At 33.8% G+C, this 57,671-nt stretch carries 60 protein-coding genes and 2 pseudogenes (2 of these 62 only partly in view); 43 read left to right on the forward strand and 19 right to left on the reverse strand.

Translation table 11 applies throughout. The features are described 5' to 3' along the window. The 10 genes from glmU to MN187_RS01470 form a co-directional block, all read right to left on the reverse strand. Nucleotides 1–892, reverse strand: the 5' portion of a protein-coding gene (gene glmU / locus MN187_RS01425; RefSeq protein WP_117972416.1) for a bifunctional UDP-N-acetylglucosamine diphosphorylase/glucosamine-1-phosphate N-acetyltransferase GlmU. 482 nt of this gene lie to the left of the window's left edge; only the first 892 of its 1,374 coding nucleotides appear in the window; it begins with the start codon at nt 890–892; the stop codon falls past the left edge of the window. Nucleotides 893–973: 81 nt separating this feature from the next. Next, on the reverse strand, nt 974–1,807 hold the full coding sequence (purR, locus tag MN187_RS01430; protein ID WP_241699253.1) for a pur operon repressor: 834 nt from the start codon (nt 1,805–1,807) through the stop codon (nt 974–976). 113 nt (nt 1,808–1,920) lie between these two features. Next, nucleotides 1,921–2,745, reverse strand: coding sequence for a metal ABC transporter permease (locus tag MN187_RS01435; RefSeq protein ID WP_242094075.1), 825 nt, complete (start codon nt 2,743–2,745; stop codon nt 1,921–1,923). Next, entirely contained in the window at nt 2,718–3,398 is a 681-nt protein-coding gene (locus tag MN187_RS01440; RefSeq protein WP_241699255.1) for a metal ABC transporter ATP-binding protein, read from the reverse strand. Before MN187_RS01440 ends, MN187_RS01435 begins: the two co-directional genes overlap by 28 nt. Before the next feature lie 132 nt (nt 3,399–3,530). Continuing rightward, nucleotides 3,531–4,388: a 4-(cytidine 5'-diphospho)-2-C-methyl-D-erythritol kinase gene (gene ispE / locus MN187_RS01445; protein WP_241699256.1), complete on the reverse strand. Its 858-nt coding sequence runs from the start codon at nt 4,386–4,388 to the stop codon at nt 3,531–3,533. 132 nt (nt 4,389–4,520) lie between these two features. Beyond that, nucleotides 4,521–5,591: an ABC transporter substrate-binding protein gene (locus tag MN187_RS01450; RefSeq protein WP_117972421.1), complete on the reverse strand. Its 1,071-nt coding sequence runs from the start codon at nt 5,589–5,591 to the stop codon at nt 4,521–4,523. Nucleotide 5,592: 1 nt separating this feature from the next. Next, nucleotides 5,593–6,426 carry an ABC transporter permease gene (locus MN187_RS01455; protein WP_117972422.1) on the reverse strand — a complete coding sequence of 278 codons (834 nt, stop codon included), beginning with the start codon at nt 6,424–6,426 and terminating at the stop codon, nt 5,593–5,595. Next, entirely contained in the window at nt 6,423–7,235 is an 813-nt protein-coding gene (locus tag MN187_RS01460; RefSeq protein ID WP_117972423.1) for an ABC transporter permease, read from the reverse strand. Before MN187_RS01460 ends, MN187_RS01455 begins: the two co-directional genes overlap by 4 nt. A 13-nt stretch (nt 7,236–7,248) precedes the next feature. Beyond that, the gene (locus tag MN187_RS01465; RefSeq protein ID WP_117972424.1) at nt 7,249–8,334 is read right to left on the reverse strand and encodes an ABC transporter ATP-binding protein; all 1,086 of its coding nucleotides are present in this window, start codon (nt 8,332–8,334) and stop codon (nt 7,249–7,251) included. Nucleotides 8,335–8,349: 15 nt separating this feature from the next. Beyond that, a complete protein-coding gene (locus tag MN187_RS01470) occupies nt 8,350–8,892 on the reverse strand; it encodes a helix-turn-helix domain-containing protein (protein ID WP_071457808.1) in 543 nt (180 codons plus the stop codon). A 198-nt stretch (nt 8,893–9,090) separates the two neighbouring features. Between MN187_RS01470 and MN187_RS01475 the strand changes: the two genes are divergently transcribed. Next, complete coding sequence (locus MN187_RS01475; protein WP_242094077.1) at nt 9,091–10,089, forward strand: YhdH/YhfP family quinone oxidoreductase; 999 nt, start codon at nt 9,091–9,093, stop codon at nt 10,087–10,089. Between the two features lie 42 nt (nt 10,090–10,131). On the opposite strand, the gene MN187_RS01480 is transcribed toward MN187_RS01475, so the two are convergent. Both MN187_RS01480 and MN187_RS01485 read right to left on the reverse strand, forming a co-directional pair. After that, nucleotides 10,132–11,574, reverse strand: coding sequence for a M20 family metallopeptidase (locus MN187_RS01480; protein WP_242094079.1), 1,443 nt, complete (start codon nt 11,572–11,574; stop codon nt 10,132–10,134). A 27-nt stretch (nt 11,575–11,601) separates the two neighbouring features. Continuing rightward, complete coding sequence (locus MN187_RS01485; RefSeq protein ID WP_242094081.1) at nt 11,602–12,888, reverse strand: anaerobic C4-dicarboxylate transporter family protein; 1,287 nt, start codon at nt 12,886–12,888, stop codon at nt 11,602–11,604. 361 nt (nt 12,889–13,249) lie between these two features. Here MN187_RS01485 and MN187_RS01490 point away from each other — a divergent pair, with 361 nt between their 5' ends. Then, a complete protein-coding gene (locus tag MN187_RS01490; protein ID WP_241699258.1) occupies nt 13,250–14,452 on the forward strand; it encodes a chloride channel protein in 1,203 nt (400 codons plus the stop codon). An 18-nt stretch (nt 14,453–14,470) separates the two neighbouring features. Here the strand turns inward: MN187_RS01490 and murB are convergent, their stop codons facing one another. Further along, nucleotides 14,471–15,379: a UDP-N-acetylmuramate dehydrogenase gene (gene murB / locus MN187_RS01495; RefSeq protein WP_242094083.1), complete on the reverse strand. Its 909-nt coding sequence runs from the start codon at nt 15,377–15,379 to the stop codon at nt 14,471–14,473. A gap of 171 nt (nt 15,380–15,550) precedes the next feature. On the opposite strand from murB, the gene MN187_RS01500 reads away from it, so the two are divergent. Beyond that, nucleotides 15,551–16,309: an exodeoxyribonuclease III gene (locus tag MN187_RS01500; protein WP_242094085.1), complete on the forward strand. Its 759-nt coding sequence runs from the start codon at nt 15,551–15,553 to the stop codon at nt 16,307–16,309. A gap of 12 nt (nt 16,310–16,321) precedes the next feature. Next, nucleotides 16,322–17,194, forward strand: a complete 873-nt coding sequence (locus MN187_RS01505) for a hypothetical protein (RefSeq protein ID WP_242094087.1) — start codon at nt 16,322–16,324, stop codon at nt 17,192–17,194. 55 nt (nt 17,195–17,249) lie between these two features. Here the strand turns inward: MN187_RS01505 and MN187_RS01510 are convergent, their stop codons facing one another. Together MN187_RS01510 and tsaE are read right to left on the reverse strand one after the other, a co-directional pair. After that, the gene (locus MN187_RS01510) at nt 17,250–17,771 is read right to left on the reverse strand and encodes a GNAT family N-acetyltransferase (RefSeq protein ID WP_117972431.1); all 522 of its coding nucleotides are present in this window, start codon (nt 17,769–17,771) and stop codon (nt 17,250–17,252) included. Continuing rightward, nucleotides 17,764–18,243, reverse strand: a complete 480-nt coding sequence (tsaE, locus tag MN187_RS01515; protein WP_117972432.1) for a tRNA (adenosine(37)-N6)-threonylcarbamoyltransferase complex ATPase subunit type 1 TsaE — start codon at nt 18,241–18,243, stop codon at nt 17,764–17,766. The genes MN187_RS01510 and tsaE overlap by 8 nt, the downstream gene beginning before the upstream one ends. 198 nt (nt 18,244–18,441) lie before the next feature. On the opposite strand from tsaE, the gene MN187_RS01520 reads away from it, so the two are divergent. The 22 genes from MN187_RS01520 (at nt 18,442) to nox (ending at nt 36,158) form a co-directional block, all read left to right on the forward strand. Then, nucleotides 18,442–19,290, forward strand: coding sequence for a MerR family transcriptional regulator (locus MN187_RS01520; protein WP_117972433.1), 849 nt, complete (start codon nt 18,442–18,444; stop codon nt 19,288–19,290). A 587-nt stretch (nt 19,291–19,877) separates the two neighbouring features. Further along, nucleotides 19,878–20,162 (forward strand): ethanolamine utilization microcompartment protein EutM, encoded by a 285-nt coding sequence (gene eutM, locus MN187_RS01525; protein ID WP_117972434.1) that lies wholly within the window; start codon nt 19,878–19,880, stop codon nt 20,160–20,162. Nucleotides 20,163–20,179: 17 nt separating this feature from the next. After that, the gene (locus MN187_RS01530) at nt 20,180–21,184 is read left to right on the forward strand and encodes a DMT family transporter (protein WP_117972435.1); all 1,005 of its coding nucleotides are present in this window, start codon (nt 20,180–20,182) and stop codon (nt 21,182–21,184) included. Nucleotide 21,185: 1 nt separating this feature from the next. Next, a complete protein-coding gene (locus tag MN187_RS01535; RefSeq protein WP_117972436.1) occupies nt 21,186–21,464 on the forward strand; it encodes a hypothetical protein in 279 nt (92 codons plus the stop codon). Between the two features lie 44 nt (nt 21,465–21,508). Beyond that, on the forward strand, nt 21,509–21,805 hold the full coding sequence (locus MN187_RS01540; RefSeq protein ID WP_117972437.1) for a BMC domain-containing protein: 297 nt from the start codon (nt 21,509–21,511) through the stop codon (nt 21,803–21,805). Nucleotides 21,806–21,821: 16 nt separating this feature from the next. Continuing rightward, on the forward strand, nt 21,822–22,145 hold the full coding sequence (locus tag MN187_RS01545; protein ID WP_117972438.1) for a BMC domain-containing protein: 324 nt from the start codon (nt 21,822–21,824) through the stop codon (nt 22,143–22,145). Then, a complete protein-coding gene (locus MN187_RS01550) occupies nt 22,146–23,567 on the forward strand; it encodes an aldehyde dehydrogenase family protein (RefSeq protein WP_117972439.1) in 1,422 nt (473 codons plus the stop codon). Between the two features lie 26 nt (nt 23,568–23,593). Then, nucleotides 23,594–26,134, forward strand: coding sequence for a choline trimethylamine-lyase (cutC, locus tag MN187_RS01555; protein ID WP_117972440.1), 2,541 nt, complete (start codon nt 23,594–23,596; stop codon nt 26,132–26,134). Between the two features lie 27 nt (nt 26,135–26,161). After that, nucleotides 26,162–27,100 carry a choline TMA-lyase-activating enzyme gene (gene cutD, locus MN187_RS01560; RefSeq protein ID WP_277756535.1) on the forward strand — a complete coding sequence of 313 codons (939 nt, stop codon included), beginning with the start codon at nt 26,162–26,164 and terminating at the stop codon, nt 27,098–27,100. A gap of 33 nt (nt 27,101–27,133) precedes the next feature. Beyond that, a complete protein-coding gene (locus MN187_RS01565; RefSeq protein ID WP_117972441.1) occupies nt 27,134–27,478 on the forward strand; it encodes a BMC domain-containing protein in 345 nt (114 codons plus the stop codon). Continuing rightward, on the forward strand, nt 27,475–27,915 hold the full coding sequence (locus MN187_RS01570; RefSeq protein WP_241699262.1) for a EutP/PduV family microcompartment system protein: 441 nt from the start codon (nt 27,475–27,477) through the stop codon (nt 27,913–27,915). The genes MN187_RS01565 and MN187_RS01570 overlap by 4 nt, the downstream gene beginning before the upstream one ends. Nucleotides 27,916–27,938: 23 nt before the next feature. Next, a complete protein-coding gene (locus MN187_RS01575; protein ID WP_241699263.1) occupies nt 27,939–29,081 on the forward strand; it encodes a 1-propanol dehydrogenase PduQ in 1,143 nt (380 codons plus the stop codon). Further along, the gene (locus MN187_RS01580; RefSeq protein WP_241699264.1) at nt 29,082–29,657 is read left to right on the forward strand and encodes a hypothetical protein; all 576 of its coding nucleotides are present in this window, start codon (nt 29,082–29,084) and stop codon (nt 29,655–29,657) included. It abuts the gene before it with no gap. Next, the gene (eutJ, locus tag MN187_RS01585) at nt 29,629–30,465 is read left to right on the forward strand and encodes an ethanolamine utilization protein EutJ (RefSeq protein ID WP_117972445.1); all 837 of its coding nucleotides are present in this window, start codon (nt 29,629–29,631) and stop codon (nt 30,463–30,465) included. Before MN187_RS01580 ends, eutJ begins: the two co-directional genes overlap by 29 nt. Nucleotides 30,466–30,477: 12 nt before the next feature. After that, nucleotides 30,478–30,771 carry a BMC domain protein gene (locus tag MN187_RS01590; RefSeq protein WP_117972446.1) on the forward strand — a complete coding sequence of 98 codons (294 nt, stop codon included), beginning with the start codon at nt 30,478–30,480 and terminating at the stop codon, nt 30,769–30,771. Continuing rightward, nucleotides 30,765–31,028: a EutN/CcmL family microcompartment protein gene (locus tag MN187_RS01595; RefSeq protein ID WP_117972447.1), complete on the forward strand. Its 264-nt coding sequence runs from the start codon at nt 30,765–30,767 to the stop codon at nt 31,026–31,028. The genes MN187_RS01590 and MN187_RS01595 overlap by 7 nt, the downstream gene beginning before the upstream one ends. A 15-nt stretch (nt 31,029–31,043) precedes the next feature. Continuing rightward, the gene (locus MN187_RS01600) at nt 31,044–31,640 is read left to right on the forward strand and encodes a cupin domain-containing protein (RefSeq protein WP_242094088.1); all 597 of its coding nucleotides are present in this window, start codon (nt 31,044–31,046) and stop codon (nt 31,638–31,640) included. Further along, entirely contained in the window at nt 31,640–32,236 is a 597-nt protein-coding gene (locus MN187_RS01605; protein ID WP_117972449.1) for a BMC domain-containing protein, read from the forward strand. Before MN187_RS01600 ends, MN187_RS01605 begins: the two co-directional genes overlap by 1 nt. Before the next feature lie 10 nt (nt 32,237–32,246). Further along, nucleotides 32,247–33,767 (forward strand): acetaldehyde dehydrogenase (acetylating), encoded by a 1,521-nt coding sequence (locus MN187_RS01610; RefSeq protein ID WP_242094089.1) that lies wholly within the window; start codon nt 32,247–32,249, stop codon nt 33,765–33,767. Nucleotides 33,768–33,787: 20 nt separating this feature from the next. After that, nucleotides 33,788–34,426 carry a phosphate propanoyltransferase gene (locus tag MN187_RS01615; RefSeq protein ID WP_242094090.1) on the forward strand — a complete coding sequence of 213 codons (639 nt, stop codon included), beginning with the start codon at nt 33,788–33,790 and terminating at the stop codon, nt 34,424–34,426. 29 nt (nt 34,427–34,455) lie between these two features. After that, entirely contained in the window at nt 34,456–34,734 is a 279-nt protein-coding gene (gene eutM, locus MN187_RS01620) for an ethanolamine utilization microcompartment protein EutM (protein ID WP_117972452.1), read from the forward strand. A gap of 92 nt (nt 34,735–34,826) precedes the next feature. Beyond that, nucleotides 34,827–36,158, forward strand: a complete 1,332-nt coding sequence (nox, locus tag MN187_RS01625) for a H2O-forming NADH oxidase (protein WP_117972453.1) — start codon at nt 34,827–34,829, stop codon at nt 36,156–36,158. Nucleotides 36,159–36,211: 53 nt separating this feature from the next. Here nox and pta read toward each other — a convergent pair whose 3' ends face one another. Beyond that, on the reverse strand, nt 36,212–37,195 hold the full coding sequence (pta, locus tag MN187_RS01630) for a phosphate acetyltransferase (RefSeq protein WP_117972454.1): 984 nt from the start codon (nt 37,193–37,195) through the stop codon (nt 36,212–36,214). A 172-nt stretch (nt 37,196–37,367) separates the two neighbouring features. Next, the gene (locus MN187_RS01635; RefSeq protein ID WP_117972455.1) at nt 37,368–38,042 is read right to left on the reverse strand and encodes a uracil-DNA glycosylase; all 675 of its coding nucleotides are present in this window, start codon (nt 38,040–38,042) and stop codon (nt 37,368–37,370) included. 104 nt (nt 38,043–38,146) lie between these two features. Here MN187_RS01635 and MN187_RS01640 point away from each other — a divergent pair, with 104 nt between their 5' ends. Together MN187_RS01640 and MN187_RS01645 are read left to right on the forward strand one after the other, a co-directional pair. Further along, nucleotides 38,147–39,016 (forward strand): Cof-type HAD-IIB family hydrolase, encoded by an 870-nt coding sequence (locus MN187_RS01640; RefSeq protein ID WP_117972456.1) that lies wholly within the window; start codon nt 38,147–38,149, stop codon nt 39,014–39,016. A gap of 33 nt (nt 39,017–39,049) precedes the next feature. Then, a complete protein-coding gene (locus tag MN187_RS01645) occupies nt 39,050–39,598 on the forward strand; it encodes an LURP-one-related/scramblase family protein (protein WP_117972457.1) in 549 nt (182 codons plus the stop codon). Nucleotides 39,599–39,634: 36 nt separating this feature from the next. On the opposite strand, the gene asnA is transcribed toward MN187_RS01645, so the two are convergent. After that, nucleotides 39,635–40,642 (reverse strand): aspartate--ammonia ligase, encoded by a 1,008-nt coding sequence (gene asnA / locus MN187_RS01650; RefSeq protein WP_117972458.1) that lies wholly within the window; start codon nt 40,640–40,642, stop codon nt 39,635–39,637. Nucleotides 40,643–40,895: 253 nt separating this feature from the next. Between asnA and MN187_RS01655 the strand changes: the two genes are divergently transcribed. The 12 genes and pseudogenes from MN187_RS01655 (at nt 40,896) to truA (ending at nt 53,544) form a co-directional block, all read left to right on the forward strand. Continuing rightward, nucleotides 40,896–41,888, forward strand: a complete 993-nt coding sequence (locus tag MN187_RS01655; RefSeq protein ID WP_117972459.1) for a LacI family DNA-binding transcriptional regulator — start codon at nt 40,896–40,898, stop codon at nt 41,886–41,888. 80 nt (nt 41,889–41,968) lie between these two features. Continuing rightward, on the forward strand, nt 41,969–43,285 hold the full coding sequence (locus MN187_RS01660; RefSeq protein ID WP_117972460.1) for an ABC transporter substrate-binding protein: 1,317 nt from the start codon (nt 41,969–41,971) through the stop codon (nt 43,283–43,285). Between the two features lie 65 nt (nt 43,286–43,350). After that, nucleotides 43,351–44,229: a carbohydrate ABC transporter permease gene (locus tag MN187_RS01665; protein WP_117972461.1), complete on the forward strand. Its 879-nt coding sequence runs from the start codon at nt 43,351–43,353 to the stop codon at nt 44,227–44,229. 2 nt (nt 44,230–44,231) lie between these two features. Beyond that, on the forward strand, nt 44,232–45,080 hold the full coding sequence (locus MN187_RS01670; RefSeq protein ID WP_071456316.1) for a carbohydrate ABC transporter permease: 849 nt from the start codon (nt 44,232–44,234) through the stop codon (nt 45,078–45,080). 15 nt (nt 45,081–45,095) lie between these two features. Then, nucleotides 45,096–46,556 carry a glycoside hydrolase family 32 protein gene (locus tag MN187_RS01675; RefSeq protein ID WP_117972462.1) on the forward strand — a complete coding sequence of 487 codons (1,461 nt, stop codon included), beginning with the start codon at nt 45,096–45,098 and terminating at the stop codon, nt 46,554–46,556. A gap of 59 nt (nt 46,557–46,615) precedes the next feature. Further along, nucleotides 46,616–47,477 (forward strand): annotated as a pseudogene (locus MN187_RS01680) (ROK family protein). A 3-nt stretch (nt 47,478–47,480) separates the two neighbouring features. Next, nucleotides 47,481–47,691, forward strand: a pseudogene (locus tag MN187_RS01685) (IS30 family transposase); the annotation flags it as partial. A 157-nt stretch (nt 47,692–47,848) separates the two neighbouring features. Further along, nucleotides 47,849–49,126: an MFS transporter gene (locus MN187_RS01690; RefSeq protein ID WP_117972463.1), complete on the forward strand. Its 1,278-nt coding sequence runs from the start codon at nt 47,849–47,851 to the stop codon at nt 49,124–49,126. 46 nt (nt 49,127–49,172) lie between these two features. Next, complete coding sequence (locus tag MN187_RS01695) at nt 49,173–50,603, forward strand: glycoside hydrolase family 32 protein (RefSeq protein WP_117972464.1); 1,431 nt, start codon at nt 49,173–49,175, stop codon at nt 50,601–50,603. 12 nt (nt 50,604–50,615) lie between these two features. Further along, the gene (gene scrK / locus MN187_RS01700; RefSeq protein WP_117972465.1) at nt 50,616–51,488 is read left to right on the forward strand and encodes a fructokinase ScrK; all 873 of its coding nucleotides are present in this window, start codon (nt 50,616–50,618) and stop codon (nt 51,486–51,488) included. An 87-nt stretch (nt 51,489–51,575) separates the two neighbouring features. Then, on the forward strand, nt 51,576–52,586 hold the full coding sequence (locus tag MN187_RS01705; RefSeq protein ID WP_117972466.1) for a LacI family DNA-binding transcriptional regulator: 1,011 nt from the start codon (nt 51,576–51,578) through the stop codon (nt 52,584–52,586). A gap of 217 nt (nt 52,587–52,803) precedes the next feature. After that, entirely contained in the window at nt 52,804–53,544 is a 741-nt protein-coding gene (gene truA / locus MN187_RS01710) for a tRNA pseudouridine(38-40) synthase TruA (RefSeq protein ID WP_117972467.1), read from the forward strand. Nucleotides 53,545–53,584: 40 nt separating this feature from the next. Here the strand turns inward: truA and MN187_RS01715 are convergent, their stop codons facing one another. Beyond that, nucleotides 53,585–55,000, reverse strand: a complete 1,416-nt coding sequence (locus MN187_RS01715) for an MFS transporter (protein WP_117972468.1) — start codon at nt 54,998–55,000, stop codon at nt 53,585–53,587. 205 nt (nt 55,001–55,205) lie between these two features. Here MN187_RS01715 and MN187_RS01720 point away from each other — a divergent pair, with 205 nt between their 5' ends. The 3 genes from MN187_RS01720 to MN187_RS01730 form a co-directional block, all read left to right on the forward strand. After that, nucleotides 55,206–55,763 carry a helix-turn-helix domain-containing protein gene (locus MN187_RS01720; protein ID WP_117972469.1) on the forward strand — a complete coding sequence of 186 codons (558 nt, stop codon included), beginning with the start codon at nt 55,206–55,208 and terminating at the stop codon, nt 55,761–55,763. Nucleotides 55,764–55,825: 62 nt separating this feature from the next. After that, nucleotides 55,826–56,989: a CynX/NimT family MFS transporter gene (locus MN187_RS01725; protein ID WP_241699270.1), complete on the forward strand. Its 1,164-nt coding sequence runs from the start codon at nt 55,826–55,828 to the stop codon at nt 56,987–56,989. Nucleotides 56,990–57,128: 139 nt separating this feature from the next. Continuing rightward, on the forward strand, nt 57,129–57,671 hold the 5' portion of the coding sequence (locus MN187_RS01730; protein ID WP_117972471.1) for a branched-chain amino acid aminotransferase. 489 nt of this gene lie beyond the right edge of the window; the window shows 543 of its 1,032 coding nt (coding positions 1–543); the start codon lies at nt 57,129–57,131; its stop codon lies off the right edge, out of view.

The raw sequence follows: 57,671 nt of genomic DNA on the forward strand, positions 1-57,671 counted from the left end.
TTGAATGTGAACGAATGACACAATTGTTACCAATAATAGTGTTACCTTTGATCATGACACCAGGTTCAATAACAGTATCTGCACCAATAACCACATCTGATTCAATGTATGTATTGTCCGGATCAATAAATGACACGCCTTGTCTCATATGCTGTTCATTGATTCGCTTTTTCATTAATTGGTTTGCTTTAGCTAAGGCAACACGATCATTGACACCCATAGACTCTTCTTCAGATCCCATCGTGTAGGCAGTCACGACTTCACCTTGTTGTTTTAAAATACTAATGACATCAGGTAGATAATATTCTCCTTGAGCATTATCATTTCCAACTTTTGTTAAAGCATTAAATAAAAATTGGTTATCAAAACAGTAAGTACCCGTATTAAATTCTTTTATAGCGAGTTCTGATTCTGAAGCGTCTTTTTGTTCAACAATTTTCTCGACTAAATTTTCGTCATTTCGAATGATACGCCCATATCCAGTCGCGTCTTCTGCAACTGCAGAGAGGATTGTTGCTTTTGCGTTTAGTTGTTCATGATGATTGACTAATTTTGTTAATGTTTCCTTTGTTAGTAGAGGAGTATCACCACAAATTACCAAGGTAGTCCCTTCTTTATCTTTCAATAAATCAGCTGTTGCCAAAACAGCATGACCTGTTCCTAACTGTTCTGTTTGTAAGGCATATTTTGAGCGCTCACCTAATTGCTCTTGGACTTTTTCAGCACCATAGCCTACAACTGTTACAATATCTGTTGTATTTAATGGTTCAATTTGTTCGAATACGTGTTCAACCATGGGTTTTCCAGCAACAGGATGTAATACTTTATATAATGATGACTTCATACGAGAGCCTTTTCCTGCTGCTAAAATAATAGCATATCTATTTTTCACGTTATTGACACTCCTTAAGTGTAGTTTTAAACACTTTATTCTAACAAAAAAAGAGCTTGATATTCAAGCCCTTAATTTTATCTAGTCCTTTTTTTCCATAATTGAAAAGTAATTACCAGGTACAACTGTGATGTTTTTAGTTTTTGTGTCAACTTCTTTTACACAAATAAGTGAGGTATAATCTTCTACCATACGACGACCACTAAAAGTAGATTCTGCAAAAACAGTAATACCAACAAGTTCTGCTTCAAATTCTTCAATCAAAGACTTCATACCATTAACAGTCCCGCCACCTTTCATGAAATCATCCACGACTAATACTCGAGAGCCACGTTTCAAACTACGTTTAGATAACTCCATTTTTTCAATTCTCTCAGACGATCCAGATACATAATTGACACTAACTGTTGATCCTTCAGTAATTTTTGAATCACGTCGAACGATGACAAATGGTACGTTTAAGTAGTATGATACGGCTTGCGCAATAGGGACACCTTTTGTGGCTACCGTCATAACGGCATCAATATTTTTATTAGCATATTGTGTTGAAATAATTTGCCCAATTTGTTTTAGCAGTTGAGGTTCTCCTAATAAATCTGACAAGTAAACGTACCCACCAGGAAGTAAGCGATCTTGTTCAGATAATCGTTCACATAAAGAATCAATCATCGATTTTGACTCACTAAACGGGATAGACGGTGTAAAGATAACGCCACCAGCTGCTCCAGCAACGGTTTCAAGTATACCAAAACCACGCTCTTTAAACGTTTTTTTAATAATCGTTAAATCCTCACTAATTGAAGATTTCGCTGATTCGTATTTTTTAACAAAATAAGTCAGAGGAGTCAATGTATGGGGATGATTTAAGATATAAGCAGTCATATCAATCAATCGTTCACTTCGTTTTATTTTCATTAAGATACTCCTTTTCAAGTTAAATTAAGTAATATAAACTATTATAGTATGAAATTTCAAAAAAGCAAAGTATTTTTGAAAATAAATAAAAAATGTTCGTAAAAACGAACAGATTATTTGGAAATCTGTCTGTTTTTTTTACGAACATTAGTTAGTGAATTAATAAGAATGAACATCGCAATGAAGACTAACGTAATAGTTGCTCCTGGTGGGGTATCTAATTGATACGATGTAACAAGACCAGAAGTCATACCAATAAATCCAACCACAATGCTACTTAAAATAACAGTGGAAAAAGTTTTTCCAATCTTCATCGAGATGGTGGCTGGTAAAATCATAATCGCTGAAACAAGTAAGGCTCCAGCAATAGGAATCATCACAGTGATAGCGACACCAGTAATGACGTTAAATAGCATAGATAGTATATGAATTGGCAGTCCGTCAACATGTGCTGTGTCCTCGTCAAAAGTTAATACATACATTGGTTTTCTCAATACCAAAAATAAAATAATTATAATAACTAGTAAGACAGCCAGTATTTTAACTTGTTGCCAATTGATTGTTACGATAGAGCCAAATAAATACTGTTGAATATTCATGGAATTTTTACCCTTAGTTAAATTCATTAAAACTAAAGCAACAGCTAATCCGCCTGACATTAAAATTGCAGTAGATACCTCTGAGTAAGACTTGTAAAGATTTTTAATGTACTCTAAAACAAAGGCAGAAGTAATTACGACAATTAATGTGGTAACAGTTGGATTAACATTAATGAAAAAACCTAATGCAATCCCGGCAAGAGAGACGTGGGATAGTGTGTCTGCTAAGAGGGACTGTCTACGCAGTACCAAAAAGACTCCTAAAGAAGGAGCAATCACTGCCATCATGGAAGCAGCGATTAATGCGCGTCTCATGAACTCATATGAAAACATCTCCATTCCGTTTCCTCCTTTCTAACAAGGTGGATATGTCGATCCATATATTCTTTGATTTCTTCATGATCATGTGTCACCATTAAAATCGCTTTATTATGCTCTTTGACACTATGTTGAAGTAGTTTATAAAAATCATTACGAGATGACTCATCCATACCTGTTGTTGGTTCATCTAAGACAAACAAATCAGGATCAGTTGCAAATACGCGTGCTAAACAGACGCGTTGTTTTTGCCCACCAGATAAATCACCAATCCGTTTTTTTCTCATATCCCACATACCGACAGAGTTCAGTGCTTTTTCAACATGTTGATGGTCAATAGTATCTAATCGTTTAAACCACTTTCCACGTTGAAAACGGCCTGATTGAACAAATTCTAAAACAGTACTAGGAAATCCAGCATTGAAAGAAGCAATTTGTTGGGGAATATAACCAATTGTTAATTTATCGCCATTTATATTGGTAGGAGAGATGTAGACTTCTCCTTCATCAGGTTTTAATAACCCTAATGTATTTCTGATTAATGTTGATTTTGCCGCACCATTTTCACCAGTTAATATGACAAATTCTCCTGGACTGACTGTATAAGAAACGTCTTCTAGGACGGGTTCATCGTCATAATAAAATGTGAGGTGTTTGACATCAATATAGTTCATGGTAACCTCCTTTAATCGTAAGTATTACGTTTTAAAACCAAAAGAATCATAACACTTGTGTCAAAATAAAGCAAGAATAGTTAATCGGTTGTCCATAACAAAACAGATAAAAAGCAGGATAGTTTCTACTTCTTATCTGTTTAATGTCCTAACTAAATACACTTCATCACAAAATCCTTTTAAAGCATTTGCCACATGGACAGCTCGTGAACGTTTTTTACAAAGCGCAAGAACGGTAGGACCGCTGCCGCTCATGACGGCTGCATCTGCTCCGAATTCTAGCATTTTATTTTTAACATATTTAACAATAGGAAAAACTTCCATCGTGTAAGATTCTAGAGAATTCCCCAAATGTTGAATCATTTCTTGGTAATCTTGGTTTTCTATTGCATGATATATAGCTTTTATATTTGGATGCGAAAGTGAGTCAACTTGTATTTTTGAAAACACGCGAGGAGTGGATACACTGATTTTGGGTTTGACTAGAACAATCCAACACTGTGGCATTGGATGAGATAGTGGTTTCACACAATCACCAACGCCTGTCACAAGAGCTGTTTGCCCATAAAGACAATATGGAATATCTGTGCCAATGGGAACGGATAATTCTGCCATTTCTTCCAATGTCGCACCAAGATCAAACAAGCGATTGACCCCTCTAAACGCAGCAGCAGCATCACTGCTACCTCCACCTAAACCAGCTGCAACGGGTAGGTTTTTCTTTAAATTTACTTCAACACCTTGAGTGAACCCATATGTTTTTTTCATGATATCAATTGCTTGATAAATATTATTTTTACGGTCTACTGGTAGGAAGCCATTGTCTGTTTTGATAATGATATCATCTTTTGAAATAGGTTTTAAAATTAAGCGGTCAGATAAATCGACACTTGCCATAATCATTTCAAGTTCATGATACCCATCATCACGTTTAAATAGGACATCAAGTCCCAAATTTATTTTTGCCGGGGCTTTTTCGATGATTTCCATTGACTACCTCCAATTCTTCAAAATATTCTATTTGTTTGATTATACATGAAAAAAGAGCGAATATAAAACAATTTAAGCACCTACTTTAGAGATTTTATTGAATAAAGAAAAAGATAGGAAAAAATCCTATCTTTAACGATACATTTTAAATTTTAAGAATAGATCATTATAGCGTTCTAAATAGGTTTGTCCTAAATCCTCATACACTTCTAAGTGCTCGATAATTTTGTCACTTGGGTAAAACTGTGGGTCACTTGTAATTTCTTTAGGTAATATTTTTAACGCTTTTTTATTTGGCGTAGAGTAACCAATGTATTCGGCATTTTGAGCAGCGACATCTGGTTTTAACATAAAGTTAATAAAATCATACGCACCATCAATATTTTTTGCTGTTTTTGGGATCACAAAATTATCAAACCAAAGATTAGAGCCTTCTTCTGGAATCACATAATGCAAGTGCTCATTTTCTTCTAGCATACTAGCAGCTTCACCAGAAAATGTGACCGCAGCAGCACTTTCACCATTTATCATGTACATTTTGATTTCATCAGCTACAATCGCTTTGACGTTGGAACTTAGTCCATCTAATTTTTTTGAAGCATTATCTAGTTGTTTATCATTTTTACTATTTAATGAATGCCCGTCACTATTTAAAGCCAATCCCATGACTTCTCTAGCTCCGTCAATTAACATCACATTATTTTTTAGTGAGGGATTCCATAAATCATCCCAATGTTTAATCTGACCCTCTTTAACGAATTCATCATTGTATATAATTCCCAATGTTCCCCAAAAATAGGGGATAGAAAATTTGTTTTTAGGGTCAAATGGAATATTTAAAAAACGACTATCTATGTTTTCTAGTCCTTTGATTTTAGAATGATCAAGCGGAATGAGCATATCTTGTTTCACCATTTTTTGAATCATGTATTCACTGGGAATGGTTAAATCATAGGCTGTTCCACCTTGTTTGATTTTGGTCATCATGCTTTCGTTCGAATCAAAGGTTTCGTAAATGACTTTATAGTTATATTCTTTTTCAAATCGTTTGATTAGCGAAGGGTCAATGTAATCTCCCCAATTATAGATAGTTAATACACGACCACCAGAGGCACCATTGTTTTTTTCAAGATTAAAAGAAGTAACAGCTAGAAGGACAATGATAAGAAGAATACCTGAAAAAAGAGCATTGAGTTTCTTCATCTTATTTACCTCCTATTTTTTGTGTTTTTTTCTTTTTGTATTTTGGTTTATTGTCTTTACTGATAAAGTAATACCCAGTCACTAACAAAATAGAAAATAGGAAGAGTAGAGCACTAAGAGCGTTGATTTCTAAACTAATTCCTTGTCTAGCACGAGAATAGATTTCAACAGATAAAGTACTAAATCCATTCCCTGTTACAAAAAACGTCACAGCAAAATCATCTAATGAATAGGTAAATGCCATAAAATATCCGGCAATAATTCCTGGTGTTAAATAAGGTAAAATAATTTGTCTTAGTACCTGCCAGTTGTTTGCTCCTAAATCTCGTGCAGCATCAATAAGTGATGGATTCATCTCTTGCATTTTTGGCAAGACCATTAAAACGACAATCGGGATACTAAAAGCAATATGAGAGAGTAGTACAGACATAAAACCTAATTGAAACCCAAACCAAGTCCCTAGAAAAGTAAATAGGATTAAAAAACTTGCCCCAATAATAACATCAGGAGACACCATTAAAATATTGTTTAAACTTAGTAATGTATTTCGTACGCCACGTTGTTTGGTGTAGTGAATCCCCATTGCACCAAACGTTCCAATAATAGTAGCGATTAAAGCAGATAGAAAAGCTAGTAAGAACGTGTCTATCACAATGCCAATTAACCTGGTGTCTTCAAAGACAGCTCGGTAATGTTCTAACGTAAATCCGGTAAATGATGTCATCGTTCCACCGGCGTTGAATGAATAATAAATTAGATAAAAGATAGGTGCGTACAGAATAATGAAAACTAAAATCAAATAGAGATGGCTCCAATTAAATTTATGGTTGCTCATTTTTTCTTCGCTCCTTTCTTTTTCTTCTCGCCGGTTAGCATCATAATGATAAACATCGCGATAATCAGAACGACACCAATAGTTGAGCCCATCCCCCAGTTTTGTGTGACAAGGAAATGTTGTTCGATGGCCGTTCCAAGTGTTATCACACGATTTCCCCCAATTAAGCGAGTTAGCATAAATAGACTAAGTGATGGGATGAATACGGCTTGCACACCACTTTTTACGCCATTTAAAGATAGTGGGAAGATGACACGTCTAAATGTTTCAAAATTACTCGCGCCTAAATCACGACTGGCAAACACAAGAGAAGGGTTAATTTCTTCTAAGGCATTAAAAATAGGTAAAATCATAAATGGGATTTCAATATAGGTCGCAACGGTTAAAAAACTAAAATTTGTAAAAAGAAGTTGTTGCGTCCCAATACCAACAGTATCTAGAAAATTATTGATTCCACCATGGATACTAAAAATCCCAATAAACGCATAAGCTTTTAACAACAAGTTAATCCAAGTGGGCAAGATAATTAACATGAGCCACAGTTGTTTGTGTTTTAATTTTGTTAAAAAATAAGCTGTTGGATAGCTAATCACTAGTGTAAATAAGGTAATAAGTAGAGCGTAGAATAATGAGTTAAAGGTCATACTCAAGTAAGTTTTACTTGTTAAATATTGTTGGTAATTACTTAAAGTAAATTGCCCATTAATATCAAAAAATGATTGATAAATAATTAAAATTACTGGTGCAATAACAAATAGAGCTATCCATAAAAAATAGGGAATAGTATAGAATCGTTTTGATTGTGTCACTTATCAACCCTCCTTAGTCGTCATAACTTTCTAATCTGGCATCAAAATCTTCTTCTGATTCATTAAAACGCATGACATGAATGTCTTCTGGTTCAAAAAATAAACCAACTGCTTGTCCTTCAAGTGGCTTCTTAGTTGAATGCACCACCCATTCATTTCCTTCAGAATCAATACAGAAAATTTCATAATGAACCCCTCTGAATAATAAGGTATCAACTGTCGCTTTTAATTTTCCTTGTTCGACAGGTACTAGGGAAATATCTTCAGGACGCATTACTACATCAACGGGCTCATTTTCCCTCATACCACTGTCGACACATTCAAATTGTTTTCCGACAAATTCAACTAAGTTATCCTCAATCATAACCCCTTTTACAATATTGCTTTCTCCAATAAAATCCGCTACAAAACGGTTAATCGGTTCATCATAAATATCAGAAGGAGAGCCACTTTGTTCGATTTTCCCATCATGCATAACAAAAATTTCATCACTCATAGCTAAAGCTTCTTCTTGATCATGAGTAACAAAAATAAAGGTAATGCCTAACCGCTTTTGTAGTTCACGTAACTCTGATTGCATGGCTGTTCGCAATTTTAAGTCAAGAGCAGATAAAGGTTCATCCAATAGTAAAATTTCAGGTTCATTTACAAGCGCACGAGCGATTGCCACACGTTGTCTTTGCCCACCAGACATCTCACTGATTTGTCTTTCTTCTAAACCAGATAACTGAACCAAACGTAGAGCTTCACGTACTTTTACATCAATTTGTTCTTTGGGTAATTTTTTGATTTTTAACCCAAATGCCACATTTTCATAAACATCCATATGAGGAAAAAGAGCATAATCTTGGAATACAGTATTTACTTTACGTTTGTTTGCAGGAACTTTATTAATCACTTTTCCATCAAATAAAATTTCTCCAGATGTTGGTTCGCTAAAACCAGCAATCAAACGTAAAATCGTTGTTTTGCCACATCCTGATGGACCTAATAAGGTATAAAATTTTCCTTGTTCGATTTCAAAACTCACTTTTTTTAATACAGTGGTGTCGTCGTATTCTTTCACGACATCTTTAAATTCAATAATTGTGTGACTCATTTTCTCCCACCTTTACTATAAATAAGAATTTGTTGCAACAATGAGGAGTTTGCTAACTCCATCGTGAGCATTAGATATTTGGTGCTGGTTGAGTGCTTGGTAATAAATACTTTCACCTTTTGAAGCAATATAGGTATCTTCACCTATGGTAACATAGATTTTTCCTTGTAACACATAACCAAATGTTTCGGATTGTGATGGTTCAAATTCTTTGTATTCTCCTTTTTTTTCTAGAGTTAATAATATAGGTTCCATTTCATTTTCATTAGAGTCAGAAACTAACCAATTTATTTCATATCCTTTATCTTCATCAAGGTGAATGGTTTGATCTTCTTTAGGATAGACGACTTGTTGTTTTTGATGTTTTTCATCAAAAAATTGTTTTGGAGAAACACCTAATACTTCTAAAATGGAGAAAAATGTCTCTAGAGAAGGGGAGCTTAAATCTCGTTCTAATTGAGAAATGTATCCTTTTGTGAGATCTGTTCGTTCTCCTAATTCTTCTTGTGTTAAATTTTTTTGTATTCGTAAGTTTTTAATTTTTTTCCCGATAAGTATGGTCAACACCTCCAGTCTAATAGTTTATATATACTAAACTTAAAATGATAGATGTTTATTTATATTAAACTTTTAGTTTACTTTCTGATGGTAGTATACAAGATGATTTTCAACAAATCAATTCATTTTTTTGATATCCCAATTTGTTGTTTTTTTATGATAAACTAAGTGTATTAAAGAGATGAGGAGACGATGTAAATGATGGATAAAACATTCAAAGCACTTATTGTTAGTGAAAAAGATGATAGCATTATCTCAAGTATAGAAGATTGGTCAGTTGACAGATTATCAGAAGGAGACACACTGGTTGAAGTTGAGTATTCAGCGATAAATTATAAAGATGCCTTAGCAACGATAAAAAATGGGGGAGTTATTCGGTCATATCCTATGATTCCTGGTATCGATTTTTCAGGAACTATTATAGAAACAACTCACGAAGGATTATCTGTTGGCGATAGAGTAGTTGTAACTGGTCAAGGGACAGGGGTAAGTCACACAGGAGGTTTTAGTGAAATAGCACGTATTCCAGGTGAATGGATTCAAGTTGTGCCACAAGATTTAGATTTAAAAGTAGCTGCGTTTGTTGGGACAGCTGGAATAACAGCCGCTCAAGCGATTCATCGTCTAGAATCTGTTGGTTTAGGTGAAAACAAAGAGTCCAGTATTTTAATAACCGGAGCAACAGGTGGAGTTGGAAGTATGGCGATTAATTTATTAAAAGCTAAAGGATTTAACAATATCACCGCATTAACACGCAAAAAATCGACGGATTATTTGGATTCTTTAGGCGTACAACATATTATTAGTACCGAAGAAATACTTGAAAATACTCGTCCATTACAAAAACAATTATTTGATTATGTCATTGATACGATTGGTGGGGCAACACTAGAAGCAATACTACCTAAAATTTCATACGGTGGGGGAATTTCTCTATGTGGAAATGCAAGCGGTATTAAATTTAGCACGACAGTTTTACCGTTTATCTTACGCGGTGTAACGATGTTTGGAATTGATTCAGTTCAATTAACAACAGAAGAAAAATCTGCGTTATGGGATACAATTAAAGACAGTATCACAAAAGAGATGATTGACGCGACTATAGCTAATGAAATCTCGTTAGAGGATATCGTTCCAGTGACGAAACAATTATTAGAAGGAACGCATTCAGGAAGAACGATTGTTAAAATTAAATAATAAAAAAGGTGGAGCAAAATTAATTGCTTCACCTTTATTTGGTTAGAAAGCTAAACTATTTGGTTTTACGTCTGCTGGAATTGGATTCACGTAAGGCGTTACATCTGTTATATTTTTTAGCTCAGCCTTCGCTTGATCAATATATTCAGGTTCTTCAAGCACTTTAACAGCTGTTGCTGCCATGATTTTAGCTGCTTGAATCATTCCTTTTTTAGCAATACCACTTTTTCCGTTTGTAACCCATTGCCATGTATGCATGGCGGTATTTTGAACTTCTGTTGCAACGATACATTGAACAGTTGGGACAATCCAACTGACATCCCCCACATCAGATGAACCAGGGAGAGTAACGTTAGTTAATACCTCATTGAATGGGTAAACATAGTCAGCTAATACTTTACCCACATTTTCTTTTAAGACTTTTTGTTCAACAGGTGTAGCAGGTGGAATCATTCTAAATTGTTTTTCTTCTTCAGTTAATGTGTCATGAATTGCTTTAGCAAATACTTGATCTTCCTCATCAAATTCCGGTCCACCATAATGCATCATCACGTCTCCCATAATGCGAGAGTACACAACGTTTGGAATATAGTTTGAACAAGCTTTGTCGAAATGTACGGTTACTTCTGTTTCAGTCATAAGAGCCGCGCCTTCTGCAATTTTACATAAACGATCATAAATTTCTTTTGCTTGGCTTCCTTTTGGTGCACGAATTAAATATAAAAGTTTCGCATGATCTTGGACAACACTAGGAGCTACACCACCAGCATCCATATACGCATAGTGATATCTTGCTTCTGGTGTCACATGTTCACGAAGGTAATTTCCACCGACATTCATCAACTCACAAGCATCAAGTGCACTACGTCCCATGTCTGGAGCATTTGCAGCATGAGCTGATTTTCCTTTAAACTCAAAAGCTGCTTGGATATTAGCTAGTGTTTTTACACCCCAAATGGCATTATCTGTTCCTGGATGCCAACAAATCGCCATATCTAATCCATCAAAAGCACCAGCTCTTGCCATGAATGTTTTTCCAGATCCACCTTCTTCAGCAGGACAACCAAAATATTTAATTTGCGCAGGGATATTGTGCTCTGTAATATAATCTTTTGTTGCAATTGCAGCAGCAAGTGAAGCTGTACCAAGTAAATTATGTCCACAGCCATGTCCATTTGTGTTTTCTGTATCCGGATTTGCTTCTTTTTGTGTGGAACCTGCTTTTTGAGACATGCTAGGTAGTGCATCATATTCCCCTAAAAATCCAATAACAGGACCTTCATTTCCAAAACTTGCAACAAATGCTGTGTCAATCTCTCCAATATTTGTTTCTATGCTAAATCCTTCTTCTTTTAATACATTAATCAACACGTCTGCTGATTCTTTTTCATGGAATTTTGTTTCGGCAATATCCCAAATTTTATCGCTTGTTTGGAAATAAGTGTGTTGTTTTTGATTAATTAATTCTTCAATTTGTTTATACATATAGTATATCCTCCTAATATTCAATGATTACATAAATAGTGTGATACCATAAGATAGAGCAATAGAAAGTGCGGTTATAATTATTCCTGGTATGATGAAACTAAAGACCTTAGTCCGCCCAGTTCTATCTAATTCAACTGCAAGTAACAACGTCGGTTGTGCTGGAATCACAAAGTTAACATTTAGACACTGAACAATAATAATAAGTAACATTGGTGATATCCCTAGTGTCAGTGCTAATGGGAAAATAATTGCTGCAACGGCCGTTTGAGCCCCAATAATCATCGCAACAAACGCACAGATAAAGATAATAACCCAAGGATAGTCAGCTAGTATCTGTCCGACACTTGACACTAAAACAGCTTGATTTTTTGGAGCGCCAAAGATAGTTGAACCAACCCATCCAAGACCTAATACAATTAAGGTTGCTCCTAAAGCGTTAGCAGTAGCTGGAGCATGTAAAATATCTTTTGATTTCACTTTAAAGAGCATGATATTGATTGCAGCAGACAAATACATAAACATCTGAACTAAGTCAGCAGTTGCAATTTTTATTGGTTTTCCATCTACATTATACTCTGGTAAGAGACTGGGAAATAGTCCCAAAATAATAATGGCTAAAACACAGAGTAAGAATACTAATGTAGATTTTTTTGCGGCAGGACTTAACTCTTTTTCTTCATTTTCAATAATTATATCTTCTAGAATTGATTCATCAAACGGCAATTTTTTATTAACAATAGTAAGTAATATACTTAAAATAATAATGGATAATAATGTAGCAGGTAGTGCAATGGACAAATAGGTACCTAAAGATATACCATATGCAGCTAATAATGTTACGACATAAGCAGTGGATGATGATGCTGGACTACAAAGTAATGCCATGTTTGAGGCCAAAACAGATGATATTAAAGCACCTTTTGGATTGACTTTAGATTTTAAAGCAGTTTCTGAAATAATTGGCTCAAGAGATAGTGCAATCATTGCTGTTCCCATACCGAAAACAAACAAGAAACAAACAAGAGGTGCAACTATTGTAATCGCTTTCGGGAAACGTTGGATAATTTTAGTGGCAACGCGAATCATGTAGTCCATTCCACCAGATGCTTGTAATGCTCCACTAGCAATGCCAATTGACATAATAATAAGAACAGCTGTAACAGGTGGAGAAGATGGTGGAAGTTTAAAAATAAACAGCATGATAAATAGGGCAACAATTGCAGAAACACCAGAACCTAATGCACCACCTTTCATCAAACCATAAATAATAGTTGCTATCATGATAGCAATTTCAATTAATAATAAAGCCATTTGAACCCTCCTGATAAATAGAATATAACGTACTGAAAATAAACAACTTATTAAACCTACTTAAAAAAATAATAAAATCGAATACATTTGGATATTATCAATTAAATGTGTCCTAATTATTTATTTTATATGAATTTTATTAGACTTTTTAAACATTAAAGCACCATGAGTATTATACTTACTTTCTTTATATAAAGAATATCCTATTGATATTTTCTATTTAAATGCTTAAAATAAGGTTAAGTTCAGCGGAAATGAAAGTTTCCTTGAAAAATTATTAACTAAATTCATGTTTAGCTAATGATGTCTGCATACTAGTTTTGGTGTGTGGCTTTTTTTGTGTAAAAAGAAGGGTGAGAAGATGGGGAAAGTTAAAAGACATATTTTGTGGATGATTTTTGGATTGATTATCGGAATCTTTGTAGGTATACTTGAATGTATTTTTGGTAAAGTATTATTATTTGTTACAAATATTAGAGTACAATATTTTATGTTTTTTATATTTTTCTTACCGATTATAGGTTTATTTATTAAATGGCTATATCAATCTTATGGCAAGGAAAGTAGTAAGGGAATGACCTTATTGTTTGAAGTAGGGCAGAATAATCGTGATGTAATACCAGTTAGATTGATACCAATTATTACACTTAGTACATGGCTGACTCATTTAGTCGGTGGGAGTGCTGGTAGGGAAGGCGTGGCAATTCAGATTGGTGGAACCTTTACTAATTGGTTTTCTAGACACGTTTGGAAAAAATTTATACCAAGCCATGAAAAAAAACAACAGATGATAATAGTAACAGGAATGGCGGCAGGATTTGCAGGATTATTTCACACGCCGATTGCAGCAACTTTTTTTTCAATGGAAATTTTAGCTGTAGGCTATTTATCAATTGAGTCTCTTCTTTCAGCCAGTGTCGCAGCAGTTACGTCAAGCTATATGTCACAATTTCTTGGTTTAACAGCTTTTTCTACAACAATAGGAACGTATCCAGAATTAACTATCAGATTGATTTTAGTGTTATGCTTATTGGGATGTATCTTTGGTTTAGTGGGACGGTTATTTTCAATTAGTTTAGAAAAAACAAAATTATTCATTCAATCGATACAATGGCCCATTTATAAAAAAATGTTTTTCTTTTCAGTTATTTTAATGGTGGGGTTGATTATTGCTGGACGGGGGAGATATTCAGGGCTTGGCAGCAATTTGATTGAAGCAGCATTTTACCAAGGGACAGTTTATTCATATGATTTTCTGTTAAAATCAATCTTTACTGTTTTCACCTTATCTATTGGTTTTCAAGGCGGGGAAGTGACACCTCTATTTTCGATTGGTGCAACGTGTGGTGTTCTTTTGGCACACTTATGTGGGTTGCCTGTTGAATTTGTCGCATCATTAGGTTTCGCCTCAGTTTTTGCCAGTGCGACCAATACATTAGTTGCTCCATTATTTATTGCAGGAGAAATATTTGGTTTTGAATTATTGCCATATGCATTTTTTGTTATTATTGCTTCTTATTTAATGAATAATAATGACTCAATTTATCCTAATCAAAAAGTGTGACATCGTTATATAACAATGTCACACTTTTTGTTTTCTACCAATAATTCTTACTTCAGTTTCAAGAGAAACATGGAATTTGTCTAGAATAATGTCTTGGATGTATTGAATTAGTGTAATATAATCTGTTGCGGTTGCCTTATTTATATTAACAATAAAGCCTGCATGTTTTTCTGAAATTTGTGCTCCACCAATCATGTATCCTTGTAAACCGGCATCTTGTATTAATTTTCCAGTAAAATAACCTTCTGGTCGTTTAAAGACACTACCACACGATGGGTATTCAAGAGGTTGTTTTGATTCACGTAAATAGGTTAGTTCATCCATTTTTTCTTTTATTGCCGTGTGTTGTCCTTTCTCTAAATGGAAGGTCACGGATAAAACAATTCCTTTTAGAGTTTGAATGATGCTATGACGATAAGAAAATGCCATATCTTCTTTATAAAAGGTCTTTATTGATCCATCTTCTAAAATAACCTCAGCTGAGTAAAAAACATCTGCCAACTCACCACCGTAAGCACCAGCATTCATATATGCCGCCCCTCCGATACTTCCAGGAATGCCACAAGCAAATTCTAATCCAGTTAAGTCATGTTTTAAAGCATCATAAGTCACATCAATAAGTTTTGCTCCCGATTCAGCAACTATTGTTGTATTGTGAATGATGACTTGTTTCATTTGAGTTAACATGATAACAACATCTTTAATGCCACCATCTCGAACGATTAAATTACTGGCATTTCCTAGACAAATCCATTCTAGTCCACTTTTTTGGCAAAAATTAATTAAAGATTGAACCTCTTCTTTGGATGTAGGAAATGCTAAAAAGTCAGCAGGACCACCGGTTTTAGTATATGTATAATGTGATAAAGGTTCATTTGTTAATATAGTTATATTCGGAAATTGTTGAACAATAGTTTGTGTCGTCACGCTAATACCCTCTCTTAGTTAGAATAATTATAGTGGTTTCATTTTAACATAAAATCTATTGAAAAAGTATGATTGCTCATCATATCGTTCTGTTTATAAATCGGATAAAAAGCACAATATTCAGTGCAATTATGATAAAATACAATTATAGATAATTTTAGGAGGACGACTATGAAGTTTATTTCTTGGAATGTCAATGGGTTACGTACAATTGTGAAAAAGAATTTTTATGAAGACATAAAGCAAATAGATGCAGATATTATTTCACTACAAGAAACGAAATTACAAGAAGGGCAAATTGAAATGGCGTTACCTGGTTATTATCAATATTGGAATTATGCAGAAAAAAAAGGTTATTCTGGTGTGGCTGTTTTCACTAAAATTGAACCTATTTCTGTGAAGAAAGGTATGGGTATTAAGGAGTTTGATGCAGAGGGCCGTTTATTAACGCTTGAATTTGATACTTTTTACTTAGTGAATTGCTATACACCAAATGCACAACCAGAATTAAAACGATTGGATTTTCGTTTGGATTGGGAGGAGCAGTTTAAAAAATATTTAGTAAAGCTAGATGAAGAAAAACCGGTCATTTTATGTGGAGATTTAAATGTTGCTCATGAAAACATCGATCTGAAAAATTGGAAGAATAATCGTAAAAACCCTGGCTTTTCGGATCAAGAAAGAGATGCTTTTACACAATTATTAGATTCAGGATTTATTGACACTTATCGTTATTTTTATCCTAATAAAGAGGGTGCTTACAGTTGGTGGAGCTATCGCTTTAATGCACGAAAAAATAATGCAGGATGGCGTATTGATTATTTTTGTGTGTCAAACAAATTAAAAAATAAATTGAAAAGTGCAGATATTCTATCAACAATATTTGGAAGTGATCATTGTCCAGTTGAACTATTGGTTGATATGAACTAGAAAGGAAAAAATATGTTAAAAAATTGGAAAAAATTAGTTATAATGGGATTCTTGGTATTTGGATTCTTAGGTTTTTCTACAGTAGCTTATTCATCTGGTTCAGATAAGCTTCTTTATGATTTAACTTATGATAAAGAAAGAAATGTTCTAACAGGAAAAACAACGCCAAATGCCAATATTTTTCTGACAAATCTTGCTGGATCTATTGTAGCAAATGATAAAGGAGAGTTTGAGGTACCAATTCCTAAAGGAACAAAAGAAGCAATGGTAGGAATGCTAGATGCTGAAGGAGATAAATCAACAGATGTTCGGTATGACTTTGATAAGGGGAAAGTCATTGCTACAGAGGAAACTAAAGAGTCTGAACAAAAGAAAGAGTCTGACGATAAGACCAAAGAAAGTACGGAAGACTCTGGTAAAGTAAGCAGCTCTAATACCGAAGAAACAAGTACGAGTAGCAGTAATAGCCAATCACAAGAAATAGCTAATACAGCTTCTTCTAACCAGAACGAAAAAGAAAGTACTGAAAAAAGTACAAAAACAAAGACAAAACAAGCCCCTTCTATTTTAAAGTGGATACTGGTTATTGTAGCAGTCATTGCTACAGGAGGCGCCGTGTGGTTTTTATGGAAGAAAAAACAGGCATTAAACAAATCAAAAGCGAAACATTCACGTAAAAAAGAATCATCGAAAGGTTCTAGTAAAAAAAGTCAAAAAAAATCAGGGAAAAAAAATTCTAAGAAGAAGTCTACAAATCGTTCCCAATCTAAAAAAGATTCAACACACGGTAGGAAACAAACACATCATTCCGCCACAAAAAAAGTATCAAATGATAAGAAAAAAAATCAGCCAAAACGCAAAAAGAAAAAAACATCTAAAAGATAAACGAGATTCAACGACTACACTTATGAAGTCGTTGAGTCTTATTTTTTTAAAGTGGTTAAAGTAGTAAGTAGCTCAGTATCGCAATATCAATCAATTCATTTTGTTCAGATAAAAAGGCCTTTTTTTTTATTCCTTCTAGAGAAAATCCCATTTTATCATACAAACGAAGAGCTCTATCGTTACGAGTCTGGACATTTATTTCAATACGTTTAGTGATTTGGTAATCTAAACATAATTGGATTAACTCTTCAATCATGGCAGTTCCTAAACCGAGTCCCCAAAATTCTTTTTTTATAGTAATTCCTAATTCTCCAACATGTTGAAAAGCAGTATCATCATCACTTACAATAGTAGCAACTCCTATAATATCATTATAATTTAAGGCTAATAGAATAAATTGATTAGATGCATTATAAATATAGTCTATTTCATGAGCCATAGTGTCTGGCGACATGTTTAAAGCATGAGGGCTAACAACGAGATAAGGTGTTTCTTGATTAAGTTGGCTAATAGCATTAATTAAATTTTTTGCATCATCAGGTATAGCCTGACGAAGTGTAATATTAAATTCAGTCATTTTTTTGATCCTCTTCTAGTGCAGTCATTAACGCATTAATTTGGTTATAACGCTCAGTTTCACCATAGTTTTCTATAGTGATAAATCTGGTGTCTTCAGAAGTTTTATGAAGTATAATTTCGATAAATGTGTTATCTATTGTATCCTTAATTAATTCTCCCCATTCAATCAAACATACCCCTTCACCATCTAGGTATTCCTCTAATCCTAAATCATCACTTGCCCCTTCTAGGCGATAGACGTCCATGTGGTATAAAGGAAGTCTTCCGTTATCATATTCGCGTATTAGTGTATAGGTGGGACTTTTTATCATTTGTGTAATACCTAAGCCTTTTGCAAATCCCTTTGAAAAAGTTGTTTTACCAGCACCTAATTCTCCAGTTAAAATAAAAACATCTCCTGGCTGTGCTAATTCTGAGAGTCTTTCTCCAAAATATTGAGTATCTGTATCATCTTTTAAATAAAGCGTCATATTAAAGCTCCTTTACTAGTCTTTGTTTGTAAGTATATCGTAGAGTTGAAAAATAAAAAAGGATGTCGAATAATTAAAAACATAGAAAAAATAATATAATATAAAAAATATGACATAATTAAAAAGTGATGGCATTTTTTTAATGTCTTATGGTATATTTAGTTTATATAGTGTTAGTTGTGTGGAATGGAGATTCAAATGAGTGATGTAAGGGATTGTAAGGGAATGTACTCGATTGGAGAGGTAGCAAAAATGTGTAATGTTTCCCGTAAAACATTACGCTTTTATGAAAAGTTAGGTTTAATCATTCCAGATTATGTTAGTGAAAAAAATGGTTACAGGTATTACAAAGAAGAAACGATGAATTTAATTCCTATTATTAAATATTACAAGCAAATGGGTTTTAAATTACAAGAAATGGGTAATGTCCAAAAAACATTGGATAGCTTTTATAAAGAACCAAAATTTTTAACAAAGCAATCAGAGTTAAAAGAAGAAGAACAGCGTATAAAAAATAGTTACTTAGCAATCACAGAATGGGTCGAGTTGTTAAGGGAAGGTTCCATAGCAATCGAAAATAATATTCAAAATGTTAATATAAAATATTTTGATTCCTTTGATTACGTGTACCTAGAACAAGAATTTCATCAAAACTATATGGATGCTGTGATTAATATTCCATGGGTAAATTATTTAGAGACGATTGATTGTCAAATTAGTGGACCGGTGATTTTGTATTATGAAAATGGTCAGGAAAAAATGTCTAATGATGCTTCTAAAGTGAAAGTATTACAAAAGCCTGTTAATAATTTATTGTCAAGTGTTCCTACTATGTCATTTGGAGGGAAACTTTTTTTATCAAGTTATCATATAGGAGATTTGTCTCAGATTAATAAACAATATACGAAAATGTTGGATTGGGCAAAAGAAAATAATTATGAATACTCCAACGAATTATATGAGCGTTTTGTTATTGACTATTGGTCAACAATGAATACGGATACATTTGTTGTCGAATTATTAGTACCAGTAACTAAGAAAAAGTAACATCTTTAAGAAGTAATTTTGGCACAAGATCTTTATCTTGAGCTTAAAAATTGCTTCTTTTTTTGTCGTAGTATATGGTAATGAACATTAATTAGTGTGTTATTGAACATAATTTGTCCCTAGGGGAAGGTTTTAAATAGAGTGTTTTACTTTTTTAAAATCATGTATTATAAAAGTATATAAACGTTGTAATATAAAGGTTTATGTCCATTTTTTTGAATTTAAAATTGTTATGAGTCAAAAAAAAAATAAAAATATTTGTAGAAAAACATAATACAAAATAGAGTTAAACTAGTTATTTATTTATTTAATGTGAAAAACAACACAATTATCTGTGTTGTTTTTTATTTTTTTATTTAAAGATAAATAATAATGATTAAAAATAAAAAAGCATATAAATTATCATATTTGTGTGTGGGTTAACAGAGTATTCTCAATTACTCTAGTTAACTGAAAAAATAGATCTCAGTAGTACAGGAAGTTTGGTGTATTAGTCATAAAAATGTGTTTGACTCTCACCTTAAGGGGATGTTCTAGATTATAACTATAAACAAAGAAGAAAACGCTTTACACTAGGAGGAAAAAAGATGAAGTACGATGCATTAGGAATGGTGGAAACAAAAGGATTAATTGGTTCAATCGAGGCAGCAGATGCCATGGTGAAAGCAGCAAACGTATCATTAGTTGGTCGTGAATTTGTTGGAGGCGGTATAGTAACAGTTATGGTAAGAGGTGATGTTGGAGCCGTTAAAGCTGCTACAGATGCTGGAGCAAGTGCTGCAGAACGTGTAGGTGAACTTCTTTCTGTACATGTTATCCCTAGACCACATGGTGAAGTTGAAAATATTTTACCATTAAGAAACAACAACTAAATTAAGGGGGTACATTAATGGAAACTCAGAAAAACATGGTATGTTCATCCGCAGATACAAAGATGAACTTAGTGAATAAAAAATTTAGAATGAAAGGGATTACTAATGGATTAATATCAGGTATTACTTATGCCATTTATTCAACTCTTGTTGTGGTAGCTAGTGGTTATGATCCTTTAACCAGTGCAGCTGGTATTTTAGCGGCTCCTTTTGTTTGTTCAGGGTTAAATGATTTTTTTGCCGGAATCTTTTTATTATTTTATAACGCTAAAGAAGGTAGATTAAAAGAAATTATTCGTATGGTGAAAACAAAACCAGGCAAAATGTTAGTCGTTGGATTTTTATTAGGTGGCCCGATTGCAAATGGTGCGTATCTTGTTGGATTAGCATTAGCAGGAGCATACGCTATTCCAATTTCAGCAACTTGTAGTTTGTTTGGCGCATTATTTTCTTGGATCTTTTTAAAACAAAAACCAACACTAAGAATTGTGATAGGTATGATTATTTGTGTATTTGGTGCTATTACAATTAATATGGTGGCTCCAGAAGGCGCACCAAACTTTACACTAGGAATTATTTGTGCATTAGTTGCTGCAGTATGTTGGGGATTAGAAGGTGTGTTTTCAAGTTTTGGTGGCGCGATGATCGACACAGATGTTGCTGTAAATTTACGAGAATTAGTTTCAGGACTTGTAGTGATTATTTTTATTTTACCAATTATTGGTGGAGTAGACTTATTATTTAATACACTATCAGCTTTTACACCAGTTATTTGGTTGATTTTCTCAGGATTAAGTGCAGGGGTTTCATTTTTAACTTGGTATAAAGCAAACGCTATGGTTGGAACGGCCGTTGGAATGTCATTAAATGTTACTTACGCTTTTTGGGGTGTCATATTTAGTGTTCTATTTTTAGGAGATACACTGACACCAACGATGATTGTTGGATCGATTTTAATTGTTATGGGAGCTATTTTAGTGACAATGAACCCACTTGATTTATTCAGAAAGGGGGAAGCGTAATATGCTTTTACCTGCAAGAACAGCTGTTTTAAATCAAATGTACGATAGAAAAAAATATAATGTCCAAGAAGTGATGGCACAATTGAAATCACAATATGGTGAAGAAAAACAATTTAATCAAAGGTTGTTTTCAGAACACCTTATGGCACTTGAAGCCAATGGTTTAGTTGAGTTAGATAGTTATAATCTTGATGGAAATGATGAGTTATTGATGTATTACATCATTACTGAAGAGGGAAGAAAAACAGTGGATAAATATGTTAATAAGGCATACAGATAATGTTTTCTAATAACTTGTGAATTGGATAATAAGGGGGATTGAATTTGGTATACAGAGGCCAAGAAGCGTTAGGTTTAGTCGAAACAATCGGCTTAGTGCCTGCATTAAAAGCATGCGATGAAATGTTAAAGGCAGCCAACGTTGAATTAATTTCATATGAAAATATCGGATCGACATTAGTTACTATCATGGTTAAAGGTGATGTGGCGGCTGTTGAGAGTGCAGTAGAAGCTGGGGCAAGAGCGGCGAAAGAAATTGGGACACTGACAGCACATAACGTCATGCCAAGACCTATTGAAGCAATCGGAAAAATTGTATCGGTTCACAGTATTGATGGATAAAGAGGAGGGGATGCAGATGCAAAGTTTTGAAGCAATTGGCGCAATCGAAACATTTGGTTTGGTATTTGTACTAGAAGCGTGTGATGCCATGTGCAAAGCGGCAGATGTTGAGTTAGTCGGATATGAAAATGTTGCATCAGGGTATATTTCAGTCATTGTAAAAGGTGACGTTGCTGCGTGTAAAGCAGCAGTAGAAGCTGGAACATCAGCAGTAGAAAAACTAGGAGCGGAAGTTTATAGCTCGGTAGTGATTGCTGGACCACATATGGATTTAAATAAAATCATTCAGTATTATCAATTACTTGATGAACCGCTTCAAGAGGAGGGAGCTGCTGTTTAGATGAGTAGAGCAGACAAAGATCTGTTATCAATCCAAGAAGCAAGAATTCTTGTAGAAAACGCAAGGAATGCTCAATTTTTAGTTAAAGATTATAAGCAAAGTTACTTAGATAAAATCATTAATCAATTAATAGATGATATAACAATTGAGTTAGCACACTTTGTAGACATGGAAGTCAATGAAACAAAACGTGGGTGTAAAAAAGACAAGGAATGGTTATTAAATACTTTTTTATCACAATTAAAAAAAGAGTTACCCGACCAACAGTGTATTGGAGAGCTTTTAAAAGATTCTGCGGGGAATATTTTAAAAGTAGGTGTGCCTTTAGGAGTGGTAGTAGCCTTCCCTTCTGAAAATAATGTCGTCCTAAACACGTTATATAGTCTTATTATCGGCATTAAATCGGGAAATAGTACTATTATTATTCCAGATAATCAAGCCTATCGTACAACCATTCATATTGTAAATGGTGTTAAAGATATTTGTGAAAAATATGGTTTGCCAGTGGGCTGTATCACATGTCTTGAGACCACTTCTGAAAGTGGAATATTAGAAATAGTGACACATAAAAACACTTCTATGATTATTTCGGCCGGAAAAATAACCAACACAACTAACACTCAAAAGCCGATGATTTATGGAGGAACAGGTGGAACACCAGTTTTTATTGAACACACAGCTAATATTTCAAATGCCGTACAGTCAGTGATAGACAGTCGTTCGCTAGATAACGGGATGTTACCAGGTTCAGAACAATATTTAATTGTTGAACAAAGCATCGCGAGTGAAGTGAAAAAACAATTTCAAAAAAAAGGGGCTCATTTTCTATCTGAAGAAGAAGAACATCAGTTGCTTAATCTGTTACAGCCTAAAAATAATGGCATTAATCCTATATGCGTTGGTAAAAATGCTAGAGAATTAGCTAAAATGGCTCATTTTTCTGTTGAAGAAAGTACCAACATTCTAGTATCGGAAAAAAATTATGTGCATGAGCTAGATCCTTTTGTTAATGAAATGAAATGCCCAGTGATTGCTTTTTATTTAGAACCTGATTGGATGCATGCCTGCGAAAAATCGATTCGGTTATTAAGGGAAAAAAATAACGGTCATACGATAGCGATCCATTCAAACAATATAGAAATATTAAACCAATTTGCCTTAAAGAAACCTGTCGGACGAATGATCGTTAATTCACCGTCGTCCTTAGCTAGCATGGGAATTGATTCAACGTTATCAATTTCTTGTTTATTAGGTGGTTTAACAACTGGTAAAGGTATTAGTGCTAAAAACATCACAGCATCAGATTTAACGTATATGCGAGAAATTAGTCACTCAACAAAGTATGTTGAACATACTAGCAGTGTTGAGGAAGAATCACATGAAAAAATGTTAGAAGAGATTTTACGAAAAATTTTAGCTTAAAACATTATGTAAAGTGAGGAATTAAGATGGATATTAAAGAATTTTCAGCTAAATTGGCTGAAGCAACAAAAGAATTAAGTACAGAAGAACAGCAAGCCTTGATGAAGATGTTTGCTTCTGTATCAGATGATATTACAAAAACAGATTCAGTTGATTTAACTTTTGTAAGCGGTAATCACACAGAGATTCCAAATGGTGTTACACCTAGGTTAGAAGCGTTGAAAGAAAATTATTTAAAACAAAAACCGACTATCACAACTCATAAAGCGCGCGTCATGACCGAAATAGCTAGAGAAAATCCTGGAATGCCTAAAAATATTTTGCGTTCAAAATCATTTAAGAAAAGTTGTGAGACAGCACCATTAGTGATTCAAGACAATGAATTAATTGTTGGTGCACCAAATGGCGCACCAAGAGCTGGATCTTTTTCACCAGATATCGCATGGCGTTGGATGGAAGAAGAAATTGATACTATTTCTAGTAGACCACAGGATCCATTTTATATTTCTGATGAAGACAAACGCATCATGAAAGAAGAGTTATTTCCATTTTGGAAAGGCAAATCAATTGATGAATACTGTGAAGATCAATTTAGAGAAGCAGGTGTTTGGGAAATTTCTGGTGAATCATTTGTATCAGATTGCTCTTATCACGCATTAAACGGTGGGGGAGATTCTAATCCTGGTTATGATGTCATCTTAATGAAAAAAGGGATGCTTGATGTTCAAAAAGAAGCGCAAGAACAATTAGATAAATTAAGTTATGACAATCCTGGAGATATCGAAAAAATTTATTTCTATAAATCAATCATTGAAACAGCTGAAGGCGTAATGATTTACGCTCGCCGCTTGTCAGAATACGCAGCACAACTTGCAGCAAAAGAAACGAATCCACAACGTAAAAAAGAATTACAAAAAATTTCAGAAATTAATGCGAGAGTACCAGCTCATAAACCTGAAACATTCTGGGAAGCAATTCAAGCCGTTTGGACCATTGAATCTCTACTTGTTGTAGAAGAAAATCAAACAGGTATGTCAATTGGTCGAGTGGATCAATACATGTACCCATTCTTTAAAAATGATATCGAAACAGGTCGAATGAGTGAATATGAGGCATTCGAATTAGCGGGTTGTATGTTAATTAAAATGTCAGAAATGATGTGGATAACAAGTGAAGGTGGTTCTAAATTCTTTGCTGGTTATCAACCATTTGTCAATATGTGCGTGGGCGGAGTAACTCGTGAAGGCTACGACGCAACCAATGATTTAACTTATTTATTAATGGATGCTGTGAGACATGTAAAAGTGTACCAACCATCATTAGCTTGTCGTATTCATAATCGCTCACCTCGAGAATACTTGAAAAAAATTGTGGATGTTGTTCGTGCTGGAATTGGGTTCCCTGCCTGTCATTTTGATGACACACATATCAAGATGATGTTAGCTAAAGGTGTATCGATTGAAGATGCACGTGATTACTGTTTGATGGGTTGTGTCGAACCGCAAAAAGCAGGAAGACTTTATCAATGGACTTCTACAGCTTATACACAATGGCCAATTTGTATTGAATTAGTATTAAATAGAGGCGTTCCTTTATGGTATGGTAAACAAGTTTGTCCAGATTTAGGCGATGTATCACAATATAAAACATATGAACAATTTGAAGAAGCTGTTAAAGAGCAAATCAAATATGTGACAGAATTATCATCCATCGCAACGGTTATCACTCAACGTGTTCACCGAGATTTAGCACCAAAACCGTTAATGTCAATCATGTATGAAGGTTGTATGGAAAATGGAAAAGATGTATCAAGTGGTGGGGCGATGTATAACTTTGGTCCTGGTGTGGTTTGGTCAGGATTGGCAACGTATGCAGATTCAATGGCAGCTATTAAAAAATTAGTCTTTGAAGAGAAAAAATACACACTTGAAGAACTAAATACAGCACTAAAAGCAGACTTTGTTGGTTATGAACAAGTTAGAACAGATTGCTTAAATGCACCAAAATATGGAAATGATGATGACTATGCAGATTTAATTGCAGCAGATCTTATTCACTTTACAGAAAAAGAACATCGTAAACACAAAACATTATTCTCAGAATTATGTCACGGAACGTTATCTATTTCAAACAACACACCTTTAGGTCAGTTGACAGGAGCATCTGCCAATGGTCGTAAAGCATGGATTCCATTATCAGATGGTATCAGCCCAACACAAGGAGCAGACTTCAAGGGACCTACAGCGATTATTAAATCTGTTTCTAAAATGGCCAATGACACAATGAATATGGGAATGGTTCACAACTTTAAAATTATGTCAGGTATGTTAGATACAGAAGAAGGCGAAAATAGTTTAATTACATTACTTAAAACAGCGAGCGTGTTAGGAAATGGCGAAATGCAATTTAACTACCTTGATAATGAAACCCTTCTAGATGCACAAAGACATCCAGAACAATACCGTGATTTGATTGTTCGTGTGGCAGGATATAGTGCATTCTTCGTTGAATTATGTCAAGACGTTCAAGATGAGATTATCAGCCGTACAATGATAACAAAATTTTAGCAATAAGTTAGAAAAGTGGTGAATCAATTGATAGATTCAGTCGAAAGACAGGTTATGGTTTTTAATATCCAAAAATATAGTCTTTATGATGGACCTGGTATTCGGACGATTGTATTTTTTAAAGGCTGCCCTTTAAGATGTCAATGGTGTGCTAATCCAGAAGGGTTAGAACGAAAATTTCAAGTCATGTATAAAGAAAGTATTTGTAGTGATTGCCATGCTTGTGTGGATGCTTGCCCAGTTGGAATTCATTATATTGATGAAAAAGGAAATCACCAAGTAAATCGTGATATTGCGTGTACAGGATGTCAAGAATGTGTGGCAGTTTGTCCAATGTCTGCGTTGAATATAACAGGTGAGATTCGCTCTATTTCTGAAGTAATGGAAATCATTCATGAAGATGATGAGTTTTATGAACAATCTGGTGGCGGTGTGACATTGAGTGGTGGTGAGTGTACTGCTCAACCAGAAGCAGCACTTGCGTTATTACAAGCATGTAAGACAGACGGCATTAATACAGCAATCGAAACATGTGGACACTCACGAATGGATCGATTGATGGCAATTGCTGATTATGTGGATTTATTTTTATATGATTTAAAACATATGGATCCAGTGAAACATAATAAACTAACAGGTATTAGCAATGAACGAATTTTAGAAAATCTAAAACAATTATTAGAAGATGGGCATGATGTTCATATTAGAATGCCAATGTTGAAAATGATTAATGATAGTAAACCAGAAATTGAGCAGATTATTAATTTCTTATTACCTTACAAAGATTATCCTAACTTCAAAGGCATTGATTTATTACCATACCATAAATTAGGTGTGAATAAATATGGCCAATTAGGTATGGAATATCCAGTAGACGGCGATCCATCATTAACTGATGCGGAGTTAGACCAAATTGAAAGTTGGATTAAAGAGTATGATTTCTTTGTAAAAGTGGTCCGACATTAAGTGATGAGAGTGATTAAAAAGGAGTGAGTTGACTTGTTAGATGATACGGTTAAACGAGTAATAGAAGAATCTGTCCCAGGAAAACAAGTCACCTTAGCTCATGTGATAGCTTCTCCCATAGAAGAAATTTATGAGTCTCTAGGTATTGAAAATGAAGGAGCCATTGGTATTTTGACTATTTCTCCTTTTGAAACAGCAATTATCGCAGCAGATATTGCAGGAAAAAGTGCCGATGTACAAGTTGGGTTTTTGGATCGTTTTACAGGATCTGTCTTGATTTCTGGAGATGTTCAAAGTGTAGAGGAAGCTTTGCAAACAGTGGTCAATACACTGAAGCAAACATTGAACTATGAAGTTGTTAAGGTGACACGAACATGAAAAAACGTGTGCTTATTATAGGACCTAAAAATAGTGGGACAAGAGTGATTGCTCAAGGGATTGAACAATCACAAACACCGATAAAAAAAGTAGCTAATGTATTATATACCGATAAAACGATTATTGTACCTAATACTTATTTAGAAAGTCCGTGGATGCATAAGCACATTATTGCATTGCAACAATCAGCTAGCTACGCATTATTCTTAGTCCCTATACAATGTAAGAAAATAAGTTACCCACCTAATTTTTCAAAGGTTTTTCGCGTACCAGTTATGGGGATTATCACAAGTGTGGGTGATGAGTTTTCAAAAAAAGAACAACAATATGCTAGAACCGTGATTGAAAAAATAGGGTTGTCATCAAACTGGTGTCAGCTTAATTTAGAAACAGAATTTGATTTAGAAGACATGATTCAAATACATAGTAAAAAATAAATTGTTAGAAAGGAGGTGTTACGTTGTTAAATGAATTTCAAGTCGCAACCCATATTATTTCAGGAACAGATTCTTTAAGTGAATTACAAAATCTTTCCTTAAAAAAAGTATTAATAGTGTGTGATCCTTACATGGTAAACAGTGGAAAAGTAGAAATAATGACGAGCCTGTTTGTGGAAAGTGGTGTCGAATACACGATTTTTTCAGATATATCTCCAGATCCAACGATTGATATTGTAACAAAAGGATTGGTCTCTACGTTATCTTTCGAGCCAGATAGTATCGTTGCTCTTGGTGGAGGTTCTGCAATGGATGCAGCCAAAGCCATTCGTTATATTTATCAAATGATTAAGCAAACACTTGATGTATCACTGGTTTGTATTCCAACAACAAGTGGAACTGGGAGCGAAGTCACATCATTTTCAGTGATATCTGATCCATCAACGGATAGTAAGTATGCGTTAGTAGATAAAAAAATGATTCCAAACGTTGCCATATTAGATCCAAAAATTGTGTTAACAGTCCCTAAAAACATTACGGCAGATACTGGTATTGATGTGTTTACTCATTGTATTGAAGCTTTAGCCTCAACTAAAGCAAATGACTTTACCGATGCCAATAGTGAAAAAGCAATCAAGATTATTTGGAATGATTTAGTTAAGGCATACAATGATGGAGATAACTTAATCGTAAGAGAGATGATTCATAATGCCTCTTGTTTAGCTGGAATTGCATTTAATGAAGCCTCTTTAGGAATATGTCATAGTTTAGCTCATGCTTTAGGTGGAAAATTTCATATCCCACATGGACGAGCGAATGCGCTGTTATTACCTCATGTTATTGCTTATAACGCAGAACTTGATAATGATTTTGAAACATCTAATTTAGAGACGTACTATCAAATAGCAAATGTTTTAGGGGTACGATCTGGTACGAAAAAATCTACAGTCTATGCTTTTATTTCTAAACTACAACGGTTAATGAAACAACTAGACTTACCTCAAACTATTGAAGAATTTGAGATTGATAAAGATGATTTTATCTCAGCTATTCCTGAGATGGCTCAAAAAGCAATGAAAGACCAATGCACGATAACCAATCCTAGACAACCTCAGCAAGCTGATTTAGAAAATATCTATAGTAAATTGTTGAGAGGTGGGTATTAAATGTATTTTTTTACAGAAAAAGACCTACGTATGATGTATAAAAAAAAAGCATTTAATCAATTTGTTTTAGAGAAACATCAAAAATTAACACCAGAAGCAAAACAATTTTTATCAGATCGAAAAATTGATGTGACGATTAAAAAAGAAAAAGATATCGTAAACAATGAGCCTGAATCAGTGAAACAAGCAACTAATACAGAATGGATTGGCTATAAAGAAGTTCTTTCCTCAGAAATATTAGAAGCCTATTTTCTTGGTGAAAAAATTAAACATAAGATAACGCATCGTATATTATTACTTGAAACATCAATTAATCATATGCTGTCGCAAGAAGAAAAATCAAAAGAAACATCTGATGATCGTTTTCCTGTATGCGAGAATGTGTCTTCTTATGTGGTTAATTTGGAAGGGCCACTACTAGTAAAATTACAAAAAGTCTATGGGTTACTTTGTTTGATGGCTCGAACATTTCCTGAATTTAGTCATGGGTTTAGAGAAGTGATACGCGAGCTGGTAGACATAGTTGACACGATAGTTGGAGGTATAGATGACAAACGAAATGACATTACATTGTAATAAGTTTATCGAAACATTTGAAACGGTTATTAAAACACCTAAAAAAAGTAAGTCTGACATCTATTATACAGGAGTCGATTTAGGAACGGCTTGCATAGTTTTGGTGGTTTTAGATAGTGACTATCAGCCTGTTGCAGGTGCTTATCAATACGCCAATGTTGTAAGAGATGGAATGGTAGTTGACTATGTAGGTGCTGTAGATATCGTCAGTGAATTAAAACAAGATTTAGAAAAAAAACTTGGAACCACACTTGTTTATGCAGCAGCATCACTACCACCAGGAACAGATGATTTAGATGGTGGTGCGATTAAAAATGTGGTTCAAAGTGCAGGGTTTGAATTAACCAAGGTATTAGATGAGCCAACAGCTGCCAATCAGTTATTAAATATAACTGATGGCGCTGTGGTTGATATTGGTGGAGGAACAACTGGAATTGCTATTTTAGAAAATGGAAAAGTAGTGAAAGTAGCCGATGAAGCAACAGGTGGAACACATTTATCACTTGTGATTGCTGGGAATTATAAATTTAATTTTGAACAAGCCGATAAATACAAACGAAATGAAGCGCATCATGATGAATTACTGATCGTGGTAAAACCTGTTATTCAAAAAATAGCATCCATTATTTCAAATCAAATTAATGGTTATAAAGTTAATGCTATCTATCTTGTAGGAGGTACTGCTTGCTTAAAAGGAATCGAGACAATTATTGAAAAAGAAACAGGGATAAAAACAATTAAGCCCATTAATCCTATGTTTGTAACACCCATAGGAATTGCGTTGAGTTGTACTAATCAAGTTATGTAAGGAGGCACAAAAATGGATTGTCGAATTATTAAATCACCAGGTGAGAACACAATGGCTATTTTAAATAGACGAAAAAGTTCAAAAGAAAAATTAGAAAAACCAGGCGCTGTCGGTTTAGTACAAGGAAAATTGATTGAGATGGTTTGCGCCACAGATGTGGCTGAAAAAGCAGTTGGCGTGACGATTGAAGACATTCGTGGAAGTTGTCCTCAAAACATGATTTTATTAGCTATATTTGGTGATACAGCCTCCGTTGTCGCTGCGATTGATGAGATTAAACGAAGAGAGAAGAATAACGAATGGTAACGGCAACCTTAATAGATAATATATGGGCAACACGCAAATCGGATAAGTTACAAGGACTTAAGTTAATGCTCGCTCAAATTAATGGAGGCGTTAAAGACGGTGAGATAATGGTTGTATGTGATGTTATTGGAGCTGGAATTGGTGATCGAGTTATTATTGCAACAGGGACAGCAGCTAGACGTATGTTAGAAGATGATTTGATTCCTGTTGATGCAGCAGTCATTGGTATTATCGATGAAAGCTGTGAGTCTGTATAAAGAGAGTGTGACAAAATGAAAAAATTGATTTGTGCCAGTGATGTTGAATCACTTCATGAAGAGAATAAACGAGTCATTCCTATATCAGAGAATACGATTGTAACCCCTTCAGCACATGATTTAGCTGAAGAATATGCTATGACATTTAAAGTTGAAAAAGAAACATTGGATTTACTAGACCTGATGACTGGTGAGTGGAGTAAGGAATCACTCGTGATCTTATTAAAAAGTTTACTAACAGGGGATCTCTTAACACCATTTATTCTTGAAAAAGACTCAAGTGGAATAGAAATTATAAAAAAAGAGAGCATCAAATCACAAGAATTTCCGACAAAAGAAGAGGGTGTTACTTGTCAAACAGTGATGCACTCAACTGATGGGACAGCAGTTATTGAATTATTATCTTTAGAAGATACTCACTTTATTGAACAACAACTAGAGGAGTCTTTCTATTATGTTATTTCTGGTGAATTTGATACCACTTTGAATGAAGGAAAGACAAATTTAACCATAGGTGACTTATTACATATTCCTAAAAATGAAGTCATTGATTGGAAGATTATCAAGAAAACAATGGTACTTAAAATACAACTAAAAGGATGTGTTAACTGATGAATGACTCTCTTGGAATGATTGAAACAAAAGGTCTTTTGGCAACTATTGTGGCATCAGACACGATGTTAAAGTCAGCTGACATTCATCTAGTTGGCGTGACAAAAGTAGGTGGTGGGTTAACCTCTATTTTAATTAAGGGTGATGTTTCGGCAGTAACCACAGCTGTGAGTGCTGCTGAATCGAATCTTTCATATTTATCACTTGATTCATTAGTTTCATCTCATGTGATAGCTAGGACAGAAGTGGATACTCACTTTTTTATAGATGAGAAAGAGCCTGTTGTAATCGATAGTGAGAATATCGAAGAAGTGATAGATAATGATGGATTCATTAGTGAAGATGAGTTGATGACACCTTTAGAGATTGAAGAAAAAATAGAAAACACATTAGATCTTGCCTTTTTAGAATTAGAGCAGATTACTTACCAAAATAAAGAGGAGCTAGTCAGTCAATTGACTCAAATGAAAGTAGTCGATTTGAGAAAACTAGCCAAACATCAAATAGATTTTAGTATCGCTAGAAAAGAACTTTATAAAACAAGCAAAGAAAAATTAGTTGAGGCATTAAGTGAGTTTTTAATAAACAATGAATAGAGGAGTTTGAATGGAAATATTTGATAAAGACTTAAAATCCATACAGGAAGCAAGAGATTTAGCTCGCCAAGGAAAAGTAGCCGCTAATGAGATAGCGACTTTTTCAGAAGAGCAAATTGATCAAATCTTACAAAAAATGGTTCAAGTAATCAGTCAACAATCACCAAACTTAGCACAAAGAGCTGTTGATGAAACAGGTTTTGGAAAAGTAATGGATAAAATGTATAAGAATCATGCGGCATCAACTCTTTTATATGATGAGATAAAACATGAAAAAACAATAGGAATTGTGTCAGAGGATGAAGCCAAAGGAACATTTGATGTGGCTGAACCAGTAGGATTGGTATTAGGAATTATCCCATCAACCAATCCTACATCAACAGTGATTTTTAAATCAATGATTGCAATAAAATCGCGAAATGCTATTGTGTTTTCACCACATCCATCAGCTCTAGACTGCACGAAAAAAACGGCTGAAATGCTAAATCGAGCAGCTGTGTCAGCAGGAGCTCCAGATGGCATTATAAGTTGTTCGACTATTCCAACTATGGCTGGAACAAATGAATTATTACATGCACCTGAAGTCAGTTTAATTATTGCAACAGGTGGACCTGGAATGGTAAAAGCAGCATATAGTTCTGGAAAACCAGCATTAGGTGTTGGAGCGGGAAATTCACCAGCTTACATTGAAAAAACAGCTGATGTTAAAACAGCAGTAGAAAAAATTATTGCGTCTAAAACATTTGATAATGGGACTATTTGTGCATCAGAGCAATCAATAATTTGTGAAAAAGGAATTGAATCAGATGTTGTTCGTGAGTTTAAAGCACAAGGTGGATACTTTATGACACCAGAAGAAACAGATAAAGTATGTGGCTTATTATTTAAAAATGGTTATGTCATGAATGCCGGATTTGTTGGACGAGAAGCTACAGTAATCGCAGAAGCAGCAGGTATTACTGTTCCGAGTGATACAAAAGTATTGATAGGTCGACAAGAAGGTGTAGGAAAAGGCTACCCATTATCATTTGAAAAACTGACAACTGTATTAGGTTTTTATGTAGTAAATAACTGGGAAGAAGCTTGCCATTTAAGTATTGAACTATTACAAAATGGTATTGGACATACTATGAGTATCCATACGAATGACAAAGACATGGTAATGAAGTTCGCAGCAAAACCTGCCTCAAGAATTTTAGTTAACACTGGAGGTAGCCAAGGTGGAACAGGTATCTCAACTGGATTACCCATTTCATTTACATTAGGCTGTGGAACCTTTGGTGGAAGTTCTGTTTCTGAAAATGTCGGGCCAAAACATTTATTAAATATTAAAAAAGTAGCGTATGGATTAAAAGATGTTCGAACACTAGTCAGTGATGATAAAACATTTAACCCATATACGAATGAATGCTCTAAAGAAGAAATAACTTGTCACACAAGTAGAGAAAAACAAGAGATAAAAGATGTTTCTGAAAGTGATTTGGAAACATTGACTAAAGTGGTTCGACAAATATTATCAACCATGGACTAATTAAAGAGATGAGTGAAAAAATGGAAAACTATGAAGAGTTATTAATAGAAATATTAAAGAAAATCGCCCAAGAATCACAGACAACAGATCTTAGTATTCCAGTAGGGATTTCCAATCGCCATTGTCATTTATCTAGAGAAGACGTAGAAAGTTTATTTGGTAAAGGATATGAATTAACTAAACTTAAAGACCTATCTCAACCTGGACAGTATGCATGCAAAGAAACCATCATGATTTGTGGTCCAGAAGGGATGATTGAAAATGTCAGAATTTTAGGACCTGAGAGAAAGCAAACACAAGTAGAAGTATTACAAAGTGACTGTTTTAAACTAGGCATAAAGGCACCATTAAGATTATCTGGCGATCTAGATCATTCAGGTGATGTGACCATGATTGGACCAAAAGGCTCTAAGATGTTGGTTTCAGGTGTGGTTGTGGCAAAACGTCATATTCACATGCCGTTAAAAGATGCCAAGCGTTTTGATGTTGTCGATGGAGAAAATGTGTCGATTGCTTTTGATGGTGCTAGAGGCGGCGTATTGAATGAAGTTATCGTACGAGTAGATAGTAACGCAGGCTTAGAATGTCATATAGATGTTGAAGAAGCCAATGCACTTGGTGTAAGTTCTAACACAAACATTGTGATTCAAAAAAATTAATATAAAAGAAAATTTAGGAGGAAATTATAATGAAATCAGATGCTTTAGGAATGATCGAAACAAAAGGACTAATTGGTTCAATAGAGGCTGCTGACGCAATGGTTAAAGCCGCAAATGTATCTTTAGTAGGAAAAGAATTAGTAGGTGGGGGGATTGTGACTGTAATGGTAAGAGGTGATGTTGGTGCAGTCAAAGCCGCAACAGATGCCGGTGCAGCCGCTGCTCAACGAGTGGGAGAATTATTATCTGTTCATGTTATTCCAAGACCTCATTCAGAAGTAGAAAACATTTTACCAACAGAAATCTAAAACGTTATGAGATAAAATAGAAATAAAGCGGTGCAAATTATCCTTTTAAAAAGAGATGAGATGTTCCGCTTTTTATATTAAAGGAGAAAGCGATGAAAAAAACAATCATCATTGGTTCGAATCATGCAGGGATTGCAGCAGCAAATGTCCTGTTAGAATACTCTGATACTCATGATGTGGTTATTATTGAAAAAAATGCAGAATTTAGTTATCTAGGTTGTGGCACAGCTCTTTGGGTAGGACAACAAATTGAGTCGTATGAAGGGCTATTTTATTTAAATGAATCAGAATTTAGAAAAAAAGGGGCAACTATTTACACAAATACAGAAGTGACTAAAGTTGATTTCTATAACAAGACAGTCACATGCTCTGACGATAATCATCAAATATTTACGGAACACTATGATAATTTAGTATTAGCGACAGGATCTAAGCCAATAATATTAAATGTTCCTGGAAAAGAGTTAGGAAATATTCATTGCTTGAAGACATTTAATGATGGAAAAATAGTGAATGAACTTGCTGAAAAAGAAACAATTCAACGAGTAGCAGTAATTGGAGCAGGTTATATCGGTGTTGAGATAGCAGAAGCATTACAACGAAGAGGAAAAAAAGTATTGCTATTTGATGGCGAAAATCGTTCATTGTCAAGTTATTACGATCAAGCATTTTCCCAAAAAATGGATGATACATTGGCAAAAAATGGTATAGAACTTCATTTTGGAGAGCGTGTGACAGAATATCAAGGAAATAAACAGATCGAACATTTAGTAACTGACAAAGGTCATTATGCTGTAGATATGGTAATTAATGCAGTTGGGTTTCTACCTAATAATGAATTAGGTAAAAATCAGTTAGAATTGTTTCATAATGGTGCTTATATTGTCGATGAGTGTCAACAAACAAGTAACCCTTCTGTTTATGCAGTGGGTGATTGTGCGACAATCTATTCAAATGCGTTACAAAAAACCGATTACATTGCGTTAGCGACAAATGCGATTAGAAGTGGTATGGTAGCAGGTTATAACATAGCTGGACGAGACGTTTCATCACTAGGTGTACAGGGCTCAAATGCTATTTCTATTTTTGGATTTAATATGTCTTCGACTGGATTATCTATTGAATCAGCGAAAAAGAAAGGATTAAACGTGAGTTATACTGAGTTTGAAGATTTACAAAAACCGGCATTTATGGCTGATAATTACCATGTTAAACTTCGTATTGTATATGACACTAACTCAAGACGAATTGTAGGCGCACAAATGTGTTCTGAAAAAGATGTTTCAATGCTGACTCATCTATTTTCTCTTTCAATTCATAAAAAATTAACGATAGATGAATTACAATTATTGGATTTGTTCTTTTTACCGCATTTTAATCAGCCGTATAATTATATTACAATGGCAGCTTTGAATGCTAAATAAATAAAAACCAATGCAATTTTCTATTTCAGAAAAGGCATTGGTTTTTATTTTTACTATTTATTCATGATTGCTTGACCAGCAGTAATGATAGATAATTTGTAAACATCTTCTTCATTACATCCACGAGATAAGTCAGAAATTGGTTTGTTTAAACCTTGTAAGATAGGTCCAATCGCTTGGAAACCACCTAAACGTTGTGCAATTTTGTAGCCAATGTTTCCAGATTGAATTTCTGGGAAGATAAACACATTTGCTTGACCAGCTACATCTGAATCTGGTGCTTTTTGTTTCGCAACAGAAGGAACATAAGAAGCGTCAAACTGTAATTCACCATCAATAGACATTTCAGGAGCTAACTCTTTGGCAATACGAGTTGCTTCAGCGACTTTTGTTACTTCTTCAGATTTTGCAGATCCTTTTGTTGAAAAGCTTAATAAAGCAACTTTAGGATCAATATCAAATAATTCAGCTGTTTTAGCACTTTCAACAGCGATTTCTGCTAATGCTTGAGCATCAGGGTTGATATTAATAGCACAATCAGAGAAAATATATTTTTCTGAGTCACGGTTACCTAACATCAAGAAAGCACCACTTGTACGGCTAACACCTGGTTTAGTTTTAACGATTTGTAAAGCTGGGCGAATTGTGTCACCAGTAGAGTGAACAGCACCACTTACTAAACCATCAGCTAAGTCCATATAAACTAACATTGTTCCAAAGTAGTTTTCATCTTTTAAAATAGTACGTGCTTGATCTTCGGTTGCTTTACCTTTACGGCGTTCAATGAAAGCAGCAACCATTTCATCAAATTTTTCGTAAGTGTCAGGGTTAATAATTTCTAAGTTATCAACACTTAAACCACGAGAAGTAGCCAATTCTTTGATTTCTTCAGGCTTACCAATTAAGACAGGTTCAATTAAGTTGTCTGATTTTAAACGAACAGCCGCACCTAAAACGCGTTCATCTGTGGGTTCAGGAAAAACCATACGTATATTTTTGTTAATAATTTTATGTTTAAGTTGGTCAAATAGTTCCACGAAAACATCCTCCAATTTTCTTATACTTTTTTCACAAGTCTATCATATCATGTTTATGAACAAAAAGAACAGTATTTTGTTCTGTTTTTTCGAAAAAACTTAGGTAAAACATAATAACACCAAATAAATTTTTAATAAAATAAAACAGATTTTTTTATTTTATTAGTACAGTTTAGGATAACGTCCAATTTATCTGTGGTTGATTGGTTTCTTTTAAACTATTATTTATTTTAGAAAATGGCTTTGAGCCAAAGAACCCCCTGTATGCCGATAGTGGACTAGGATGTGGTGCTTCGATAATGATGTGTTTTGTATGGTCAATTAATTGTTTTTTTTGTTGAGCGGGTTTGCCCCAAAGAACAAAAATGATAGGGTTCTCTTTTTTATTCAACGATTTTATTATACAATTTGTGAAGTTTTCCCAACCTTTGTTTTTATGCGAATGAGCCTTTCCTTTTTCAACAGTTAGGACTGTATTAAGTAATAAAACCCCTTGTTTTGCCCAAGGAACTAAATAACCACTACTAGGAGTATTGATTTTACAATCATCAGCTAATTCTTTAAAAATATTAACCAAAGAGGGTGGTATCTTGGTTCCTGGTAGTACAGAAAAACTAAGTCCGTGAGCTTGATTATCTCCGTGATAGGGGTCTTGTCCTAAAATAACGACTTTTGTTTCACTAAAAGGAGTGTAGTTTAAAGCACTAAAAATATTTTGTTTATCAGGAAAAATGGTCTTTGATTGGTATTCTTTTTCTAAAAAAAGTTCTAAGTTTTTCACATAGTCGGTTTGTAACTCATCATGCAATATGTCTTGCCAGTCTGTTTGAATTAAGTCTTTTAACATTTTTTCACCTCTATTGTTTAGTTTATCATAATTTTTTTATTATAAATGTATCTTTCAAAAAAAAATGGTACACTAACAGTAATAAAAGAACTAGGAGGAACATTATGATTAAATTGATCGCATCTGATATGGATGGCACGCTTTTATCATCCCATCTAGATATTTCAGAATTAAATAAACAAGCTATAAAAACAGCTGCAGAAAATGGTATTGAGTTTATGGTAGCAACCGGCAGAGGCTACTCTGAAGCTCGGCCTGTTTTAGATGAAGCGGGCATTCACTGTGCTATGATTACTGGTAATGGTGCACAAATCTTTGATGAGTTTGATAATGTCTTACATACTGTTAGTTTAGAAAAAGAAACAGTTAAAGAGGCTATGAAAATTTTAGAAGAGGAAGACTTATATTATGAGCTAATGACAACAGAAGGTGTGTATTCGAATAATGAAGCACAACGAATTGAAAAGTTTGCGATTCTTTTATCTGAAAATATTCCTCATTTGACTTTTAAAATGGCAATTGCCATGGCTTCTACTCAATTAAAAATGTTACCTGTTAACTATACTGAGCATTATGATATTTTAGTTGATGATCCTGAAGTCGAGATTTTAAAAGTGATTGCGTTTAATGAAGAGGGAGCTAAGAGATTTGAGCCAGCTTTAGAAAAACTTCATAAATTAATGAATGTTCATGTGACATCATCTGGTGTGAATAACTTAGAAATTAATCATGTGGATGCAACAAAAGGAAATGCTATAAAATATATCGCTGAAAAGCGTGGTATTTCTATGGATGACGTCTTTACAATTGGTGATAATTTTAACGATTTACCTATGTTAGAAGTTGCTGGTGTGAGTTTTGCTATGGGAAATGCTGAAGAAAAAGTCAAAGAAGTTGCTAAGTATCAAACAGATACAAATATTGAAGACGGTGTAGGTAAAGCAATACTACGAGCAATTGAAGAAAACCTTTAGAGCGACGATTTTGATTAAAGGAAGTTGATAGCAATGGAGACATACTATATTAAAGAACATGTCCTTTCAGCTAATGTTCGTACAGTTATTAAAGATATTCAGGATAAACCAGTGTATATTTTAGTTGGACGTTGGGGTGTGAAGGGGGATGTGCTATCGGTGTATAGCATGGAAGGGGATGTTTTAGCAACAGTGAAACAAACGACATATGCTTTTCCATCTCGTTTTGATTTGTATGATAGGCAACAAAAAGTTGGCTCTTTAGGTAGATTATTTTCATTGAATCGTGATATTTATTTAGTAAAGCAGCTGAATTGGTTAGTTTTAGCTAATGTTGGAAAACAATCCTATCGAATGTATTCTTTAAAAGAACGAATGATGTTGATGAATAAGCATACATCATTTCAAGGAGATTACTACAAGCTATCAATTATCAATAAAGAAGTATCTCCAATTTGTATTTGTATAGGAGCTGTAATGGATTATTGGGCAAAAAATAATGAAAAAAATTGGCAAACTGTTAACTCATTTCTTAATCCTAAACCTTCTTATCAATCAATTGAATTAATTAAAAAAAAATAAAAGCACTTTGGGAAACTTTCCTAAAGTGCTTTTTTGTTATAATAAGTTTATTGTTCCTCGGCATGCTTCGATTGTTTCTTCATCCCATAAAGATACTTGCACTTCTCCAATATGAGCTTTTTCTAAAAGTAACATGCACATACGACTTTGACCAATCCCACCACCAATTGTTAAAGGTAATTCATTTGCTAAAATTTGTTGATGGTATGGGTATTTCAGCCGATCAGTTGCGTTGGCTTTTTCTAACTGTTCTTTTAAGGAAGTTTCATCCACACGAATCCCCATACTAGATATTTCGACAGCAGTTTGTAGTGGTTCATGCCAAAATAGTAAGTCTCCATTTAATTGCCAATCATCGTAGTCAGGAGAACGACCATCATGCGGTTTTCCGCTCAATAATTTATCTCCGATTTGCATAATAAATGTTGTTGGGTGCTCTTTTACATAAGCTTGTTCGCGTTCTTTATCATTGAAATCAGGATATAAATTTTCTAATTCTTGTGTTGTGATAAATGAGACGTTGCTATCAAGTTCAATAGATAGAGATGGGTATTTCGTATGCAAACGACTAGATGTTTCAATAATGGCATTGACAATTTGTTGGACAGTTTGTTTTAAATAATCTAGGTTACGTTGCTCTCTTGAAATAACACGTTCCCAATCCCATTGATCCACATAAATAGAGTGTAAATTGTCTAACTCTTCATCACGCCTAATCGCATTCATGTCAGTATAGATTCCATTTCCTACATGAAAATCATATTGTTTTAAAGCTGTTCGTTTCCATTTAGCTAGTGAATGAACCACTTCTGCAGGAGTATCTAAAGCTGGAACGTCAAATTGTACAGGTCTTTCTACACCGTTTAGATTATCATTTAAACCAGACGTTGTATCCACAAATAATGGTGCAGAGACTCTTTTTAATTTTAAACTTCCAGTTAACGCTTCTTCAAACCAGTGTTTTGTTAGTCCAATCGCTTTTTGTGTGTCATAAACAGACAACGAAGATTGGTAATTTTTTGGTACAATTGTTTTTTTCTTCATATAGTTCACTTCCTAATCAAAGATTTCTCACTATTTTATCATATTTTTTTAATTAATGAAAACAAATATAGAATTTCTGAAAAACGACAAAGTCTAAATTGTATCAATAAGATATATATTATAAATCGTTAAGTTGAAGGTAGTGATGGTAATACAATAAAAGTAAATTATATATTTGTTCAATATAAATGGAATCGTTTCCTAACATTATGAAATGTGTTACAATAATTCTGAGAAATAAGGAGATGATGAGTTGAAAGCGACGATGAAAGATGTTGCCGCACTTGCTGGTGTCGGTGTTGGGACTGTATCAAGAGTTATAAATGGCATAAAAGTTAAGGAACAAACGAAGGATAAAGTTGAATCAGCAATCGAAATATTAAATTATGAACCAAATGAGTATGCAAGAGGGTTAAAAAAGAATAAAACTAATACCTTGGCGCTTATTGTCCCTACAATATGGCATCCTTTTTTTTCAGAGTTTGCGTACTATGTAGAAGAGGAATTAAGCAAAGAAGGGTACAAACTTTATTTATGCAATTCAAACGGAGAAGCTGATAAAGAAAAAGAATACATACAAATGGTTAAACAAAATAAAGTTGATGGAATTATTGGGGTTACCTATTCGGATATTGATAATTATGTATCTGCTAATTTACCTTTTGTTAGTATTGATCGCTATTTTACTGAAGATGTTTATTATGTTACAAGTGATAATTTGTTGGGAGGAAAAATAGCAGCTTCTGAATTGATAAAAAGAAAAGTTCAATATCCGGCATATATTTCAAGTGTATCAAAATATAAAAATGAAACATTAAAGAGATATGAAGGTTTTTCAGAATATTGTGAAGAGCATAATCTATCTGTTGTAAAATTAATGGTTGACGAACCAAGAGTGAATTTTGTGCAACAAGTTGAGCAGTTTTTGATAGAACACCCTGAAATAGATGGTATATTTGCTGTTAATGATTTAACGGCTTTAGATATTATTAAGGTATTAGATAAATTAGAGAGAAAAGTTGGGGAAGATATTCAAATAATTGGATTTGATGGTTCTAAAACGGCACTGGATCAAAATTATTTATTATCAACAATTAGACAACAAGTAGATAAGATGGCCGAAGTCTCTGTCCAAAACATTATTAAGTTAATTAATGGAAATGAAGTGCCAAAACGAGTCATGCTACCAGTGAAATTTGTTGAAGGTTATACAACAAAAAAAAATATTGACATCATTGAAAAATGATGTTAAATTTAACGCATTAAAGGAAACGTTTCCATTTTTTATTTATGACATTATGGAAACGTTTCAAAAGGGGAGAGAGTATGAAGAAACTTTTTAAATATTCAATGTTGTTAATTGCTACATTGGGTCTAGTATCTGCATGTGGGGGATCTAAAGAAACCAAAAAAGAAGATAAAGATCCTGGAAGTATCAAAGTTTGGGTACAGTTTTCAGATGAAACACCAGAAGGAAAAGCTTGGCAGGAAATTGTTGACGGATTTAATAAAGAGTACAAAGGGAAATATAAGGCGTCAACAGAATATATTCCACGTAGTGGGAGTGGTGGTGGATATGAAGATAAAGTAAATGCAGCTGTAACAACTAAAACATTACCTGATGTAATAACCTTAGATGGTCCAAATACTGCGGCATATGCTCACTCTAAAGTAATTGCACCTTTAGATAATTATTTAAAAGATGCAGACATGGATGATGTGCTTGATAGTATCAAACAGCAAGGAACTTACGATGGAAAATTTTATGCATTTGGTTTTTCTGAGTCAAGTGTAGGAATGTATTATAATAAAAAAATGTTCAAAGATGCGGGCATTAAAGATGAAGAATTACCAACAATTGATAAACCTTGGACATGGAGTGAATTAGAAGATATTTTATCTAGATTACATAAGAAATATGATTCGCCAGTATTTGATATGCAAATTGCAAGCAACGATGAAATGTTAACTTATGCATATACACCATTTATTTGGTCAAATGATGGTGACGTGGTAAACAGCAAAGGAACTGAAGCTAAAGGTCAATTTAATAGTAAAAATTCTGTGGAAGCGTTATCTTTTATTCAGAACTTAGTAAAAAAAGACTATGTACCAATTACACCGGTGGAAAAAGGATTTGAAACTCAAAAATATCCGATGTATTTAAGTGGTTCATGGACAATGGCAGATTTAGAAGCTAATTATCCAGATGTTGATTATGGAATTTTACCTTATCCTGTATCTGATAAAACTAAAAAATTAGTATCACCAACTGGTAGTTGGCAATTAGCGATGACAACACAGACTGAGAAAAAAGATGCAGCTGCTGCCTTTATATTATATGCAACAAATACAGAATCAAGTAAAATAATGAGTTTAGCAAATAGTGTACTACCTATTAGAAAATCTACAATTGATTTAATTAAAAATGACGTTTCTGAAGGCATGAAAGTATTGATGGAGCAAAATCAAGTTTCTGGCCATGCAAGACCTGTTGTGGTGGCATATCCTCAAGTCTCAAGAGCCTTCCAACAAGCAATACAAGATTTAAGTTACTTTGATGAAAACCCTGATGTACAAAAAGTTGCAGATCAACGAGCTGAAGAGATGCAGCAAGCAATAGATGTTTCATTAAAGAGATAAAATAAGAACAGGTAATTAGTAGAATATATTACGAATTGCCTGTTTGATTTTAAAGGAGAGAGATTATGGGAAAGCAAAATGATAGAAAACAGAATGCTTTAGGTTATTTATTTTTAAGTCCTGCACTTATATTATTAGTTATCTTTTTACTCATACCTATTGGAATGATGTTTTATTATGCGTTTACAGATTATTATTTGTTAACACCCGATGCAAGACAATTTGTTGGATTAGATAATTTTAAAAAATTGATGTCAGACCCAATATTTAAGCAAAGTATTTGGAATACAGCTAAGTTCGTTGTATGGATTATTCCGGTTCAATTGGGAGCTGCTTTAGGAATGGCTTTAATAGTGAATAAACAACGTAAAGGAAATATATTTTTTAAAGTAGCTTTTTTTGCACCAGTAGTAATGTCTTTAGTTGTTATCTCCATTTTATGGTTGTATCTATTAAATCCAAACGAAGGTTTAATTAACGCATTGCTTAATAAAATAGGGATTGCTTCGATGCCGTTTTTAAAGAGCCCTAAACAGGCAATGTATACCATTGTTTTCGTTTCAGCATGGCAAGGAGCAGGATACCAAATGCTTCTACTCTTGGGTGGTATGCAAAATATACCAAAAGATGTCTATGAAGCAGCTGAACTAGACGGATTTACAAAGTTCCAACAATTTAGATATATTACTATGCCTCTACTAAAACCAACAGCAATATTTGTTTTATTAACAACATTAATATCAGCGTTCAAATTAATTGTTCAACCAATGGTAATGACACAAGGTGGTCCAATGAATTCAACAATGACTATGGTTTACTACATTTACCAAACAGGATTTACTGATAGATTAGTAGGTTACTCAAGCTCAATTGCTTTAATATTTACAACGATGATTGGTTTGATAACTATTGCTCAACGTAAAATAACTAAGGAGGATGAATAACAATGCAGAAAAAAAATATATTATTAAAGATTATAGAATATGTTTTACTGATAATTCTTGCTTCATTGTTCCTATTCCCAATGTTATGGATGGTTGCGTCATCTATGAAACCAGAAGCGGACGTATTTAACAATTTAACGTCATTAAAAGCATTTTTACCAAGTTTAAATCCAGCCAATTGGTTTAAAACATACGAAGAAGTTATTTCTCGTTTTAGTGTAGGAACATATCTCTTAAATAGTATTTTTTATGGATTAACATTTGCATTAGGTTCAATTATCGTCAATTCGTTGGCAGGATTTGCTTTTGCAAAAATTAATTTTTCAGGTAAAAAAATACTTTTTGGCTTGTTACTAGCACTGTTGATTGTACCGGTTGAAACCATATTAATCTCTCAATTTACAATAGTTGAAAAATTAGGTCTAGTAAATACTAGATTAGCAGTTATTTTGCCTGGTATGGCAAGTGTATTTAACATTTATCTGTTTCGTAATTTTTTTATCGCAATACCTGATGAAATTATTGAATCGGCCAAAATGGATGGAGCTAGTATGGGAACAATATTTTTCAGAATTATGCTCCCAATGTCGAAACCGGCTGTTGCAACAGTAGGGGTATTATCTTTTATCGGTAGTTGGAATGACTACATTTGGCCTCTAATGGTTCTAACAGATAAGAGTAAATTTTCGATGCAGATTGCCATTACAACGATAAATACAACACAACCCGTATATATAAATCAAGTTATGGCAGTTTTAACTATATCAACCATTCCATTAGTAATTATTTATATCGTAGCACAAAAATACATATTACAAGGTTTAGGTGGTTCTGGTACCGGAATCAAATAAAGGAAGGACACATATATGAGTCAATCAGTGAATAATTATATTTTAGAAAATAAGAATAAAATCAATCAAACATTTCGTAATAAGTTTCATTTGATGCCTACTTTAGGGTGGATGAACGACCCAAATGGTTTCGTCTATTATAAAGGTGAATATCATTTGTTTTATCAATACTATCCATATGATAGTGTTTGGGGACCGATGCACTGGGGACACGCAAAATCGAAGGATCTGATTCATTGGGAAGATTTACCAGTTGCTTTAGATCCTGGTGAAGCATATGATGCAGATGGTTGTTTTTCTGGGAGTGCCATTGTTGTTGAGGACAAGCTATATCTTTTATATACAGGGCACTATGAAAGAAGTGGAGAAAGAAGAGAGACTCAATGCTTGGCTGTATCAACAGATGGAATAGTTTTTGAAAAATATGAAAAAAATCCAGTGATCTCAGAGAAACAACTGCAAAAATATGGTGATATATCTGACTTTAGAGATCCAAAAGTTTTTTATCGTGAAGGTGTATTTTATACAGTTGTAGCAACAAAAAGTGAGACAAATTTAGGTAGAATATTATTATTTGAGTCAAAAGATTTATTTGATTGGCAATTTAAGTCAATTCTTTTGGAAGGGAAAAAGCACCAAGGGATTATGTGGGAATGTCCAGATTTGTTTGAATTAGACAATAAGGATGTTTTAATCATGTCACCTATTGAAATGGAAAGACAAGGATATGCCTATTATAATATTAATTCGACTGTCGTGTTTGTAGGGAAGATAGACTGGAGTGAGGGGAAATTTTCAGTTGAGAATTATCATGAGATTGATACTGGATTAGATTTCTATGCTCCTCAAACTTGTCAAGATGACGAAGGTAACAGAGTCATGGTAGCGTGGATGCAGATGTGGCATAGGACAATATGGAGCCACGAATTATCTCATGGGTGGTCTGGCTCGATGACATTCCCAAGAGAACTAAGTATTGTTGAGAATAAATTAATACAAAAACCTTACAAAACATTTTATGATAACTTGAATACAATATTTAAGGACAACGATATTAGATTGACTGAAGAAAATATATATCAAAATAAATCATTAGATAATTTTAATTATTTAAAATTACAGTTAAAAACTGATAGCGCAGAAAAGGTTTATATTGAGTTATTTGGGAATAAAGTTTATATCAAATATGATGTTAATAGAAATTTGTTAACTTTAACTAGAAAAAATGATAAATATCATATTATTGGAGAAGAAGCTGAAGAATTGAATTCTAGAACGATGAAAGTTTTTCCTAAAAATGACGTTCTACTTATTGAATGTATCATTGACACATCATGTATTGAATTATTTGTAAATCATTCTGATACGATGACTGCAACTTACTATGATAATAATCGACTAAATCAGGTAGATATTCATGTGACAAGCGGTTCTTCACTGCTTGAAAGTATAGAAATTAGTGAGCTTAAATTGTAAGAGAAACTAGTGATATAATATAAAGAGATATGTCTTCTCATAGCTGAGAAGGTTTTATCGTGTTAATTGGTAGTACTGAAGCAGGCGGAACGAAATTTGTTTGTTCAGTGGGTGATGAAGATTATTGTGTACAAAATCAAGTGACCTTTCCAACAGCTATATCTGATGAGACGTTGAAAAAAGCGGTGGATTATTTCAAACAATTGGATCAAATGATGCTTTAGGTGTCGCATCATTTGATCCAATTGAGATTAGAAAACATTACGCCAAAATCAGGGTATTTAACGACCACACAAAAACCAGGATGGCAAGATGTGAATGGCATAGTTTATTTGCAAAATGAATGAGATGTCTCAATATCATGGGCTACAGATGTAAATGGTTCGGTTTATGGGGAATATATTATGTCAACATTATCTAATGAAAAAATAAATTCTTTAGTGTATTATACTGTTGAGATAGGTGTTGTGTTGGTGGTGGAGCTGAGATTGACGGTGATAATCTTGACTTTGCTGGGCATTCTGAGATGGGGCATACGTTCGTGAAACGCCATTCATATGACGTTAATTTTGATGAAATCTGTCCATTTCATGGAGATTGCTTAGAAGGACTCGTATTAGGCCCAACTTTTGAAGCAAGGCTAGGAAAGAAAGGTGAAACAGTCCCTTTAAATGATCCGGTGCGGGATATTATGGCTTATTATTTAGGGTAAGCGGTGATACAAGCTACGTTAATTATTCGCCCAGATAAAATTTTTTTGGTGGAAGTATTTCAAATGAACCATTACTTGAAAAAGTTCGAAACAATGTGAAAGAATTTATGAATACTGATGTTGAGTGACCACTATTTGATAAATATATTACAATGCCGTTGATTAAAAACAATGGGTCTGCCACATTAGGAAATTTTACCGATTTATGAATACCTCCAAAACGGATTTTAAATGAACGTTATAATGGGTTATTACGTAAAGATGGATTATCTAAACAAATGGGTTTCAACGAAATTGAGGAATCTTTTATCCAATCTATTGGATCTAAAAAATAATATTCCTAGACAATCATTAAACTATAAAACACCTTCGGAAGAATTTTTGAGTTGTGTAGACAACGATATTTTGTTTAGCTTAATGTGATAAATGACATTTAAAAAAATTCACAAAACAATTTATGTTATCCGGTTGACATGAAAGCGAATTTAATTTATACTCTTAAATATAGAAAGCGCTTTTCAAAAAAATGTTAACCGGTTGCTATAACTGGAAGACTATAATATCATCGGGGGAAACTGATATGTCAAAATTCAAAGAGTCATTTAAAAATCCATCTTATCTACAAAGTTCATTAACCTTACTACTATTCTTCGCTTCATGGGGAGTATGGTGGTCATTCTTCCAGCTATGGCTGACTTCTGAATCTAACGGTTTGGGATTAAGTGGTAGCGCTGTCGGAACGATTTTTTCAGCTAATTCATTAGTAACATTAATTTTTATGTTTATATATGGTACGTTGCAGGATAAGTTGTACATCAAACGAACACTATTAATTGTTTCAGCAGGCATTGCAACACTTGTGGGACCGTTTTTTATATGGGTTTATGGTCCATTACTAAAAAATAATTTTAATTTAGGAATACTTGTAGGAGCAGTTGTTTTATCAGCTGGATTTCTATCATCAGTTGGCATTTTTGAAGCGGTGACCGAAAGATTTAGTCGTTTGTTCGATTTTGAGTATGGTCAAGCTAGAGCCTGGGGATCATTTGGGTATGCGATTGTTGCATTATTAGCCGGTTTCCTTTTTGTGAAGAATTCTAACTTAAATTTCTGGGCTGGCTCATTTTTTGGCTTATTATTATTACTTAATTTATTGTTATGGAAACCTAAAGCTGAGAAAATAGCTAGCAAAGAATTTGAAGACAAACAAGCAGAATCAAGTAGTATTCCGTCTCTGAAAGAGATGTTTGGATTACTGAGATTACCGCAACTATGGGCAATTATTATTTTCATTGTGTTTACATGGACATTTTATAATGTATTTGATCAACAAATGTTTCCAGGTTTTTACACTAGTTTATTTTCAACATCAGCAGCAGGTGAAAAAATGTATGGTACGTTGAATGCGATTCAAGTATTTTGCGAAGCAATTATGTTGGGTGTTGTCCCAATCATCATGAGAAAAATCGGTGTAAGAAACACACTATTATGTGGTGTGACTATCATGTGCGTGAGAATAGGTCTATGTGGTTTTGCCTCATCACCAACAGCTGTTTCTTGTATTAAAATGCTACATGCCTTAGAAGTACCGATGTTTATTTTACCAATGTTTCGTTATTTTACTTTGCATTTTGATACTAAATTATCAGCCACTCTTTATATGATTGGGTTTCAAATTGCAGCACAAGTAGGTCAAGTTATTTTATCTACTCCATTAGGAATATTAAGAGATAAAGTGGGTTACCAGTCAACATTTAGAATTATTTCAATGATTGTTTTAGTGGCAGGGGTTTATGCCTTCTTTATTCTTAAAAAAGATGATCAAGATGTTCAAGGAGATCCATTCATTAGAGGTTAATAAATAAATTAATGACTATTAAAAACGAGAAAGTAGGAGATTTATTATGACAAACAAAGATACGATTGAATTAACAAACACACGCTATAGACTAGGGTATCATGTATCTGCGCCATCAGGATGGATTAATGATCCAAATGGTTTTTGTTTCTTTGATGGTTATTATCATGTGTTTTTCCAACACCATCCACATAGTGCTGAATGGGGACCAATGCATTGGGGACACGCTAGAAGTAAAGATTTAGTTCATTGGGAAGAATTGCCAATTGCGTTGACACCTGGTGATAAAGAAGACGAGGATGGTTGCTTCTCAGGTAGTGCAATTGAAAAGGATGGGGTACTCTATCTATTCTATACTGGACATCATTATTATGGAGATGGTGATAAAGAACATTTTTGGCAAAATCAAAATATGGCTTACAGTACAGATGGCATTCATTTTACAAAATATGAAAATAATCCTATCATCGCTAAAGAGCCTGGAGATAATACACATCACTTTAGAGATCCGAAAGTTTGGGAAAAAGATGGCATTTATTACATGATTTTAGGAAGTCAAGGTGAAGATGGACTAGGTAGAGCCATTATTTATTCATCTAAAGACTTATTAGAATGGGAATATGAAGGGCCTATTTCTAAAGCAACTGGGTTAAAAACGGAAGGCTTTATGTGGGAATGTCCAGACTTTTTTAATCTTGATGGAAAAGATATCTTATTATTATCACCACAAGGAATCGATGCTCAAGGGAAAGATTATTTAAATCTGTTCCAAACAGGGTATTTCATTGGTGATTATGACTATAAAACAGCAACATTTACACGTGGTGAGTTCCATGAATTGGATAAAGGGCATGATTTTTATGCGACACAAACAACATTAGCACCAGATGGTAGAAGAATTGTAATCGCGTGGATGGATATGTGGGAAAGCCCAATGCCTGAGCAAGAAGATGGTTGGGCAGGAGCTTTAACTATTCCACGTGAATTGAGATTAAAAAATGATCATCTTTACATGACACCTGTTAAAGAATTAGAAACTTTGCGCGCAGAAGAATTAAAGCATGATACAACAACTGTAATGAAAGAATTATGTTTAATAAAAGATGCCTTATCTAATGAATTATTAATAGATGCTCCACTAGATAAGTCAGAAGAACAAGAACTCATTATTTCATTAAAAACGTCTGAAAATGATTTGGTTTTATTAACTTATTCTAATAAAACGAATGAATTTATTTTAAAACGTAATGACAAAGACGACTTAAGATATGGTACAATTCAGTCATGTGATAAACTGTCATTACGAGTATTTATTGATACAAGTTCGATTGAAATTTTTATTAATGATGGAGAGCTCGTGTTCACTGAGCGTTTTTATACTGAGGAAAAACCTGAGGTATGTCTTTCAGTTAGTGAAAAACAAACAATTTCTTATACAGTTTATCGTCTTGAAAACGATGCAGTTTCTTATAACTAAGGAGGTTTTATTGTGTTAATTGGTAGTATTGAAGCAGGTGGAACAAAATTTGTCTGTGCTGTAGGGGATGAAGATTACCGTGTGAAAGATCAAATTACTTTTCCTACTACTACACCAGAAGAAACATTAAAAAAAGCAGTGGATTATTTTAAGCAATTTGAGATTGACGCACTAGGTGTGGCATCTTTTGGGCCAATTGAAATTAGAAAACATTCGCCAAAATCTGGTTATATTACAACGACACCAAAACCAGGTTGGAAAAATGTCAATGTACTAGGTTATTTAAAAGAGGAATTAAATGTTCCAATGTCTTGGACAACTGACGTGAATGGCTCAGCGTATGGTGAATATATTATGTCCACTTTATCAAATGAAAAAATAGATTCATTGGTTTATTATACTGTTGGAACAGGTGTTGGCGGTGGAGCCGTTATTAACGGTGACTTACTAGGTGAAGCGGGACATCCTGAGATGGGACACACCTATGTTAAGCGTCATCCTGATGATTTAGAATTTGAAGGGATTTGTCCTTATCATGGTGACTGCTTAGAAGGATTAGTTGCTGGTCCAACTTTTGAAGCTCGTTTGGGCAAAAAAGGTGAAACGGTTCCTTTAACAGATCCAGTTTGGGATATTATGGCTTATTATTTAGCACAGGCTGTTATTCAAACAACTCTTATTATTCGACCAGATAAAATCGTGTTTGGCGGAAGTGTGGCGAATGAAACCTTACTTGAAAAAGTTCGTAAAAATGTGACTGAACTCTTAAATGATTATGTTGGGTTACCACCTCTAGACAAGTACATTACTCGACCATTAATTAAAAATAATGGCTCAGCAACATTGGGTAACTTTGCTTTAGGATTAAACCAATTACAAGAATAATACTAGTAAAAAGGCTTTTATAATGAAGTGTTATAAAGGCCTTTTTTATGCTATTCTAGACACAGAAAAATGACGAGGGGTAGTTTTATGAGACCGAAGTTAGAAGATGTAGCCAAAAGAGCAAATGTATCAAAAACAACCGTGTCGCGGGTATTAAATAATCGAGGATACTTAAGTCAAAAAACGATTGATAAGGTTAACCAGGCGATTGAGGAGCTTAATTATCAACCAAACGTGGTGGCGAGGCAGCTTTACAATAAAAAAACTAATATTATTGGATTGCTATTTCCAACTGTAGCAAACCCTTTTTTTGGTGAGCTGGCTGAAGCATTAGAAAAGAAACTATATGAAAAAGGTTATAAAGTATTAATTGGTAATTCAATGAATGATTCCAAAAAAGAATCAGATTATTTAAATCAATTATTATCGGAGCAGGTAGATGGTTTAATTGTTGGAACGCATAATCAAGGAATACAGGAATATAAATATCAAAATCTACCCATTGTGGCGATTGATCGCGTGATGAATGAAGACATTCCAGTTATTGAGTCAGATAATTATCAGGGTGGTAGATTTGCTACTAAGGAATTGATTGAGCAAGGAGCAAAAAATATCATCCATACGAATGGACCTAGTGAATTAGAAACGCCAGCTAAACGTCGTCGAATAGCTTATGAAGAAACAATGAAGGAACATGATTTGATACCTAATACAATAACATTAGATTTTAATATTCCCTATCAAGAAAAGAAAAAAATATTTTATGATTTATTTGAAACATACCCAGATGTAGATGGAATTTTTGCATCAAATGATATGGATGCGGCCTTAATTTTACAAGTTGCAAAAGAAAAACGTATACGCGTACCAGAAGATTTATTACTTGTAGGTTATGATGGGACGCTTATGACACGGAGTATTTTGCCAGATTTGACTACTATTATTCAACCGATAGACGAGATGGCAGAGATAGCAATTGATATTTTAATGAAACGAATAAATAAAAAAGAAACAGAGAAAGAATATATCCTTCCAGTAAAAATTTGGCGAGGAAAAACATCAAAAAAGGACAGCTATAAGTCGGACATCATCTATTGAAGTAAAGTTATAGTTCCTTATATTTAATTCATGTAAAATGTATTTGTTGATAAATTAAGGTTAATGGTTATGACTAAATTGAATATTTGAAATAAATTCTGCGTGACAATATGGTGTAAATTAAGATGAAGTAGGACTGATTATTCTTTTATAATCTAATAAATTATGTCATGATAGACAAAGTGACAGTTAGACGATAAAGGAGATTGATGATAATATGAGAAACATAAAAATGACGATTGAATATGATGGGAAAAGATATCAAGGATGGCAACGGTTAGGAGATTCTGATAAAACAATTCAAGGCAAGATAGAAAATATTATTCATCAAATGACTGGTGAAAAAATAGAAATTATAGGCTCAGGTAGAACAGATGCAGGAACTCACGCAAAAGGACAAGTGGCTAATTTTAAAACAGAATCAACTATGTCTTTGGACGAGATGTTAGACTTTTTTCATCAATACTTACCACAAGATATTGTAGTGAAACAACTTAATGATATGCCAGAACGATTTCATGCTAGATATAATGCAAAGGGAAAACAATATAGCTATAATGTCTGGAATCATCGTATTCCATCAGCTTTTTATAAAAATTATAGCATGCATGTCCCAGAGTACTTAAATATAGAAAAAATGGAAGAGGCGTGTGAAAAATTAAAAGGAACGCATGATTTTCGAGGGTTTTCTGCATTGAAAAAAACGAAAAAATCAACTACTCGAACTATATCAGATATAGCCATTCAACGTCATGGTGACATTTTGCAATTTACCTTTGTAGGGGATGGCTTTTTACATAAAATGGTTCGCATTATGATGGGAACATTACTTGATATTGGTGTAGGTCGTTTAACTGTAGAAGACATCGATAATATTTTTGAGACTGGTATTAGAAGTCAAGCAGGTGATACAGTGCCAGCACAAGGTTTATTTTTAGATGAGGTATTTTATAAGTAATAAAAAAAGAAGAAACGTGTTGAGACACATTTCTTCTTTTTTAATCTTTTTTGAAGAATCTGATACCAGTTAACATTGTGGCAATGAAGCAAATAACAAATGAAGTGATATAAACAGCATGCATCCCATAAATGAAAACATCTGGACGTCCTGCTATATAAGTTGTAACCCTTTGTCCATAATGCTGACTCATTGCAGCGTACAAGATAGTTGTTGATAGAGAAATTCCTACCACCATCCCTAAATTTCGTGCAAGAGAATTTAAACTACCTGCTACACCTAAATCCTTTTTCTCGACATTGCTCATAACAAGAGTGTTATTGGGTGCTTGAAATAAGGCATTTCCAAGACCGACAAAAATAGAAGCAAATATAAAAAAGATAAGAGATGTTTGTTCGCCTAAAGTTAAATAGAGTAATTGAGAAATAGTGATTAAAATCAATCCCACAAAAGTTAATAATTTTGCACCAACTTTATCAGTGATATATCCACTAACAGGAGAGCCAATTATCATAGTAAAAGGAACTACCATCATTAAGATACCTGCAAAACTAGCAGAATAGCCTCTTGTATTTTGTAAATAAAAAGGAATCACAACATTTGTAAAAAAGTTTGTGACAAAAATCATAGAAGCTGTTAACAAACTTAACGTAAATACTTTATTTTTAAATAAAGAAAATTGAATGAGAGGATTGTTCTTTTTTGTCTCAATTCGGTAAAAAATTACCATCGTTATCAATGCAATAATAATTAATAAAATAGGCAATGTGTGTGTATAACCTAATTCTTGACCGATAAATATGCCACCAAATAAAGTTAAAATAATTGTGGCAAATAATATAAATCCGATAAAATCAATTTTAGTCCCAGATTTTGTTGAATCTTTTGGTAAAACTTTTTGTCCAAGTAAGATAGTTAATATGCCAATAGGTACATTGATTAAAAAAATATATTCCCAAGAAAATTGGGCAAGAATGACACCGCCAAGTCCAGGACCCATAATCGATCCCAGTGACACGAAAGCACCAATCATCCCTAATGCTCGACCACGTTCACTTAACGGAAAAACTTCTGTGATAATTCCTGTGTTTGTTGACATAGTCATACTAGCACCAATCGCCTGGATAACACGAGAAAGTAGGATGAGTTCAAATGTATGAAAGACACCACATAATAACGAACCTAAGACAAATGTTATCGTTCCAATACGAAATATTTTAATCTTTCCAATACTGTCGCCAACCTTACCGAAAAGTGGTAAACAAGCACAAACGGTCATTAAATAAATTGATACAATCCATTCTGCTTGATTCATTGGAATATGCATGTCTTTTGACATTACTGGTAGAGCGATATTAACAATACTTCCATCTAGTGTAGACATGAAAGTAAATAGTCCAATCGCAACTAAGACAAGCCATCTATTTTTGCTAGGTGATTGATTTATTGTTTTCATTAATTTTTCCTCCATTAATCTATTGGTATAGCGTTTAACATCATTCATTGGAATAAAGTAAGTGAAATGAATAACCAATAATAAATAAACTACTTTATTATCTTACTACAAAGTTTCATTTTTTAGGGGAATTTTTTATAAGAAACAAACTACGATATTTATGATAAACTAGGTTGAAAGAATAAATTAGGGGGACAGGTTGTTTATGGTGGAAAGCAATGAAAAAGATGTTGTTCATCAGTTAGGTGTCTATATTAGAAAGATAAGAAAAGAGTCCGGACTAACGATGGAACAACTATCAAAAAAATCAGGCGTGAGTGTTTTATCAATTGGTAATATTGAAAATGGTCGGACCAATCCAACGATTAATATTTTATGGAAGTTATCCCAAGCATTAAATATGACCTTATCCCAATTAATTGGTTACTCTAATGTATCAAATACTGTATCTAAAGTCAGCACCATGGCTTATTTTATGAGTGATTTAACAAAAGGATGGCTGGTGCAACCTGTTTTTCGTGAAGATAATATTGAAGTGTTTAGAGTATGCTTAAAGGCTAATTCTATTAATACCGCACAATATCAGCCAAAGGAATCTGTTGAAGTATTAACGGTAATGAAGGGGAAAATTGCTATAAAAGTCGAAGGTAACATTTATCATTTAGAAACATATGATACGATTAATTTTTATTCTGGAACCATTCATGAATACATTAATGAAACTGATGAGGATGCTCTTTTAAGTATTGTTGTTAAATATTAAAAAGTATATTATAATATATATTTATATATTATAATATACTTTTTGATTTAAGGAGATTAATGATGGAAAAGAAAATAAATAAAGTGTTGTTGTTAGGAGTTATTTTTGTAGCGATGAATTTACGATCGCCCATTACTGCTGTAGGACCATTAATAGGGGTTATCTCAGATGATTTAATACTTTCAGGAGGGCAAGCGGGATTAATTACTACTATTCCATTGATGTCTTTTGCTATTATTTCTCCAATTGTACCTAAATTAGCAAATAAATGGACAATAGAAAAAACAATTTTTGGTGCTTTAATTGTCTTATTACTAGGTATGTTTTTACGAGCTATCCCACAACTAACTTTTTTGTTTTTAGGAACAACATTTTTAGGTGCAACTATTGCGATTTGTAATGTTCTTATCCCAGGACTTGTAAAAAAAGAATTTCCTCATCAAAGTGGTTTAGTAACAGGAATTTATTCTGTCAGTATGAATTTAACAGGTGCAATTGCATCTGGAATCAGTATTCCTTTAGTAAGAAAAATTGGATTAGACTGGAACGTTGCTTTGGGATTATGGTCAATTTTAGCATTAACAGCATTTATTTGTTGGCTACCTCAGTTGAAACGTCAAGATAAAGAGGTTCAAGAGATGGTTTCACAAGAGAATATATCCATTTGGACGTCAACGCTTGCTTGGTCAGTCACGTTATTTATGGGGATTCAGTCCTTTATTTTTTATGTATTAGTTGCGTGGCTACCAGAAATGTTAGTGGACAAAGGGCTATCGACAACACAAGCAGGTGGTATGTTATCATTACTGCAAATGACGTTGTTGCCTATCACATTTATTGTGCCAATTATTGCTGAAAAACGACCAAATCAAAAAAGTTTTGTTTGGGTTTCTTTTTTATTGTTTGCTTTTGGTATTTTAGGATTAATGGGAAATAATATGAAGATAGTGACTCTGTCTATTATGGGAATAGGTATAGCTGGAGGAATTGCTTTTAGTTTATCCATGATGTTTTTTAATTTACGAACAACGAGTGCAAAGCAAGCCGCTGAACTATCGGGAATGGCTCAGTCTGTTGGGTATTTACTTGCAGCAACAGGTCCTTTTTTATTTGGTTTTTTACATGATGTAACAAAAACTTGGCAGTCATCTCTGATTATTTTATTAATGATGACAAGTATTTTATTAATCGTTGGGCTTAACTCAGCGAAAAAACGTGTTATCTAACATTAACAAGGTATAAAAATTTTTATACCTTGTTAATGTTTATTTTGTTTATGAAAAATTTGAAAAAGATAGAGATAAGAAAGAATGTGTGGTAAAATGAGAAAAAAATGAGAATGATTAGAAAAAGGGGATGGGTTTAATGACATTAGATTGGAATAATTTAGGTTTTGATTATATTAAAACTCCGTATCGATACATTGCACGGTATAAAGATGGTAAATGGTCAGAAGGTGAGTTAACAGAAGATAACACATTACATATTAGTGAAGGATCTATGGCACTTCATTATGGACAACAGTGCTTTGAAGGATTAAAGGCATATCGTTGTAAAGATGATTCAATTAATTTATTTAGAGTAGATGAAAATGCTAAACGAATGAAAGTGAGTGCAAATCGTTTGATGATGCCAGAAGTGCCAGAAGAGATGTTTATTGACGCTGTAAAAAAAGTGGTTAAAGCAAATGAAAATTTTTGTCCCCCTTACGATAGCGGGGCGACACTTTATTTAAGACCTTTATTAATTGGTGTTGGTGATGCCATTGGTGTTGGACCAGCACCTGAATATTTATTTACAGTCTTTTGTACGCCTGTAGGCCCATATTTTAAAGGTGGATTAAAGCCAACTAATTTTATCGTGTCAGAATATGACAGAGCAGCGCCACAAGGGACAGGTGCTGTAAAA

This window comes from Vagococcus sp. CY52-2 (genome assembly GCF_022655055.1).
Classification (GTDB): domain Bacteria; phylum Bacillota; class Bacilli; order Lactobacillales; family Vagococcaceae; genus Vagococcus.

What these genes read in the sequence shown, in the direction of transcription:
- MN187_RS01530 (WP_117972435.1), top strand. Translation starts at nt 20,180, where the DNA reads ATGGAAACTCAGAAAAACATGGTATGTTCATCCGCAGATACAAAGATG.
- MN187_RS01675 (WP_117972462.1), top strand. Translation starts at nt 45,096, where the DNA reads ATGAGTCAATCAGTGAATAATTATATTTTAGAAAATAAGAATAAAATC.
- MN187_RS01690 (WP_117972463.1), top strand. Translation starts at nt 47,849, where the DNA reads ATGTCAAAATTCAAAGAGTCATTTAAAAATCCATCTTATCTACAAAGT.
- MN187_RS01440 (WP_241699255.1), bottom strand. Translation starts at nt 3,398, where the DNA reads ATGAACTATATTGATGTCAAACACCTCACATTTTATTATGACGATGAA.
- nox (WP_117972453.1), top strand. Translation starts at nt 34,827, where the DNA reads ATGAAAAAAACAATCATCATTGGTTCGAATCATGCAGGGATTGCAGCA.
- MN187_RS01465 (WP_117972424.1), bottom strand. Translation starts at nt 8,334, where the DNA reads ATGAGTCACACAATTATTGAATTTAAAGATGTCGTGAAAGAATACGAC.
- truA (WP_117972467.1), top strand. Translation starts at nt 52,804, where the DNA reads ATGAGAAACATAAAAATGACGATTGAATATGATGGGAAAAGATATCAA.
- MN187_RS01670 (WP_071456316.1), top strand. Translation starts at nt 44,232, where the DNA reads ATGCAGAAAAAAAATATATTATTAAAGATTATAGAATATGTTTTACTG.
- MN187_RS01725 (WP_241699270.1), top strand. Translation starts at nt 55,826, where the DNA reads ATGGAAAAGAAAATAAATAAAGTGTTGTTGTTAGGAGTTATTTTTGTA.
- MN187_RS01475 (WP_242094077.1), top strand. Translation starts at nt 9,091, where the DNA reads ATGATGGATAAAACATTCAAAGCACTTATTGTTAGTGAAAAAGATGAT.
- MN187_RS01480 (WP_242094079.1), bottom strand. Translation starts at nt 11,574, where the DNA reads ATGTATAAACAAATTGAAGAATTAATTAATCAAAAACAACACACTTAT.
- MN187_RS01485 (WP_242094081.1), bottom strand. Translation starts at nt 12,888, where the DNA reads ATGGCTTTATTATTAATTGAAATTGCTATCATGATAGCAACTATTATT.
- MN187_RS01705 (WP_117972466.1), top strand. Translation starts at nt 51,576, where the DNA reads ATGAGACCGAAGTTAGAAGATGTAGCCAAAAGAGCAAATGTATCAAAA.
- MN187_RS01570 (WP_241699262.1), top strand. Translation starts at nt 27,475, where the DNA reads ATGAAAAAACGTGTGCTTATTATAGGACCTAAAAATAGTGGGACAAGA.
- MN187_RS01695 (WP_117972464.1), top strand. Translation starts at nt 49,173, where the DNA reads ATGACAAACAAAGATACGATTGAATTAACAAACACACGCTATAGACTA.
- MN187_RS01645 (WP_117972457.1), top strand. Translation starts at nt 39,050, where the DNA reads ATGGAGACATACTATATTAAAGAACATGTCCTTTCAGCTAATGTTCGT.
- MN187_RS01500 (WP_242094085.1), top strand. Translation starts at nt 15,551, where the DNA reads ATGAAGTTTATTTCTTGGAATGTCAATGGGTTACGTACAATTGTGAAA.
- MN187_RS01550 (WP_117972439.1), top strand. Translation starts at nt 22,146, where the DNA reads ATGAGTAGAGCAGACAAAGATCTGTTATCAATCCAAGAAGCAAGAATT.
- MN187_RS01455 (WP_117972422.1), bottom strand. Translation starts at nt 6,426, where the DNA reads ATGAGCAACCATAAATTTAATTGGAGCCATCTCTATTTGATTTTAGTT.
- MN187_RS01605 (WP_117972449.1), top strand. Translation starts at nt 31,640, where the DNA reads ATGAATGACTCTCTTGGAATGATTGAAACAAAAGGTCTTTTGGCAACT.
- purR (WP_241699253.1), bottom strand. Translation starts at nt 1,807, where the DNA reads ATGAAAATAAAACGAAGTGAACGATTGATTGATATGACTGCTTATATC.
- MN187_RS01660 (WP_117972460.1), top strand. Translation starts at nt 41,969, where the DNA reads ATGAAGAAACTTTTTAAATATTCAATGTTGTTAATTGCTACATTGGGT.
- eutM (WP_117972452.1), top strand. Translation starts at nt 34,456, where the DNA reads ATGAAATCAGATGCTTTAGGAATGATCGAAACAAAAGGACTAATTGGT.
- MN187_RS01520 (WP_117972433.1), top strand. Translation starts at nt 18,442, where the DNA reads ATGAGTGATGTAAGGGATTGTAAGGGAATGTACTCGATTGGAGAGGTA.
- MN187_RS01665 (WP_117972461.1), top strand. Translation starts at nt 43,351, where the DNA reads ATGGGAAAGCAAAATGATAGAAAACAGAATGCTTTAGGTTATTTATTT.
- MN187_RS01450 (WP_117972421.1), bottom strand. Translation starts at nt 5,591, where the DNA reads ATGAAGAAACTCAATGCTCTTTTTTCAGGTATTCTTCTTATCATTGTC.
- MN187_RS01635 (WP_117972455.1), bottom strand. Translation starts at nt 38,042, where the DNA reads ATGTTAAAAGACTTAATTCAAACAGACTGGCAAGACATATTGCATGAT.
- MN187_RS01580 (WP_241699264.1), top strand. Translation starts at nt 29,082, where the DNA reads ATGTATTTTTTTACAGAAAAAGACCTACGTATGATGTATAAAAAAAAA.
- MN187_RS01505 (WP_242094087.1), top strand. Translation starts at nt 16,322, where the DNA reads ATGTTAAAAAATTGGAAAAAATTAGTTATAATGGGATTCTTGGTATTT.
- ispE (WP_241699256.1), bottom strand. Translation starts at nt 4,388, where the DNA reads ATGGAAATCATCGAAAAAGCCCCGGCAAAAATAAATTTGGGACTTGAT.
- MN187_RS01545 (WP_117972438.1), top strand. Translation starts at nt 21,822, where the DNA reads ATGCAAAGTTTTGAAGCAATTGGCGCAATCGAAACATTTGGTTTGGTA.
- MN187_RS01595 (WP_117972447.1), top strand. Translation starts at nt 30,765, where the DNA reads ATGGTAACGGCAACCTTAATAGATAATATATGGGCAACACGCAAATCG.
- MN187_RS01510 (WP_117972431.1), bottom strand. Translation starts at nt 17,771, where the DNA reads ATGACTGAATTTAATATTACACTTCGTCAGGCTATACCTGATGATGCA.
- MN187_RS01435 (WP_242094075.1), bottom strand. Translation starts at nt 2,745, where the DNA reads ATGGAGATGTTTTCATATGAGTTCATGAGACGCGCATTAATCGCTGCT.
- cutC (WP_117972440.1), top strand. Translation starts at nt 23,594, where the DNA reads ATGGATATTAAAGAATTTTCAGCTAAATTGGCTGAAGCAACAAAAGAA.
- MN187_RS01715 (WP_117972468.1), bottom strand. Translation starts at nt 55,000, where the DNA reads ATGAAAACAATAAATCAATCACCTAGCAAAAATAGATGGCTTGTCTTA.
- MN187_RS01590 (WP_117972446.1), top strand. Translation starts at nt 30,478, where the DNA reads ATGGATTGTCGAATTATTAAATCACCAGGTGAGAACACAATGGCTATT.
- tsaE (WP_117972432.1), bottom strand. Translation starts at nt 18,243, where the DNA reads ATGACGCTTTATTTAAAAGATGATACAGATACTCAATATTTTGGAGAA.
- eutM (WP_117972434.1), top strand. Translation starts at nt 19,878, where the DNA reads ATGAAGTACGATGCATTAGGAATGGTGGAAACAAAAGGATTAATTGGT.
- MN187_RS01615 (WP_242094090.1), top strand. Translation starts at nt 33,788, where the DNA reads ATGGAAAACTATGAAGAGTTATTAATAGAAATATTAAAGAAAATCGCC.
- asnA (WP_117972458.1), bottom strand. Translation starts at nt 40,642, where the DNA reads ATGAAGAAAAAAACAATTGTACCAAAAAATTACCAATCTTCGTTGTCT.
- eutJ (WP_117972445.1), top strand. Translation starts at nt 29,629, where the DNA reads ATGACAAACGAAATGACATTACATTGTAATAAGTTTATCGAAACATTT.
- MN187_RS01600 (WP_242094088.1), top strand. Translation starts at nt 31,044, where the DNA reads ATGAAAAAATTGATTTGTGCCAGTGATGTTGAATCACTTCATGAAGAG.
- MN187_RS01535 (WP_117972436.1), top strand. Translation starts at nt 21,186, where the DNA reads ATGCTTTTACCTGCAAGAACAGCTGTTTTAAATCAAATGTACGATAGA.
- MN187_RS01610 (WP_242094089.1), top strand. Translation starts at nt 32,247, where the DNA reads ATGGAAATATTTGATAAAGACTTAAAATCCATACAGGAAGCAAGAGAT.
- MN187_RS01490 (WP_241699258.1), top strand. Translation starts at nt 13,250, where the DNA reads ATGGGGAAAGTTAAAAGACATATTTTGTGGATGATTTTTGGATTGATT.
- MN187_RS01640 (WP_117972456.1), top strand. Translation starts at nt 38,147, where the DNA reads ATGATTAAATTGATCGCATCTGATATGGATGGCACGCTTTTATCATCC.
- MN187_RS01720 (WP_117972469.1), top strand. Translation starts at nt 55,206, where the DNA reads ATGGTGGAAAGCAATGAAAAAGATGTTGTTCATCAGTTAGGTGTCTAT.